56 protein-coding genes, 1 tRNA gene and 1 pseudogene (1 of these 58 only partly in view) are annotated in these 57,093 nt (G+C 62.6%); 25 read left to right on the plus strand and 33 right to left on the minus strand.

Going from position 1 to position 57,093, the window contains the following annotated elements; translation table 11 throughout:
* Window positions 1-172: 172 nt before the first annotated feature.
* The 10 genes from VMX79_00570 to thrS all read right to left on the minus strand — a co-directional run bounded on the left by VMX79_00570 (window position 173) and on the right by thrS (window position 13,308).
* Window positions 173-769, minus strand: a complete 597-nt coding sequence (locus tag VMX79_00570) for a hypothetical protein (GenBank protein HUV85589.1) — start codon at window positions 767-769, stop codon at window positions 173-175.
* A 63-nt stretch (window positions 770-832) separates the two neighbouring features.
* The gene (gene gatA / locus VMX79_00575; GenBank protein ID HUV85590.1) at window positions 833-2,263 is read right to left on the minus strand and encodes an Asp-tRNA(Asn)/Glu-tRNA(Gln) amidotransferase subunit GatA; all 1,431 of its coding nucleotides are present in this window, start codon (window positions 2,261-2,263) and stop codon (window positions 833-835) included.
* Window positions 2,264-2,270: 7 nt separating this feature from the next.
* The gene (locus VMX79_00580; protein HUV85591.1) at window positions 2,271-3,392 is read right to left on the minus strand and encodes a kelch repeat-containing protein; all 1,122 of its coding nucleotides are present in this window, start codon (window positions 3,390-3,392) and stop codon (window positions 2,271-2,273) included.
* Window positions 3,389-3,703, minus strand: a complete 315-nt coding sequence (gatC, locus tag VMX79_00585; GenBank protein ID HUV85592.1) for an Asp-tRNA(Asn)/Glu-tRNA(Gln) amidotransferase subunit GatC — start codon at window positions 3,701-3,703, stop codon at window positions 3,389-3,391. Before gatC ends, VMX79_00580 begins: the two co-directional genes overlap by 4 nt.
* Window positions 3,704-3,721: 18 nt before the next feature.
* A complete protein-coding gene (locus VMX79_00590) occupies window positions 3,722-5,695 on the minus strand; it encodes a UvrD-helicase domain-containing protein (GenBank protein HUV85593.1) in 1,974 nt (657 codons plus the stop codon).
* A 70-nt stretch (window positions 5,696-5,765) separates the two neighbouring features.
* Window positions 5,766-6,830 (minus strand): DUF4388 domain-containing protein, encoded by a 1,065-nt coding sequence (locus VMX79_00595; protein HUV85594.1) that lies wholly within the window; start codon window positions 6,828-6,830, stop codon window positions 5,766-5,768.
* A gap of 79 nt (window positions 6,831-6,909) precedes the next feature.
* Window positions 6,910-7,503 carry a GTPase domain-containing protein gene (locus tag VMX79_00600; protein HUV85595.1) on the minus strand — a complete coding sequence of 198 codons (594 nt, stop codon included), beginning with the start codon at window positions 7,501-7,503 and terminating at the stop codon, window positions 6,910-6,912.
* A 31-nt stretch (window positions 7,504-7,534) separates the two neighbouring features.
* Window positions 7,535-8,035 (minus strand): roadblock/LC7 domain-containing protein, encoded by a 501-nt coding sequence (locus VMX79_00605; GenBank protein ID HUV85596.1) that lies wholly within the window; start codon window positions 8,033-8,035, stop codon window positions 7,535-7,537.
* Between the two features lie 239 nt (window positions 8,036-8,274).
* Entirely contained in the window at window positions 8,275-11,553 is a 3,279-nt protein-coding gene (locus VMX79_00610; protein HUV85597.1) for an AAA family ATPase, read from the minus strand.
* 3 nt (window positions 11,554-11,556) lie between these two features.
* On the minus strand, window positions 11,557-13,308 hold the full coding sequence (gene thrS / locus VMX79_00615; GenBank protein HUV85598.1) for a threonine--tRNA ligase: 1,752 nt from the start codon (window positions 13,306-13,308) through the stop codon (window positions 11,557-11,559).
* On the opposite strand from thrS, the gene VMX79_00620 reads away from it, so the two are divergent.
* Entirely contained in the window at window positions 13,288-13,440 is a 153-nt protein-coding gene (locus tag VMX79_00620) for a hypothetical protein (protein HUV85599.1), read from the plus strand. The two genes, thrS and VMX79_00620, sit on opposite strands and share 21 nt — an antisense overlap.
* 236 nt (window positions 13,441-13,676) lie before the next feature.
* Here VMX79_00620 and VMX79_00625 read toward each other — a convergent pair whose 3' ends face one another.
* Window positions 13,677-14,516: a class I SAM-dependent methyltransferase gene (locus VMX79_00625; GenBank protein HUV85600.1), complete on the minus strand. Its 840-nt coding sequence runs from the start codon at window positions 14,514-14,516 to the stop codon at window positions 13,677-13,679.
* A gap of 169 nt (window positions 14,517-14,685) precedes the next feature.
* Here VMX79_00625 and VMX79_00630 point away from each other — a divergent pair, with 169 nt between their 5' ends.
* A complete protein-coding gene (locus VMX79_00630) occupies window positions 14,686-15,393 on the plus strand; it encodes a sugar transferase (protein ID HUV85601.1) in 708 nt (235 codons plus the stop codon).
* Window positions 15,394-15,438: 45 nt separating this feature from the next.
* Here VMX79_00630 and VMX79_00635 read toward each other — a convergent pair whose 3' ends face one another.
* From VMX79_00635 to lnt, 4 genes are all read right to left on the minus strand, one after another.
* Window positions 15,439-15,597 carry a hypothetical protein gene (locus VMX79_00635; GenBank protein ID HUV85602.1) on the minus strand — a complete coding sequence of 53 codons (159 nt, stop codon included), beginning with the start codon at window positions 15,595-15,597 and terminating at the stop codon, window positions 15,439-15,441.
* Window positions 15,581-16,402 (minus strand): HAMP domain-containing sensor histidine kinase, encoded by an 822-nt coding sequence (locus VMX79_00640; GenBank protein HUV85603.1) that lies wholly within the window; start codon window positions 16,400-16,402, stop codon window positions 15,581-15,583. Before VMX79_00640 ends, VMX79_00635 begins: the two co-directional genes overlap by 17 nt.
* An 86-nt stretch (window positions 16,403-16,488) precedes the next feature.
* Window positions 16,489-17,736 carry an inner membrane CreD family protein gene (locus tag VMX79_00645; protein ID HUV85604.1) on the minus strand — a complete coding sequence of 416 codons (1,248 nt, stop codon included), beginning with the start codon at window positions 17,734-17,736 and terminating at the stop codon, window positions 16,489-16,491.
* Between the two features lie 39 nt (window positions 17,737-17,775).
* Complete coding sequence (lnt, locus tag VMX79_00650) at window positions 17,776-19,326, minus strand: apolipoprotein N-acyltransferase (GenBank protein ID HUV85605.1); 1,551 nt, start codon at window positions 19,324-19,326, stop codon at window positions 17,776-17,778.
* Between the two features lie 131 nt (window positions 19,327-19,457).
* On the opposite strand from lnt, the gene VMX79_00655 reads away from it, so the two are divergent.
* Window positions 19,458-19,529 (plus strand) — tRNA-Glu (locus VMX79_00655).
* Between the two features lie 190 nt (window positions 19,530-19,719).
* The gene (locus VMX79_00660; protein HUV85606.1) at window positions 19,720-21,843 is read left to right on the plus strand and encodes a tetratricopeptide repeat protein; all 2,124 of its coding nucleotides are present in this window, start codon (window positions 19,720-19,722) and stop codon (window positions 21,841-21,843) included.
* Window positions 21,844-21,875: 32 nt separating this feature from the next.
* Here VMX79_00660 and VMX79_00665 read toward each other — a convergent pair whose 3' ends face one another.
* From VMX79_00665 to prfB, 16 genes and pseudogenes are all read right to left on the minus strand, one after another.
* Entirely contained in the window at window positions 21,876-22,391 is a 516-nt protein-coding gene (locus tag VMX79_00665; GenBank protein ID HUV85607.1) for an HIT domain-containing protein, read from the minus strand.
* 2 nt (window positions 22,392-22,393) lie between these two features.
* Complete coding sequence (locus VMX79_00670) at window positions 22,394-22,714, minus strand: DUF3467 domain-containing protein (GenBank protein ID HUV85608.1); 321 nt, start codon at window positions 22,712-22,714, stop codon at window positions 22,394-22,396.
* A gap of 139 nt (window positions 22,715-22,853) precedes the next feature.
* The gene (locus VMX79_00675) at window positions 22,854-25,304 is read right to left on the minus strand and encodes an ATP-dependent Clp protease ATP-binding subunit (GenBank protein ID HUV85609.1); all 2,451 of its coding nucleotides are present in this window, start codon (window positions 25,302-25,304) and stop codon (window positions 22,854-22,856) included.
* Window positions 25,305-25,397: 93 nt separating this feature from the next.
* Window positions 25,398-26,084, minus strand: a complete 687-nt coding sequence (locus tag VMX79_00680; protein HUV85610.1) for an ABC transporter ATP-binding protein — start codon at window positions 26,082-26,084, stop codon at window positions 25,398-25,400.
* Window positions 26,077-27,348: a lipoprotein-releasing ABC transporter permease subunit gene (locus VMX79_00685; GenBank protein ID HUV85611.1), complete on the minus strand. Its 1,272-nt coding sequence runs from the start codon at window positions 27,346-27,348 to the stop codon at window positions 26,077-26,079. The genes VMX79_00680 and VMX79_00685 overlap by 8 nt, the downstream gene beginning before the upstream one ends.
* Window positions 27,349-28,314, minus strand: coding sequence for a 6-bladed beta-propeller (locus VMX79_00690; protein ID HUV85612.1), 966 nt, complete (start codon window positions 28,312-28,314; stop codon window positions 27,349-27,351). It lies immediately after the preceding gene.
* A gap of 97 nt (window positions 28,315-28,411) precedes the next feature.
* Window positions 28,412-29,389 (minus strand): 6-bladed beta-propeller, encoded by a 978-nt coding sequence (locus VMX79_00695; GenBank protein HUV85613.1) that lies wholly within the window; start codon window positions 29,387-29,389, stop codon window positions 28,412-28,414.
* A gap of 97 nt (window positions 29,390-29,486) precedes the next feature.
* Window positions 29,487-30,455 carry a 6-bladed beta-propeller gene (locus tag VMX79_00700; protein ID HUV85614.1) on the minus strand — a complete coding sequence of 323 codons (969 nt, stop codon included), beginning with the start codon at window positions 30,453-30,455 and terminating at the stop codon, window positions 29,487-29,489.
* 19 nt (window positions 30,456-30,474) lie between these two features.
* The gene (locus VMX79_00705) at window positions 30,475-31,272 is read right to left on the minus strand and encodes an ABC transporter permease (GenBank protein HUV85615.1); all 798 of its coding nucleotides are present in this window, start codon (window positions 31,270-31,272) and stop codon (window positions 30,475-30,477) included.
* Window positions 31,269-32,246: an ABC transporter ATP-binding protein gene (locus VMX79_00710; protein ID HUV85616.1), complete on the minus strand. Its 978-nt coding sequence runs from the start codon at window positions 32,244-32,246 to the stop codon at window positions 31,269-31,271. The genes VMX79_00705 and VMX79_00710 overlap by 4 nt, the downstream gene beginning before the upstream one ends.
* Window positions 32,243-32,896 (minus strand): DUF6064 family protein, encoded by a 654-nt coding sequence (locus VMX79_00715; protein ID HUV85617.1) that lies wholly within the window; start codon window positions 32,894-32,896, stop codon window positions 32,243-32,245. The genes VMX79_00710 and VMX79_00715 overlap by 4 nt, the downstream gene beginning before the upstream one ends.
* On the minus strand, window positions 32,890-33,606 hold the full coding sequence (locus VMX79_00720) for a DUF6064 family protein (GenBank protein HUV85618.1): 717 nt from the start codon (window positions 33,604-33,606) through the stop codon (window positions 32,890-32,892). The genes VMX79_00715 and VMX79_00720 overlap by 7 nt, the downstream gene beginning before the upstream one ends.
* 24 nt (window positions 33,607-33,630) lie before the next feature.
* Entirely contained in the window at window positions 33,631-35,148 is a 1,518-nt protein-coding gene (gene lysS / locus VMX79_00725; protein ID HUV85619.1) for a lysine--tRNA ligase, read from the minus strand.
* Window positions 35,132-35,548, minus strand: a complete 417-nt coding sequence (locus VMX79_00730; GenBank protein HUV85620.1) for an energy transducer TonB — start codon at window positions 35,546-35,548, stop codon at window positions 35,132-35,134. Before VMX79_00730 ends, lysS begins: the two co-directional genes overlap by 17 nt.
* Before the next feature lie 46 nt (window positions 35,549-35,594).
* Window positions 35,595-36,215, minus strand: a complete 621-nt coding sequence (locus VMX79_00735) for a hypothetical protein (GenBank protein ID HUV85621.1) — start codon at window positions 36,213-36,215, stop codon at window positions 35,595-35,597.
* Window positions 36,212-37,328 (minus strand): annotated as a pseudogene (gene prfB / locus VMX79_00740) (peptide chain release factor 2). The gene VMX79_00735 and the pseudogene prfB overlap by 4 nt, the downstream one beginning before the upstream one ends.
* A gap of 158 nt (window positions 37,329-37,486) precedes the next feature.
* On the opposite strand from prfB, the gene VMX79_00745 reads away from it, so the two are divergent.
* A complete protein-coding gene (locus VMX79_00745; protein ID HUV85622.1) occupies window positions 37,487-38,014 on the plus strand; it encodes a shikimate kinase in 528 nt (175 codons plus the stop codon).
* Between the two features lie 5 nt (window positions 38,015-38,019).
* On the opposite strand, the gene VMX79_00750 is transcribed toward VMX79_00745, so the two are convergent.
* Window positions 38,020-38,847 (minus strand): hypothetical protein, encoded by an 828-nt coding sequence (locus VMX79_00750; protein HUV85623.1) that lies wholly within the window; start codon window positions 38,845-38,847, stop codon window positions 38,020-38,022.
* Between the two features lie 136 nt (window positions 38,848-38,983).
* Between VMX79_00750 and VMX79_00755 the strand changes: the two genes are divergently transcribed.
* From VMX79_00755 to VMX79_00775, 5 genes are all read left to right on the plus strand, one after another.
* Entirely contained in the window at window positions 38,984-39,985 is a 1,002-nt protein-coding gene (locus VMX79_00755; protein ID HUV85624.1) for a glycosyltransferase, read from the plus strand.
* A gap of 18 nt (window positions 39,986-40,003) precedes the next feature.
* Window positions 40,004-40,756, plus strand: coding sequence for a glycosyltransferase (locus tag VMX79_00760; GenBank protein ID HUV85625.1), 753 nt, complete (start codon window positions 40,004-40,006; stop codon window positions 40,754-40,756).
* Between the two features lie 115 nt (window positions 40,757-40,871).
* Window positions 40,872-41,531, plus strand: a complete 660-nt coding sequence (locus VMX79_00765) for a class I SAM-dependent methyltransferase (GenBank protein HUV85626.1) — start codon at window positions 40,872-40,874, stop codon at window positions 41,529-41,531.
* Window positions 41,524-41,934: a hypothetical protein gene (locus VMX79_00770; protein HUV85627.1), complete on the plus strand. Its 411-nt coding sequence runs from the start codon at window positions 41,524-41,526 to the stop codon at window positions 41,932-41,934. Before VMX79_00765 ends, VMX79_00770 begins: the two co-directional genes overlap by 8 nt.
* Before the next feature lie 2 nt (window positions 41,935-41,936).
* On the plus strand, window positions 41,937-42,539 hold the full coding sequence (locus VMX79_00775) for a class I SAM-dependent methyltransferase (GenBank protein HUV85628.1): 603 nt from the start codon (window positions 41,937-41,939) through the stop codon (window positions 42,537-42,539).
* Between the two features lie 86 nt (window positions 42,540-42,625).
* Here VMX79_00775 and VMX79_00780 read toward each other — a convergent pair whose 3' ends face one another.
* Entirely contained in the window at window positions 42,626-44,530 is a 1,905-nt protein-coding gene (locus VMX79_00780) for a universal stress protein (GenBank protein ID HUV85629.1), read from the minus strand.
* A 217-nt stretch (window positions 44,531-44,747) separates the two neighbouring features.
* Between VMX79_00780 and VMX79_00785 the strand changes: the two genes are divergently transcribed.
* From VMX79_00785 to VMX79_00855, 15 genes are all read left to right on the plus strand, one after another.
* On the plus strand, window positions 44,748-45,404 hold the full coding sequence (locus VMX79_00785; GenBank protein HUV85630.1) for an MBL fold metallo-hydrolase: 657 nt from the start codon (window positions 44,748-44,750) through the stop codon (window positions 45,402-45,404).
* 154 nt (window positions 45,405-45,558) lie between these two features.
* A complete protein-coding gene (locus VMX79_00790; protein ID HUV85631.1) occupies window positions 45,559-46,722 on the plus strand; it encodes a pyridoxal phosphate-dependent aminotransferase in 1,164 nt (387 codons plus the stop codon).
* A 14-nt stretch (window positions 46,723-46,736) separates the two neighbouring features.
* Window positions 46,737-47,840: a glycine cleavage system aminomethyltransferase GcvT gene (gene gcvT / locus VMX79_00795; GenBank protein ID HUV85632.1), complete on the plus strand. Its 1,104-nt coding sequence runs from the start codon at window positions 46,737-46,739 to the stop codon at window positions 47,838-47,840.
* A gap of 20 nt (window positions 47,841-47,860) precedes the next feature.
* The gene (gcvH, locus tag VMX79_00800) at window positions 47,861-48,247 is read left to right on the plus strand and encodes a glycine cleavage system protein GcvH (protein ID HUV85633.1); all 387 of its coding nucleotides are present in this window, start codon (window positions 47,861-47,863) and stop codon (window positions 48,245-48,247) included.
* Between the two features lie 113 nt (window positions 48,248-48,360).
* A complete protein-coding gene (gene gcvPA / locus VMX79_00805) occupies window positions 48,361-49,713 on the plus strand; it encodes an aminomethyl-transferring glycine dehydrogenase subunit GcvPA (GenBank protein ID HUV85634.1) in 1,353 nt (450 codons plus the stop codon).
* 34 nt (window positions 49,714-49,747) lie between these two features.
* Window positions 49,748-50,242, plus strand: coding sequence for a permease (locus VMX79_00810; protein ID HUV85635.1), 495 nt, complete (start codon window positions 49,748-49,750; stop codon window positions 50,240-50,242).
* A gap of 22 nt (window positions 50,243-50,264) precedes the next feature.
* Window positions 50,265-51,725: an aminomethyl-transferring glycine dehydrogenase subunit GcvPB gene (gene gcvPB, locus VMX79_00815; GenBank protein ID HUV85636.1), complete on the plus strand. Its 1,461-nt coding sequence runs from the start codon at window positions 50,265-50,267 to the stop codon at window positions 51,723-51,725.
* Window positions 51,726-51,730: 5 nt separating this feature from the next.
* Entirely contained in the window at window positions 51,731-52,423 is a 693-nt protein-coding gene (locus VMX79_00820; GenBank protein ID HUV85637.1) for a hypothetical protein, read from the plus strand.
* A gap of 2 nt (window positions 52,424-52,425) precedes the next feature.
* Window positions 52,426-53,340 (plus strand): peptidyl-prolyl cis-trans isomerase, encoded by a 915-nt coding sequence (locus tag VMX79_00825; GenBank protein HUV85638.1) that lies wholly within the window; start codon window positions 52,426-52,428, stop codon window positions 53,338-53,340.
* Window positions 53,341-54,819, plus strand: a complete 1,479-nt coding sequence (locus tag VMX79_00830) for an aldehyde dehydrogenase family protein (protein HUV85639.1) — start codon at window positions 53,341-53,343, stop codon at window positions 54,817-54,819. It begins immediately after the preceding gene.
* Complete coding sequence (locus tag VMX79_00835) at window positions 54,820-55,320, plus strand: hypothetical protein (GenBank protein ID HUV85640.1); 501 nt, start codon at window positions 54,820-54,822, stop codon at window positions 55,318-55,320.
* A 63-nt stretch (window positions 55,321-55,383) separates the two neighbouring features.
* On the plus strand, window positions 55,384-55,689 hold the full coding sequence (locus tag VMX79_00840) for a BMC domain-containing protein (GenBank protein ID HUV85641.1): 306 nt from the start codon (window positions 55,384-55,386) through the stop codon (window positions 55,687-55,689).
* Between the two features lie 16 nt (window positions 55,690-55,705).
* On the plus strand, window positions 55,706-56,536 hold the full coding sequence (locus VMX79_00845; GenBank protein HUV85642.1) for a PduL/EutD family phosphate acyltransferase: 831 nt from the start codon (window positions 55,706-55,708) through the stop codon (window positions 56,534-56,536).
* A 121-nt stretch (window positions 56,537-56,657) separates the two neighbouring features.
* On the plus strand, window positions 56,658-56,930 hold the full coding sequence (locus VMX79_00850) for a EutN/CcmL family microcompartment protein (GenBank protein ID HUV85643.1): 273 nt from the start codon (window positions 56,658-56,660) through the stop codon (window positions 56,928-56,930).
* 8 nt (window positions 56,931-56,938) lie between these two features.
* Window positions 56,939-57,093, plus strand: partial view of a 4Fe-4S dicluster domain-containing protein gene (locus VMX79_00855; protein ID HUV85644.1) — the 5' end (the start) only. The gene runs 1,153 nt beyond the window's last position; only the first 155 of its 1,308 coding nucleotides appear in the window; the start codon lies at window positions 56,939-56,941; its stop codon lies off the right edge, out of view.

Here is a 57,093-nt window from a genome sequence, read left to right on the forward strand (position 1 = left end):
TCCGTTGCTCTCCTCCACATATATCCTTATACTTTAGTCGGGACATCGGTACGCCACCTCCGGATTTTGGCGAAAGTCGAGCGGTTTATCCAACTCAACTTTACCATATCCTGGTGGGTACCATGTCCCTTTACTCTACAATGTCAAGCGTATTGTCCGCGGGGCGGCGCGTTTACGGATGATAGCGGGCCAATATACGGCCGAAAGTTGCCGGCCCGAGACACCCGCATTCGCGGCTGCGGTCCCGCCACTTGGCGAGGTGCCAAATCCGCGTCGGCTCTTTCTCGAACTCGTAGTCGCACGTCCCGTCGTCGAAAGCGTACCCGTTGCCCGCGTCGACCACGACCACGATTTCTAACGGGACGTCGGCGGCCTGAAATGAGGTTTCGCCGGGCGCCGGCGTTCCGATCTCGCGCCAGTGGTCGGTTAACGATATATCCCGGGTCTCCGCAAACATGTTGTCGGCGGCCGCGAGGAATTCGTCTCGGGCCCACGACGCCGGGATGGTATAGCCGTCGATTTTTTGGCCGATATCGTCAACGTCGAAGAAGAATTTGAATTCGCCGGCGAGGCAATCGCTCAGAAGGTTAACGTCGCCGCGGTTGAAGGCGAGTTCGACGTTGGCAAGGACGTATTTGGGCTCGGTCGCGTCGTAGGGCCCGGCTTCGGTCGGCGCAGCGTCCTCGTCGCCGCAGCCGGCGGTAATTAATACTCCCCCAAAGAGCGCCGGTAGTAGAAAGCGCGTAAATGACCCCTTTTTCTTTTTCATCCTTAAATCACCCCCGTATTCGTAGCGGCGGCCCGGCCCTGTTACATATCGCTCGGCCGCGTTTTACGCTGCCGGCGTTACGGCGTCTTGAGGCAGCGCCAGCTCGAGCTCCAGGCGGTGGCCCAGCGCCAGCAGACGCTCCTCGTCCCAGGGCCGCGACATGACGTGTATGCCCACGGGCAACCCTTCTTCGTCGAAGCCGCACGGCATCGAGAGCGCGGGGAGGCCGACCAGGTTCGCCAGGCCCGTAAAGATATCGGCCAAATACATTAGCTGGGGGTCGAGGTTGCGCGTATTCAGCTTGAACGCGGTGAAAGGCGACACCGGGGATACGAGGAAGTCGAACCGCTCGAACGCCGCGGCGAACTGTACCCGCATGTGTTGGCGGACCGTCTGCGCTTTGGCGTAATAGCGGTCGCGGTAACCGATGGACAACACGTACGCGCCGGCGGCCAGCCGCCGCCGGACCTCGCCGCCGAAGCCGCGGGCGCGGGCCTTGGCCACCATATCGGCCGGGCCGTCGTAGCCGTCGGCCCGGGGCCCGAACAACACGGCCTGGTAGCGGGCGAGGTTGGAGTAGGTTTCCGCGCAGGCGGTTACGAAGTACGTGGGCAGCGCCCAGGAGGCGCTGGGTATGGCGGCCCGCTCCACGACGTGGCCTATCGATTCCAATTTGCGGAGGGCGTTCTCAATCGCGGCCTTGATGCCCGGGGCGACGTCGTCGCCGAAGAATTCTTTTATTAAACCCACCCGAAAAGCGCCGTGGTCGCGCTCGAGGCCGGCGACGTAGTCGGGGACGTCGCGACGGCTGGACGTCGCCTCGCGAGGGTCGTGGCCGGCGATGACTTGTAACAGCGACGCGGCATCCTTAACGTTGCGGGCCAGCGGGCCGATTTGGTCGAACGACGGCGCGAAGGCGATTAGGCCGTAGCGCGGGACGCGGCCGTAGGTTGGTTTAAGGCCGACGACGCCGCACATCGCCGCCGGTTGGCGGATGGAGCCGCCGGTATCGGAGCCCAGCGCGAGCGGCGCGAAGCCGGCGCAGACCGCCGCCGCGGAGCCGCCGCTGGAACCCCCCGGGGCCCGCGTTAGGTCGCGGGGGTTTTTAGTGGGGAAGAAGGCGGAGTATTCGGTGGAGGAGCCCATCGCGAATTCGTCGAGGTTCGTCTTGCCGATGACGTAGGCGCCGGCCTCCAACAACCTATCGACGACGGTCGCGTTGTACGGCGGCCGGTAGTTTTCTATGATACGCGAGGCCGCGGTGGTAGCCAGCCAGTCCGTACAGATGTTGTCTTTGACGGCGACGGGGACGCCTGCCAAAAGGCCGTCCGCGGCCGCGGGAGCTTCGCGGCCGTTCAAGCAAAGGAACGCGCCGACGGCGGCGTCGTGCGCGTCGACGCGGCGGCGGAAGGCGTCGGCCACCTCGCCCGGGGGAAGTTCGCCCGCGCGCACCTTGGCCGCGATTTCAGACGCCGTAACGTTTATCAAATCCATAGTTAATTTAACGCCGGCCTTTGGCGCGCACGATGCGGCCGCGGTAAGTCTTATGAGGGGCTACCAGGTAGAAGTACGAGCCGTCGTACGTTGCCAGCGAACACCCTTCCGGAAGGGGGGAGGGGAGTTCCTCCCACCTTTTTTCGTTCAAGTCGTAGCGGTACGATTTTTGGGCCATCCGCGGGGGCGAGCCGAGGGCTTCGGCTTCGCAGCCGCCTACGACGTATATATAATCGCCGACGGCGAACGCGCCGGCGCCGGCGCGCGGTGCCGGGAGCTGCGACATCGTTTGCCATTTGTACACGATGAGGTCGTACCGACGGACGGCGTTGGTGACGTATGCCGGTTTGAGCTGCGTGCCGCCTATTACGTACAGGCCTCCCCGGGCCACGGCCGCGGTGGCTCGAGCGAGCGGTACCGGGAGGTCGTGTAGTTTGGTCCACAGGCCGTCGCGCGGGTTATAGCGGTGTATTTGGCGGTTGTTGTCGTCGGCCGGGTCCGCCGGGTCGTACCTGCCGCCGACGACGTATAACTCGCCGTCGGCGAAAAAGGCCGCGGCGTCGCCGCGCGGTACGGGTAAAAAGGCCTCCAGCTTGAGCTCCTTCGTCGCCGGGGCCCAGGTATATACGTCGCCGACGGGCGTGCTCAGTTCGGCGAAGTCCAACTGGCCTTCGGGGGCCAGCTTTATGGGCGGCGGCGTGTACATCCCGCCGACGAACCACACTCGGTCCCCCGGGCCCGCGGTTACGGCGGCGCCGGCGCGTTCGCCGAAATAACTCGGGTAGGCGGCGACTTCGTCGAGGCCGTCGGGAGTCACCTTAATAAATACGATCTCGGCTCGCGGGCCCGGGCCGGCGGCGCGTTTTAACGCGCGCGTGCCGACGAGATACAACGCGCCGCGGCTTTCGGCGATACCCGCCAACCAATCCAGCCTCGCGTCGGCCGCCCCCACGGCCGCCCACTCTTCCCATTTTATATCCGCGGCGGCGGTCGGCGCTTTAAGCGTCTCTATGACGGGGGCTTCTTCCGGCTCGGCGGCCGTCTCCGCCGTCGGCTCGCCTTTCTCGGGCGCGGTGCAGGCGGAGAAGACGGCGAGCGCGGCGATTATGGCGAGAAGACTGGTTTTCATTTTTTATCGCCCTTTTCTTCGGGCGCCAACACTTTGGGTACGGCGACGAAGCCGTCGTGGCCCTCGGGCGCGTTCGCGAGCGCGTCGTCGACGGGGAGCGACGGCCGCACCTCGTCGGGCCGTAATTCCGACGGTTCCAAGGCCGGCGGCGGCGGGCCCTCCTCAACGTCCAGCGCGGCCAATATCTCCACATTTTCGAGTAGGCCGGTGACCTCGCGCGCCAGGTTTTCCTCTTCTTCGCCCGGGAGCGCCAGGTACGCTTCCCGAATCATACGCCGGATGGTTTTGATTCTCTCTTCTTCCGCGTCCATATAGTTTCCCCGGGCGTTTTAGGGGCGGCCGCGGCGGCCCCACGGTTCGTATTGGATTACGTCGTCGACGTCCAAAGGCTCGAGCTCGGTCAAGTAGCCGTCGCCGATTTCGCGGAGAAAGCGCGACCGCTCGCGCGGTTCCGTGACGCCGGCGACGCTCCGCGTTCCGGCGAAAGACAGGTACAAGAGGTCCTTGGCGCGCGTAACGCCGACGTAACAGAGTCGACGTTCTTCTTCGAGCTCCGCGGCGTCGGCGAGCGAGTTGGCGTGGGGAAGGAGGCGTTCCTCGACGCCGACGATGAAGACGGCGCCGAACTCCAGCCCCTTGGCGGTATGCAGCGTCATCAGCGACACGCGGTCGGCGTCGGGGTCGTAGCTGTCGACGTCGCTCACCAGCGCGACGGCCTCCATGAACTCGGCCAACGTCGCCTGCGGGTGCTCGGTCTCGAATTCGGCCGCGGCGTTAATTAATTCCCTCACGTTTTCGGCGCGCGCTTCCCCCTTTATCTCCTCTTGCTCGGCGAGCCAGGCCAGATAGCCGCTCCTTTCGACGGCGGCGGCGAGGATTTCGCTGGGAGGTTTGGCGTCGGCTTCGGCGGCCAGCTCGTTTATTAACCCTACGAAGCGGCGGAGGCCGGTAGCGGCGCGGGCCGGGAGTTGCGCCAGGAGGGCCTCGTCCGCGACGGCCTTTAGCGGGGGGCGTCCGCGTCGGTTGTCCTCGATTATTCTGGAAGACGCGGCGCCCACGCCGCGCGCGGGTACGTTAACGACGCGGGCGAAGGCCAAGGCGTCGTTGGCGTTGTGTATTAAACGAAGGTAGGCGAGCGCGTCTTTAACTTCGCGGCGTCCGTAAAAGCGGGTGCCGCCGACGATCTGAAACGGCACGCCGGCTTTGGCCAGCACTTCCTCGAAGACGCGAGATTGGGCGTTCACGCGGTAGAGCACGGCGCAGTCGCGGTATTCCAGGCCGTGGTTGGCGCGCGCGTCCTCGACGGCGTAGGCGACGCGGAGCGCCTCGTGTCGTTCGTCGTAGCATTGGACGATGGCCGGCTTCGCTTCCGCCGGGCGGTCGCTCCACAGCTCTTTGGCGTAGCGGTTTTGCGTATTGAACCTGATGAGGGCGTTGGCCGCGTCGAGGACGCTCTGGTGGGAGCGGTAGTTTTGTTCCAGGGTGTAGAAGCGCGCGTCGGGGAAATCCCGGGCGAACCGTTGGAAGTTCGTTATATCGGCGCCGCGCCACCGGTATATCGACTGGTCCGGGTCTCCCACGACGCAGATCCGGCGGTATTTCTCACCCAGGAGCCGGAGCAGCTCGTACTGGGCGTAGTTCGTATCCTGGTACTCGTCGACGAGGATATGCTGGAAGCGCCCTTGCCACCGCGCCAGGACGTCGCGCTCGCGGCGGAAGAGAAAGGCCAACTCCATTAAAAGGTCGCCGAAGTCGTAGGCGTTGTTCTCGCGAAGGAGATTTTGGTAGGCGGCGTAGACGTCGGCCACGGTCTCGCGGTAGGCGTCGGAGCGAGGGTAGTCCTCGGCCGGGACCAGTTCGCGTTTGGCGGCCTCGACCGCCGCGGCCAGCCGCTTATAATGGAACTGCTCGGCGGGGAGCGCCCACTTGTCGGCTATCTTCTTTATGGCGGCCTCGGTGTCGCCGTCGTCGAAGATGACGAAGTTGGGGTCGGCGCGGCCGGCGGTGTAGCGCGTTTCGGCGCGTAGTATACGCGCGCCGGTGGCGTGGAACGTACCGACCGTCGCGGCGGGCCGGTATCCCAACGCCGCTTCGACGCGCCGCTGCATTTCCTGCGCGGCTTTATTCGTGAAAGTGACCGCTAAGATGCCGGCCGCCGGTACGCCCCGGTCCGATATAAGGCGGATAATGCGTTCCGTTATGACGCGGGTTTTGCCCGAACCCGCGCCGGCTACGACGACCATCGGCCCGGGGGGCGCGGCGACGACTCGCTCTTGGGAAGGGTTTAAGCGGATTTTGGCCAAGGGTTTTATATCGGCTTTAAAAATCGCCCTGGCGGGCGCTACGCGTCGGCGTGCAACTTCTTTTACCCGGCTAAGGCGTTTTCTTTTCGAGGATGCTGCCGAGGCCGATGTTCTGCGGCGTACCGTCGGGGCCGAAGACTTGTTCCAATACCTTGTTGTGGCGCCGCGCGGCGGCGATCTTGTTCGTCTGTTTCTCGGCGGTTATCAATATCTGTTCTTTGACTTCGGCGAGGGCGACGATAAGGTTTTTCTTACCCAGGTCGTCGAGTGATTCGATGTCGCTATCAAGGCCCGTGACGTCGACTCGGTCGTCGATAAACTTGATTATCTCGACCTGGGGGTAACGCTCGGCTTGCTCGGCTATCCGTTCGCGCAAAGGTTTGTCTTGTTTTACGGTGTTGTACAGGCCGTTGGGTTTGTCGAAGTTATCGAGCAGCGAGTTGATGAATAGGGCCAATACGCCGACGTTGGTTTTGGCGGCGGGCCCCAAACCCTCGCCGCGAACTTTACCGCCGGGTTGTTCGACGCCCTTGAGGAATTCGCGCAGGCTCTTAATCCGCGCCTTTTCTTCGGAAGGCGGAGCCGGTTTGCTTTCCGGGGGGTGGACTTCGAGTAAGCCGGAATCTATGAGAGCGTGGACAATTTGCGTCGTCTTAAGCTCCGAGAATCCGGTTTTCTCCGCGAGTTCCGATACGCTGAGTTCGCCGTCGACCAGGGATAATACTTTCCACTCGTGGGCTTGGAGCGTAATGTTGCCGGCCTTATCGCCGGGGCCGGCGGAGAAAGTAACGGCGTAGCGCGAGCTGGGGATAATTTTGCGTAGTTTGGTCCACTCGTCGAGCCTGCGAACGGCTTCCATGATCAGGTTCTGGCAGTCGAGCTCGATCGTTTTCAGGTCCGTCGTCGCGTCCGTGTCGAAGGTAAACCGGCCCTCGCGCCAATTGAAGGTTTCGTAGACGGCTTTTTCGCCGACCAGTTCGCCGACTTCGGCGTGTACGGCCTGCCCCCGTTCGAACCATATGCGGGCCGCGCTATCGTTTTTGGTTATTACGAGGAGGCCGGTCCGCGAGCCCATGTTTATGAGCTGGAGGACGTCGGCGAGCGGGAAGTCTTCTAAATTGCCGTCGAGGCCCATAGCTTAGGTTTGAAAAACGGCGGCTCGCGACAGTACCCGGGCACCGCCGCCCGCCGCCGGGACTCGAGTGAGTTACTAATTAACGGGCCGTTTGGCGCGACAGATGCGCGATAACCAGCTTCGAGATCGCGCGTAAGGAGTCGAATACGCCAATGCCGGTAGTCGCGATCGATTCGAAACAGGGTACTTGGTCATTGTTGAGCGCGGCTTCGAGTTGCTCCACCGGCGAACAGTTCGGTAAGTCGCGTTTATTGTATTGGAATATGTACGGGATATTTTCGAGGCGGTACCCTTGAAGCTGGAGGTTCTTTTTCATGTTTTCGAAGGATTCTATATTTTCGTCGAAGCGGTTGCGCTGAGAGTCTACCACGAAGACGAGGCCGTCCACGCCTTTGAGGATGAGTTTACGCGAGGCGTCGTAGTGGACTTGGCCGGGTACGGTATAGAGGTGGAAGCGCGTTTTGAACCCGCTCACCGTTCCGAGCTCGAGCGGTAAGAAATCGAAGAAGAGGGTCCGGTCGGTATCGGTGGCCAACGAGACCATTTTCCCCTTGATATCGTGGGGGAGCTTCTCGTGGATATACAGGAGGTTGGTCGTTTTGCCGCAGAGACCGCAACCGTAGTAGACGATCTTGCAGTTTATTTCGCGCGATGAATAATTTATTAGCGACATAACCGAGCCCCCGGCCGCGGGCAAGGACCTTTTAATCTTTGAAGAGGTTGTCTATTTCGCTTTCGGCGACGCTCGTGAAGGTGTCTCCCAGCGGCGAAAACGCTTCGGCGCCGCGTTCGGCGACTTTTTGGAAGATGCGGTTAAATATACCCGAGAGTTCTTCTACCGCCTTTTTGACTCTTAGCCGAACCAACCCTAACGTAGTTTTATTGTCGAAGACTACGACTAGGATAACGCGTTTGGCTACTATGGATAAGTGTATTGATTCGTTAGTACCTTGGTGGAAGAGCACGGAGAATTCTTCCTGGCCGAGGATTTTCGCGAGTTCGCTGGTCGCGGCGTAATTGCCCGCGGAAAGCGACGCGAAGGATAGCGAGTCCATATTCTCGGTATCGCCCTGGCTCGAGACGAGTTGCCCCGAGCGGTCCACCAATAGCGCGAACTTAGAATTGGTCTCGCGGACGAGAGTCGCCAATATCTCGTTAATATTTGTATAGTCTTCTTCGAAAAGGACGAGGTCCATCCCGGGCATAAGCCTCACCTCGCGTACGACGACTTACGACGACGCCGGCGCGTGGGTTATATATAAAAGACGAACCGGCCTAAGTTTAAATAACGCTTCTTTACTTTTTCCATTAAAATATAAATTGGCTAACAAGTCAAGATTTTTTTACTAGAAACGTCAAAGCCTCGCCCCACGTTCGGAGGGTTGCTTTTCCGCGCTTCCTCAACGCCCGCCTTCGCTCCGATTCGCGGTTCGTTGGAGGCCGTCTATCTTTCGGCCTTGGCTGCCAAAAGGCTCGCCCCTTTGCTATCGAGCAGCCACAACGCTCGCCGGCGATATTTCTCGCGTTCGTTTTCGTGGGCGGCTATGCGGGCGAGGTTTAAGTAACATTCGCCGCGAGGTTGCCAAAGGCCTAACTCCCGGGCCGCGGCGGCCGCGGCGATAAGGCGCTTCCGCGCCTGCCCGGCGTCGCCTACGGCGTCCAAAAGCTCGCCCGCCGCCAGGTAATAGTACGCGAAAAATACTTTCGATTCTCGGGCGCGGCGCTCGATGTCCGTTCGCCCCAGGACTTCGCGGCCTTTATCCGGTTGGCCCGCCGCTAACGCCGCCCGGGCGGCCAGGGTCGCCGCGGCGCCGTATAAGAACGCGTTGCCCGTCCGCCGGTATTCCGCGGAAGCGGCGTCGGCTAGACGATATGCCTCGTCGTAATCCTCACTCACGTAGTACGCCGCCGTAGCCTCGAGCAGGTTGAGGCTCGCTTTTGGCGACTCCGGTTCCGTCGTCGCCTCCTTGGCTTTGACCAGAAGACGACGGTAACCCCGCAAGTCGTTTTTGAGGAGGGACGCTACGGCAAGGCCGAGGGCGGCCTCAACGCCGCATAGATCGTAGCCTTCTTCTTCGGCCAACCTCAGCGCTACGTCAAACGCCGTTTCGCTCGTAGCCAGGTCCTCGGTCGCTTGGTCGATCGCGCCTTCTAGTAAATACGTTTCGCATAGCCGCCGTTTATCGCCCACGGCGCCGAAAGCGTTGCGCGCCTCCGCGATTAAGCCGCGGGCGTTCGATATTCGGCCGTATTCAAAGAAAACGGGCGCCAGCGAGAGCCCCATCTCCGCGGCGGTAATCGGCTTTTGCGCGCCGTCGGTTAGAGATATGCATTTTCGCGCGGCCTTTACGGCGTCGGTCAGGTACCCGGCTCGGTACTTGAGCTCGGCGAGCAACCGGTAAGCCCGCGGCGACGGCGCGCGGTCGGCCTTCAGCGATTTTTCGAGCTCGTACGTTGCTTTGGCGACGTCTCCTCGTTGGCGGAAAAGGTCGGCTAGCGCCAGCTCAACGTCGGCGACCAGGTCGTATTCTTCGGAACGCGCGGCGCTCTGTAAGGCTTCGATAAACGAGCTTTCGGCTTCCCGGAAGTAGCCGCGGCGCAGGTACACCTGGCCTTGAGAATAAAAACGTCGCGCTGATAATTCGCCTTCCGCGGCGCCGATTTTTTCGAGGTCTTTTAGGGCGGCGGCGGCCAAACCGGCCTCGGAGAAAGCCTCCGCCCGGGCAAAAAATAGGCGCGGTAAAAGTTTTCGTTTTACGTCGTCTTCGGTTTGTTGCCTTTCTAACTCGCGTATAACGGCCGTTAGTTGGGCCACCGCGTCGTGGGGTGAACCCAGCCAAAGCGCTTGTTTCGCGTTTTCCCGGGCCAGGTCGTACGCCCGCGCCGGCCTCCCGGCCGCTAACTCGAGCGTCGCGCGGGCCGATAGCTCCCCGGGGTAACGTTCGGCCAGGAAACCGGCCGCGGTTTGCGCCGCGGCCATTCGGCTTTCCGGCGTGGGCGCCGTAGCGGCTAGCACGGCTTCGCGTAGATAGGGCGGGACGCAAAGATACTCCCTATCGCCTAGCGAAGGTCGGAGTAAAAGCGATTTGTATAACTTATATCGCCACGCTTCGCCGGCGGTACCGTCCGGGCCGAAGACGTCGGCCGCGAGGGCGCGCACTTCTTCGTCGGTTAGGGGAATGCCGAGTGTCGTTAAGGCGGCGGTCGCGCGTTGCCAACGTTTGTCGAAATCTCGCAAACGTTGCGCTACGAGCGTGGGTTGTTCCAGGCCGCCTTCGGTCGCCAACGTCTTGATTTTAACGGCGCCCTTCTCGCGGGCCGCGAGCCAAAGTTGCTCGAGGATTTCGGGGCGACCCTTGCTGGCCGCGTGTAGTAGCGCGGCGTCTTCCTCGGCGCCCGTTCCCGCGAAATTCCCGGCGAAGGCGGCTACTTCTTCTTCTGTGAACGGCCTGGTGTGTAGGACGGTGTCCGCCGCCCGGCCAAAAGTTTCGTCGGGAGTTTCGCTGGCCATTATGAGTGCGAGCGGTTCCTCCGCCGGGGCGGCCAGCAGCGCGCCGAGTAGAGCCCGGGACGACGCGTCGGCCAAGTGGAGGTCGTCCAGTATTACGGCCGTCGGTTTTGCGGCGGCGGCCCGTACGGTCAAAATTTCCGCAACCTCAATAATCCGTCGGTGTCTGAGTTCGGGTGCTGCGTCCGCGACGTGCGGGTTTAGTTCGGGCCGGAAGCCCATGATTCGCGCGAATAACGGCGCCCAGATGACCGACGGGCCGTCGATTTGTCGTATCGCCCGGGCCGGCGCTTCCGCCGGCGGCGCTTCGGGGGCGACGTCGGCAAACACCTCGCGCCATATCGGCGCCCAGAGGCTGAACGGCCGGTACCGGCGCCCGTTCGTACACGACGAAGCGTATACCCGGAAGCCTTTTTCGCGGGCTAAACGGCACGCTGCCGCCAGCCAGGTCGTTTTCCCCGTCCCGGCGGCGCCCGTGACGAAGAGAGTCCGCCGTTGTCGCCTCGAGAGGACCGCGGCGAGGGAATTCTCGATCGCTTCTTCGAACCCGGCGACCGGCGTGAACGGCGACGTTTCTATCGGCGGAGCCGACGTGAGGTGCCGCCGGTCTTCCTTCAATTCGTAAATTTTTACGGCCGTTTTGCCCCCCCGCGCTTGATAGAAGCCGACCGCGACGTACTTGAAATCCCCGGCGGTCCGGGCGTAGACGTTTTCGCCGGCGAGGATGACCCATTTACCGGCTTTTCTTCGGAGCCGTTCGGCCTTTACGCGAGGAGTTTCAGGTTCGCCCCCGGCTCGGGTGTCCCTCGGGGACGCGTCGACGCCCGCCGTTAGGTACGCGTTGGTACTCAGCTCTTTAGGAGTCGTCACCAGAAGGCCGCGGGTGACGTCCCGGAGTACCAGAGCACATGAAGCCGCCGCGGCCGCGGGCGACTCGACGTTATGGGGGAATTTGATGGTGACCGCGGAGGAGCCTCCGCGGATAACGGTACCGCCGCGTTCGTACGCGATTTCGTCGGCAGCGGCCAGGAATTTTTCGGTCAATTCCCCCAGTACGTCGGGGGAGAGGGAAGGGCTCAGTACGTCGAGCCCCGCGAGCTCGGCCGCAACCGCGGCCGCTTCTTCTGATGCTTCGCCGGTTTTAACGCCGCAATTCGGGCAAAAGGCCGCAGCTTGAGCGACGTACCGGCCGCAATTAGGGCACGTATCCGACATGTGCTACTTATTAACGTCGCCTCCTACGAGCTCGAGCGCGACGGATTTCCTCGCGGTCGCCTCCTTTAAGGCTTCGATAAGGCGGCCCAGGTCGACGGCGCCGAGGTCCTCGCCGCCGTGGCGGCGCAGCGCTACCGTTCCCGCTTCACGTTCTTTTTTACCGACGACGGCGAGGTAGGGCACTTTGGCCAATTCGCCCGCCCGGATTTTCGCGGTCAGTTTGCCGTCCGATTCGTCTACGCCGACGCGTAAACCCGCGCTTTCCATTTCGGCCGCCAGTTCGGCGGCGTACGGGACGGAGTCCGGGTTCACCGGTATGATGCGCACCTGAACCGGCGCAAGCCAGGGCGGGAAGACGCCGGCGTAATGCTCGAGCAGCGTCCCGAAGAAACGCTCGAACGACCCCAACACAGCGCGGTGGATCATATAGCACTGGTGGTCGGCGCCGTCCGGGCCCGTGTACTTGACGCCGTAGCGGGGCGGCAGGTTGAAGTCGAATTGTATGGTGGGGCCCTGCCATTTCCGCCCCAGTGCGTCGTAAATTTGGAAATCGATTTTCGGGCCGTAGAAGATGGCCTCGCCTTCCATCCGGTTATAGGGCAGCTCGAGGCGCTCGAGCGTTTCGGCGAGAGCGTCTTCGGCCCGGGTCCATTCCTCGGCGGTGCCGGCGTAGTCTTGCGGCTTGCCGGGGTCCCGAGCGGAAAGCTCTACGTCGTACGAGGTGAAGCCGAAAGTGTGTAATAGGAATATGGCTAAGTCCACGCACCCACACAATTCGTCCACTAATTGGTCGGGGGTGCAGAATATGTGGCCGTCGTCCTGGGTGAAACCGCGGACGCGCAGGAGGCCGTGAAGGGTACCCGAGCGCTCTTTGCGGTATACGGTCCCTAGCTCGGCGTACCTTATGGGGAGTTCCCGGTAGGAGTGGACGCGGGTTTTATATATGGCGACGTGCATCGGGCAGTTCATAGGTTTGAGGACGTACGGGATGCCGTCGACTTCGAAGGTGTACATTTTATCGAGGAAGTAGCGGAAGTGGCCCGATATCTCGAACAGCCGGGCGCGGGCGATGTGGGGGGTCATGACGAGTTGGTAGCCGCGCTTTTGGTGTTCCTCTTTCCAGAAGGTCTCGATGCGGTCGCGGACGAACGCGCCGTCGGGGTGCCAATAGACGAGGCCGGCGCCGCGTTCCTCGGCGATGGAGAATATGCCGAGGTCGCGGCCCAGCGTCCGGTGGTCGCGTCGTTTAGCTTCCTCGACCCGCGCCAGGTGGACCTCGAGCTCCTCCGGTTTGCGGTAGGCGGTTCCGTATACGCGGGTGAGCATGTCGTTGCGTTCGTCGCCGCGCCAATACGCGCCCGCCACCGCGGTGAGGTTCAGCGCTTTGATATAACCGCTCGAGGGGAGGTGGGGCCCCAGGCACAGGTCCGCGAAGTCGCCCTGTCGGTATACTATTACTTTTTTATCCGGGATCTCCTCGACGAGCTCGAGTTTATACGGGTTGCCGGCGAACAGCTTGCGGGCTTTGGCCTTGGTCATCTCCTCCCGTTCGATGGGGACGTCGGCCGCGGCGATACGTCGCATGCGCTCCTCTATTTTCGGGAGGTCGTCGTCGCTCACGGTCGCCGACGCGTCGAAGTCGTAGTAAAACCCGTCGGCCGTAGCGGGCCCTATGGCCAACTTTACGTCCGGGTAGAGTTCCGTCAGCGCGTGGGCGAGGATGTGCGACGCGGTGTGACGGAATACCTCCCGCACCGCTTCGTCTTCGTAACTAAGGAACGCCACCGTCTCGCCGGGCCGGGCGGCGGCGGTGAGGTCCACAAGTGCGTCGCCGCGGCGGGCGACGAGCGCATCTTCGACGCCCGCGGCCACTGCTGCCTCGAGTAGCGTCGCTCCCCGTTCGACCTTTACGGGCCCGAGGCCCTCGACGTTTAATTCGATCTCCGCGATTGTAGGGTCCTTTCGCGCTATTTTAGCAAAGTTGGCGATTCCAAGTCAACCGGAAAGGGTTTAAAGGCTCGAGATGTCATATCTCCCGCCGGTTGCGGCGCGGCCCGGGCAAACTACGCCTTTGCCGCTAATCGTTGGGGCAAAACGGCGAACCGGCGTTGGGCCCTATTTCATTACATCCCCCGTTCGCCCGCCGGCGCGACATCCGCGGCGGCCTTATTTCCCTTCGTCGCGACGATAAGGACCCGGCGGCCGAGTATATCCTCCGGCGCCGGCGTCGCTTTCAGGAGCGGGAATATTTTCGCTATTACCATGAGCGTTTCGAAATAAAAGTTAATGACGACGCGGTACCACGGTTGCCGCCGGTTAAACGCAAACGCGTACGTCTCGTCGAAGGTCTGTTCGTCGCCTTGCCGTACTTCTCCCGGGCGCCGGCGAAGGCGCCGATGGACGGTTAAGGGGAGTTTCACAAAAACCGCGTAGATAATTCGCAACCACGTCGTGGGGTCGATTATTTCGAAGCGCAAGGGCTGCAGGCCCGCCGCCAGGATTTGTCGATTCAACTCCGTTTTCGTTTGGAAGTGCGTTATGCCGTGGTCGACGGTGTTGGGGAAGGTGACCAGAACTGAGCCGTTCTTATTTAATAACGAAGCGACGGTCCGGAAGAACGCCGAAGGCGTCGGAACGTGTTCGAGAACGTCGGCGGCGTAAACCCGGTCGAATTTGCCGGCGAGCCGTTTAAGCACCTTATGGCCGGTGTCACATACGTCCGCTTGGTAAAACTTGGCATTACCCGCGCGCGGGAGGCTTTCCAAGAATTCGATTACCGGCGCGGCTACGTCGATGCCGGCTATCTCCCGGACCTCCGGGGCGAAATTGAAGGCCGAATAGCCGGTGCCGACGCCGATATCCGCCACCGCATCTCCCCGGCTCAGCGACATATTCGCTTTGATTATTTCGTGCCTGAGCGGGAAGGTATTTACGGGAAGCTTCAGGCGCTCCCAGAAAGTCATCTTTTTTGCCGCCGGGTTCACGAGACCGCCCTCGAGCTAGTTGTGAGCGTGGATATTCCCTTTGGTAGATTTTAACAAAACCGTCGGTTCCGGGTCAACGGGATTGGGCGGCGGCGTTTTTTAGGCTAATAAATTGACAACCGGCCGGGCCGCTCTTATAATCGGTAACGTGGCGAAGGTAGTCCTGCAAACGGAGTTCAAATTCGGCTTCAGTTATAAATATTTGAAGCGGGTGTTCGATTTCGTGGCCGCCGTGGTCGCTATTATAATCGTCTCGCCGTTCTTGGCCTTCATCGCGTTGTTCATTAAGTTTGACACCCGCGGCCCGGTTTTTTTCCGTCAGGAGAGGATCGGTAGAGTGGGTAAACCCTTCTTCATTTACAAGTTCCGGACGATGGTCAAAGACGCGCCTAAACGCGGGCCTGACGTCACCGGTGCCGGCGACCCCCGTATAACTCGCGTAGGTAATTTCCTGCGCGCTACGAAATTCGACGAACTCCCCAACCTTTTTAACGTCGTGCGCGGCGAAATGAGCTTAGTGGGGCCGCGGCCTGACCTTCCGCGTTTCATGTCGGTCCTTACGCCGGAACAACGCAGGATCTTAAATTTTCGTCCGGGTCTAACCGGCCCGACCCAGATCCGTTATATCGCGGAGGAGGAGTTCCTGTCTCCCGTCAATATTGACGAGGATTACGTCGATAACGTCCTGGCGGACAAGATCGCGTCGGACCTGGAGTACGTCGCCAGGTGGTCCTTCCGGGAGGACTTGTTGTTGATCCTGTATACGCCGATCGCGCTCCTTTTTAAGATCTTCGGTAGGGCGACGAAGCTATTCCCCCTGGCTAGAATCGTACCTCCCGCAAACCGTAAAAAATAAAACCGGGCCTTCGTCGGGCCCGTTTCAACGTGCGTCCGAAACAGGTTATTTTTTATCGTCCCCCAGCCGGCGCCAAAAGCGAGCTTTCGTAGGCTTGCCGTCGTTTCGCCGACCCGGCAGCCGGGCGAGCAGGAAGGCCGCCGCGGCCGCGAGCAACCCCAGAAAAGAACGCCTGCTTACCCCCTTTTTATCGACCGCGTCCATCGCTTTCGGTGCCGATTTTTCCTACGCTTTTAACCGGTATCGTAAACCGAAAAGTCGAGCCGCGACCGGCGCGCGACGTGAACGACATCTCGCCGCCGTGGAGCTCGACGATATTTTTGGCTATGACGAGCCCCAGGCCGGTGCCGGCGATTTTCCGCTGGCGCACCTCCGGCGCGCGATAGAAGCGCGTGAACACTTTGGCGAAGTCCGCTTTCGGGATGCCGGTCCCGGTATCGGCGACGGCGACGCGGAGGTTCCCTTCTCGAGCCGATAACGATACGTCGACTTCGCCGCCCGGTTTATTGTATTTCACGGCGTTGGATACTAAATTCGCGATGACTCTCGTTATTAGTTCGGGGTCGCATTCGACCTTAGGTAATTCGCCCTCGGCCTGCACCGGGTTTAACTTGACCTTAAAAACCTTGGCGCGCGGTTCGTACTCGGCGAGCGCGTCCCGGCACAGCGCGGCGACGTCGACGACGTCGTAGTTTAGCTCGATCTCGCGCCCCTCGAGAGCCGTAAGCTCGAGCATCTCGTCGAGCATCTGGTTCAAACGGGCGAGGCTGACCTCCACTATGTCGAAGAACTCGCGCTTTTTAGGGTCGAGGTAAGGCCGGAGTTCGTCTTCCAGGATGTCGACGGCGCCGGCCAAGGCCGTCAGCGGGTTGCGGAACTCGTGAACCAGCGTGAGTAGGTAGTCGTAGCGCCGCTCTTCGTCGGGGCATACGGTTTCTACCGGCAACGCCCCCGTGGTTCCCCGGGCGGTGGCCGTTTCGGTCGGGTCATCTTTGAGCTTTTCGGACATAACGGCGCCTTTTCGGCGTTTAAACCTTTTTACCGTTTGACATTATAACAAAAAAAAGGCGCCGCGCCAAACGCGGCGCCCTTATTTCAGCTGCGCTTAGCGCCGAACTTGGCCGCCCAATCGACGCGAGCCGTCGCGAACATGAGTACCGCCAACGTGGCGACGGCGCCGACCGTTATGATGAGGCCCGTGTATCCCGGGTAGAAGAAGGCGTACGAGAACAGCACCAGGAACATGAGCTGCGGGAACGTCGCGTACGCGACGGCGTAACGCGCGCCGCGCGCCATCGCGACGTAAATGAAGACCAACGCGCACGAGACCAGGGTCGACGCCAGGAACGTCAGATGTATGCCTACGTGGTCGGCGAGGTACGCGAAGAGGAGATGGAAAGCGAAGAACGCCGCCGCCAGGAAGAAGTAATTCATCGGGTGGAGGGGCGGGGTTTTATCCGCTTTGACCGCGGATATTATGAACAGGACCGTGAAGAAGAATAAGAGCGAGATCGGCGCGAAAAACGACATCCGGCTGGCGATGGGGCCCGGGTTAAGTTTCTTGGGCATCTCGACGCCGAGCTGGTAGCCGGTAACCAGGTCTTTGTACTGCCACGTCAGGCGCCACCCGTCGGCCGTCTTCTCCTTGGCGGTGGGGGAGACGCACCCCTCCGGGAAGTCCACGTCGTCGAAGTCGGTACGCGCGTTGAGGGTGAAGTCCCGGACGCGCGAGACGCCGTCGGCGAAGGAGTAAACCCAACGGTCGAGGCCGGGCGATTTGTAGCCGATTACGACGTCCGCCGTTTCACCCGGGGCGACCTCGAAGGAGGCCGTGATGCTGTCGGCGGCGTTGGGCGGGAATTCGACCTCTTCGTTTTTAGCGCGAAACGTGAAGTCGTCGTAGAGGGCGTTCGTCGCCGGGAAGGAGAAATCGACGAAGACCGTGCGCGGGGCCGACGTATCGTTTTCGACGTTGTACTCGGCGCGGTAGTCGACGACGTACGTGCTGAACCATAAGAGGCCCTTCTTCCGGTGTTCCAATTTTAAGTCGACGTCGACTTTCGTGCCGGTCGGCTCGACGAAAACCGGTTCCTCGACTACTTTCTTTTCGACCTTGCCCGGTTTCTCGCCTTCGGCGGCTTCGACCTCGACTTCGCGCGCTACCAGGTAGTAGAAGCGGGGGGCGCGTTGGCGTTGCTCCGTACCCCAGAGCTGGCCTACGGCGTCCGCGCCGAATTCTTTCGCTTTGTCGGTCCGGTGTACGAGGGTTCCGCCGAGGACGACCCATGCTACGACCGAGCAGAAGAAGATGAATATTATGGCGATGGTCCTGAGTACGGTCATAGGTACGACCTCCTTACGGCCTATTATTGATTTCGGATATTAGTGGTCCGCTCGGCGTCGCCGTGACAGCCAATATTGCTTCGCGACGCTGAATAGCGTCCAGCCGCAGATAAGGGCCGCGGCCGCCGCGACTACGTAAGCGAACCAATCGCCGTGGCGGGCGTAAAATGTGAGGTATTGGCGGTGGTATACGTCGTCCGTCAGCTGGTTGCGGATGTAGATTTTCGACTTACGTACGACGCGGCCGTTGGGGTCTATGAAACAGGTTACGCCCGTATTGGCGGCGCGGACGTACCAGCTGCGGTTCTCGACGGCGCGGAAGACGGCGGATGATAACGTTTGGTAGGGCGCGTTGGTCCGGCCGAACCAGGCTTCGTTGGTGATGTTGACGAGGAAGTCCGCGCCCCGCCGCGCGTACGCTCGCGATATGTCGGGAAAGACCGCCTCGTAGCATATAAGGCAGCCCAGCTCGTAACCGGAGGGCCGGATGACTTCCCAGCCCGGGCCGGGGGTGAAGTCGCCGGAGTCGGCGAAGAGGGTCTCGGTAACGGCCGGCACGTCCGCTTCCCACGGAATATGTTCGCCGAACGGCACCAGGCGGACTTTGGCGTAGCGGCCTGCTACGGCTCGAGCGGGCGTGATGAGCGCGGCGGCGTTATAGCGGTAATGGTCGCGGCCGCGGACGACGTTCGGCCTCGGCTGCCGCTCGACGGTTCCGGTGAGGAGGTCGACCGATAAATCCGCGGCGACGTCGTAGACTACTTCCCGGTAGAACGGGTCCTCGAAGAGGTAGAACGGCGTCGCCGTCTCGGGCCAGATTATCAACGTCGCGCCTTCGCGCTTCGCCTCGTAGCTCAAGTCCACGAGTACCTGCATCGTCTGGTCGCGGTACGCCGGGTCCCACTTGACGTCTTGGTCGATGTTGGGTTGGAGGACCGCGACGCGGATGGGTTGTCCCTCGTCGGGCGTGACGCGGGCGAGCGCGCCGTAGAGGCAAAGCGCGCCCAACAGCGCCGCCGTGGCGCCGCCGGCGCGCAGCCACGTCGCGACATGGCGGCGGTTTTTAAGGATATAATATACGAGGACGTTGACGGCGACGACTACGAGCGACACGGGCCAGGCCCCGGCGACGTCGGCGACTTGTATCAGCAGGTTCCATTTATATTGCGTATGGGCCAGCAAGCCCCAGGGGAAGGCGAGATAACCGACCGAGCGAAGCCATTCGACGGCGACCCAAAGCACCGGCGCGCAAATCAGCGCCGGCAGCCGGCCGTACCGCCGGGCCGCGACGTACAGGAGGCCGAAGAGCGCCTGGTATAGAGCTAGGTAGATGACGGCGCATATGAACCCGGCCGTCGTCGCCGGCGACAGCCAGTATAGGAGGAAGACGTTCCAGTGCAGGCCGAAGACGTAACCCAGCCACGCGCCCTGGCGGACGTTTAACCCCTCGAAGGCGACGAGCAGTGGCACGAGCGCGACGAACGCCAACGCCTCGACGTCGAAGCGCGGGAACGCGAGCGTGAGGACCGCCGCGGCGAAGATCGCCAGCAGGAAGTCGCGGCTCGAGAGTTTACGTCTTTGTTGGGTCACGTTTGGCCGGTCTTTAAGTATACGTATTTATACCAGAAAAAAGCCTACCCGTAAACCTTAGTTATAGGTATGCGTGCGCCCGCGTAGTCCTCTCTTGACACGCGGCCGCGTTTGAGTTATATAAAGAGCGTGGCGCTATCGTCTAGGGGTTAGGATAGGTGGTTCTCAGCCATCAGACCGGGGTTCGAATCCCCGTAGCGCTAACGGCCTCCGCTCGAGGGGGCTTTTTTTAGGAGCCGCGGCGTGGGCTCGGGTTTTAAAAGCCGTCCGACCCCGGCATTTCGGGGGGAGGGCGGGCGTTAACGCTTGACAGCTTGGCCTACATAGGCTATAAAAGCTGGTGGTAATGGCAACGGCCCCCGCGAGGGGCTTCAATTTTACGGGAGTTTGCGCGTGAATCCCAAATTTAAGGATTGGGTAGTGAAAAACCGTTGGCCGTTAGCGTTGGCGGCCGCGACGTTGGCGACGCGAGCCGTGTACCTGGCGACCGTGGTACAGGACCCGTTCTTCGGCTACCTCCGTCATATACCCGACGCATTTTTCTTCAACAACTGGGCGCAGGCGATAGCGTCGGGGGATTGGCTTGGCGGGGAGGAGGTATTCTTCATCGGGCCGCTGTACGCGTACTTTTTGGGGATAATCTACCGACTCATCGGGCCGCACTTGACGGTGGTGCGTTTCGTGCATATCGGGTTGGAGGTGGGGTCGGCGCTGTTCATCTACGGGTTCGCGCGGCGGGCGCTGGGGGAGAGGGCGGCGAAGGTGGCGGGGGCGATATGGGCGCTGTACCTTCCGGCGATATTTTTCAGCTCGTTCGTGCTGCCGGTGTCGCTGGACGTATTTTTGATAACGGGCTCGTTTTATCTGTTGGCGCGCGGGGTGGAGGGTCGGTGGGGGAATTTCGCGGGGGCGGGGGCGCTGCTGGGTTTGGCGATTTTGGACCGTACGAACCTGCTGGTCTTCGTCGCGGCGGCGGTACCGCTTTTCTTAATCTACGTAAAGCGGTTGGGGTGGCGACGAATCGGGGCCTACTTCGCGCCGATAGCGGTAATAGTGTTGGTGGTGACGCTGCGGAACGGCGTGGTGGGCGGCGATTTCGTTCCGATCTCGTCGCAGGGAGGGCTTAACTTCTACCTCGGCAACTCGCCCGGCGCCACCGGCGTATATTGGAACCTGGGCGAGGTGTATCAAGGCAGGCCCGCCGAGCTAAATAAGGACCTCGCTACCCTCCTGGCGGAGGAGTACGGGGGCGGCGAGATGAAACCCTCCGAGGTTTCACGGTGGTGGTTATCGGAAGGCTTGACGTGGCTCCGGCGCTACCCGGCGGACGCGGCGAGGTTGTACTGGCGCAAATTACGATTTCTCTTTAACGATTACGAAGTAAGCCTGAACGTCGACTTCTATTTTATGAAGTTCATTTCGCCGTTGCACCGCGTACAGGTTCCTTGGTTCGGGTTCGTGTTGCCGTTCGGGGTTATCGGCTTAGCGGTGGGGTGGCGCGGGTCGGGTTTCGCTCGGACCGCGGGTGCGCTCTTCGTAATAACGTACGCGTTATCGGTTCTGGTTTTCTTCATTTCGGCGCGCTACCGGTTGCCGATGGTCCCTATGCTCATAACTTTCGCCGGCGCCGGCCTTGTGCGGTGGTACGACCTTTGGCGGCGTTGGCGGTGGCGGCCTGCCGCGGCGTTGACGGCGGCCGCGGTTGCGTTGGGCGCTTTAGTGATGTGGCCTCCGCCCGATATTAGGCGGGATAATGCTTTCGGCCAGACCTATTATCGTTACGGTAAATATTATTTCGACGAGGGCGAGTGTGAGATGGCGGTGTCGTACTTGAAAAAGGCTACCGAGCTTACGCCGGAAATGTACCAGGGCTTCATAATGCTCGGCGTCACGTACGAACGCTTGGGCCAGCTCGACACGGCCGTTGAGACTTTTTGGCGCGGGACGGTGGTCGCCCCCCATAACGCGCAGATGCACTACAACTTGGCGATCACTCTGATTCACGGTGGCGGTCTCGAGCAGGCGTTGCCGTCGCTGCACCGCGCGGTCGAGCTCGAGCCGGGGTACGCCGAGGCCTGGACGCAGTTGGGCGAAGTATATATCGGCTTGCGTGATTTCCGGCGGGCCGAACTGGCGTACCGCCGCGTCGTGGAATTGTTGCCGGGCGACGCGGCCGTCTTACATAGGCATGCGGAGCTGGAATTGCAAATAGGGCGGGTTGGGGAGGCGCTGAAGTACGCGCAGGCGGCGATGGAAGCGAATCCTAACCTGCCGGGCCCGGGCCTAATCATCGGACGGGTTTATTACAACAACGGCGACTACCTGGGCGCGCTGAAGTATTTCGAGAGAGAGGTCGAGCTCCAGCCGACGTCGCCGGAGGTCTTCGGCTTTTTGGCGGCGTCGTACGGCAAGGTGGGGGAGATCGAGCGGGCGCGCGCGGCCTATCGGAATTATTTATCCCTGGGCGGCGCCCGCGACCCGGCCTTTGAACGCGACGCCGGCGTGTCTTTCGAGTAGGGTAAGGGTATAAATTTTAAGCCGCGGCCTTGCTAGCCGCGGCTTTTTTCGAGGGCTTTTTCGAAAGCGCCCCGCAGCCGCCGTCGCGTTTCGACCGGGTCCTCGATAACGATTTTCGTACCGGAAAGGATGTCCACGACGCCCAGTTCCCGCGGGTACCGCGGGACGATGTGGAGGTGGAGGTGGGCGATGGAAGCCCCCGCGGCCGCGCCGACGTTGTAGCCGACGTTGAAGCCGCCGGGGTCGTATTCGCCCGAGATAACGTCGAGGGCCAAGTTCTGCAGCCGCGCGAGGTGGGCGTGCTCTTCGGCGTCGAGCTCCCGCGGGTCTTCCACGTGGCGGGATGGGAAAATCATCAGGTGGCCCGGGTTATAAGGGTAGAGGTTGAGCGTAATTATGAAACCGTTATCGCGCGCGAGCTCCAGGTTCGCGACGTCGCCCTCGCCCCGGGCGACGTCGCACAGGATGCACCGGCCCGAGGGGCGGCGGCCCCTTTTTTGGACGTATTCCGTTTTACCGGGGACGAAGAGGTTGGGCCGGTTCTCCACCGTTATTGTTTGAAGCCTTCGGGCCCGCCGGGTTCGGGTCGCTGAGGGATCTTAATTTCGCCGAACTGGTCCTCGAAGCGCGAGACGTTCTCGGTGAGCGTGAGGAGGAATTGTTTGGCGTGCAGCGGCGTCGTAATTATGCGGCTTATAATTTTAAAGCCGGCCCGCCCGGGTACGGCGCGGCCGAAGTCGAAGACGAATTCGGCCGGCGAAAAAACTATCTGGGCTACGTTGGCGTAGGTGCCGTCCGCCACCTCGTCGGCGATTTCGGGTTCGATTAACGGGCGTTCCGGTTCCGCTTTTTTCTTCTTTTCGTCGGCCATAGTCCCTCCGGTGGGCGAGTACGCCGCGGCTCGAGCGGAGCGTTTTCCCGGATGCCGTTTCTACGAGCTGCGGGCGTTACGCCCTAGTTCGGCGCGGTATTGATGGGTGGGGGTTGAAATTCGAAACCTCGGCGTACGGTTAGCTTTGCTCGGCGCCGGTGAGTGTTTTTACGATTTCGAGGGAGAGTTGGTCGGTGTCGGCGCCGACGTCTATGGCTACCGTGTCGCCCGGGTTGATGTCCTCGCGGAGCAACTTTTCGACCAACGGGTCTTCCACGTATTTCTGTATCGTGCGGCGGAGAGGCCTGGCGCCGAAAGTCGGGTCGTAACCTTTCTCCATCAGGAACTCGTTGGCGTCTTCGGTGAAGTAGAGCTCGAGCATGTGTTCCTCGAGCCGCGTTTTAAGCTCGTTGATCATGAGGGTTACGATGGCGCGCAAGTGCGTCTTTTCGAGCGGGTGGAAGACGATAACCTCGTCGACCCGGTTCAGGAATTCCGGGTTGAAGAGTTTTTTAACTTCGGTCATTACGGTCTTCTTGATTTCCCCGTACGTCGCCTCGCCGGGGGCGGCGCCGAACCCTATGCCCCCGCCGTCCTTGATTTGGCGAGCGCCGAGGTTCGACGTCATAATGATGACCGTATTACGGAAATCGACCGTGCGGCCGATGTTGTCCGTCAAGCGGCCGTCTTCCATAACTTGCAGAAGCACGTTGAATACGTCGGGGTGGGCTTTCTCGATCTCGTCGAGTAAAATGACGGAATAGGGTTTACGGCGGACGCGTTCGGTTAATTGGCCCCCCTCCTCGTAGCCGACGTAACCCGGCGGCGCGCCGACGAGCCGCGAAACGGTATGCTTCTCCATATACTCCGACATATCGACGCGGATAATCGCGTCCTCGTCCTCGAACAGGAATTCGGCCAGCGCTTTGGCGAGCTCGGTCTTGCCGACGCCCGTCGGGCCGAGGAAGATGAAGGAGCCGATAGGCCGCTTGAGGTCTTTGACGCCCAGCCGACTGCGCCTTATGGCTCGCGTTACGACGCCGATGGCCTCGTCTTGGCCCACGACGCGTTTGTGGAGGTCGTCCTCCATCCTCAGCAGCTTTTCGAACTCCTCCTGCTCGAGCCGGTCGACGGGTATTCCGGTGGTCTTGGATACGATGTAGGAGACGTCGTCCACGGTGAGGACGTTCTCTTCCTGTTCGGTAAGGGCGCGCCACCGCTCCTTGGCCTCTTCCACCTTCAGGCGGTATTCGCGCTCGCGGTCGCGGTAGCGGGCGGCGGTCTCGAACTCCTGGCGCTCGATGGCCGCTTCCTTTTCGGTACGCATCTCGGCCATCTTGGCCTCCAGGTTGCGGATGTCGGGCGGCAGCGTCGAATGGCGCAGCCGTACCATCGCACAGCCCTCGTCGATGACGTCGATGGCCTTATCGGGGAGGTAGCGGTCCGAGATGTACCTGTCGGCCAGCCGCGCCGCGGCGACGACGGCGTCGTCGGTTACCTTGACGTGGTGGTGTTCCTCGTACCGGTCCCGTAGCCCATGGATGATTTCGATGGTCTCCTCGACCGACGGGGCGTCCACCATTATGGTCTGGAACCGCCGCTCGAGCGCGCCGTCTTTTTCGATGTGCTTGCGGTATTCGGAGAGGGTGGTGGCGCCGATGCACTGGAGCTCGCCGCGCGCCAAAGCGGGTTTGAGCATGTTGGAGGCGTCGATGGCTCCCTCCGCGGCGCCGGCGCCGACGATGGTGTGGAGCTCGTCGATGAAGATGATGATGCCCTCGTTTTTGCGTATCTCCTCGACGACCATCCGCATCCGTTCCTCGAACTGACCGCGGTATTTGGTCCCCGCTACGACCGCGGCCAGGTCGAGGGTTAGCAGGCGCTTCCCGGTCAGTGCTTCCGGGACGTTGTTCTCGACGATGCGTTGGGCGAGCCCTTCCACGATGGCCGTCTTGCCTACCCCCGGTTCGCCGATAAGTGCGGGGTTGTTCTTCTTGCGGCGGCTTAAGATTTGGATGACGCGTTCGATTTCGTCTTCCCGTCCGATCACGGGGTCGAGCTCGCCGTCGCGGGCGAGTGCGGTGAGGTCCCGGCCGAACTCGTCGAGCACGGCCGTCTTCGATTTGCGGCGGCGCGCCCGCGTCGTCTTCTCGCCGGTACCCAGGCTCGAGATGACCTCGAGGCGAAGGTCGTCCGGGTCGACGTTGAGGTGGGTAAGGACCTTGACCGCGACGCTTTCGCCTTCCCGTATTATTCCCAGCAGAAGGTGTTCGGTACCCACGTAATTGTGATTGAGCAAGCCCGATTCTTCGACGGCGTGGCCGATGACGGATTTGGAGCGCGCCGTAAACGGGATGTCGCCCACGGTCCGCATGCCGCCGCCGGGCGCTACGAGTTTTTCGACCTGGCGCCGGATCATCTCCAGCGAAAGGCCGAACTTCCGCAGGACCGCCGCGGCGCCGCCGTCGCCTTCGCGAATAAGGCCCAGGAGGATGTGCTCCGTGCCGACCGCGTCGTGGTGGAGGCGCGTCGCCTCTTCTCGCGCGATGAGGATTACTTTTCTAGCTCGGGCGGTGAATTTATCTAACATCTTCGTATAGGGTCAAAGGGGAGGGTTTCGGTTCGGTTTTCATTTTTACTTTTTACGACTTATTATACCACTTTTCGAAAACCGCCGCAAGGTTCAAGGAATTCCGGCGTCGTATAAGACGCCGCCTTCCAACGACAGCGTCCGCGCGCATCGGCGGGCCAACGCGCGGTTGTGGGTGACGATTACGAAGGTTTGTCCCAGCCGCGCGTTGAGGTCAAAGAGAAGGTCGTGCAGGCTCTCCGCGGTTCGTTCGTCGAGGTTGCCGGAAGGTTCGTCGGCCAGGACCACGGCCGGCTCCGCGGCGAGTGCCCGGGCAACGGCTACCCGTTGCCGTTCGCCGCCCGATAGCTTGGCGGGGCGGTGCGTTTCGCGTTTGCGGGCGCCCACCGCCTCGAGGTACGTACGCGCGCGCCGCTCCGCTTCCGCCGCATCCACCCGGCCTATCAGCAGCGGCATCATTACGTTCTCGAGCGCGGTGAACTCCGGCAATAAATGGTGGAACTGGAAGACGTACCCCACGCGGCGGTTGCGGAAATGGGCGCGCCGGGCGTCTTTCAGGCCGAAGATGTCGGTCCCGTCCACGAGCACCTGTCCGTCCGTAGGTTTGTCGAGGCCGCCGAGCAAGTTGAGCAACGTCGTTTTGCCGGCGCCCGATTCGCCCACGACGGCCACCGTTTCGCCGGCGGCCACGCCCAGGTCCAGCCCCACCAGGATTTTTAAGGTCTGGTCGCCGTTCCGGTAATATTTATGGAGCCCTCGCGCTTCGACGACGTTATTCATGTTGGATCGCTTCTACCGGCTCGAGCCGCGCCGCGCGCCAGGCCGGGTATATCGTCGCGGCTACGCTTATCGCCAGCGCCACGACGCAGATTAATAAAATATCCAGGGGTTGGACGACGACGGGCAGCGTCCGCAGCGCGTATACTTCCGCCGGCAACTCGATGAATTGGTACTTTAGGAGAACACGGCAGAGCCCCAAGCCCGCGGCCAGGCCGAGCGCCGTCCCCACCGTTCCAATAATGAGCCCGTTGAGTACGAAGATGCGCACGACGGCGCCGTTAGTCGCACCCATAGCCTTCATAATGCCGATTTCGCCCGTCTTCTCGATGACGAGCATGATGAGCGTGGAGAGGATATTGAACGCCGCGACCAATATAATAAGTGTGAGGATGACGAACATGGTGTGCTTTTCCAGCGCCAACATGGTCCAGAGCTGTTCGTGGGTAACGGTCCAGTCGCGGGCGAAGTAGGGCAGGCCGACGGCCTCGTTGATGCGGGCCGAGACGGCGGGCGCGTCGAAGACGTCGTCGACCCGGACCTCCAAGCCGTTGACCTTGCGGGGGATGGCGAGGAATTCCTGGGCCGTCTCGAGGTCTATATAGGCCAAGGAAGAATCGAACTCGTACATGCCGACGTCGAAGATGCCGACAACGCGGAAGTTTTTCATCTTGGGCGGGACCGGCGCGAGCGGGTTCCAGATGACCTGGGGCGAGATGAGCGTGACGGTGTCGTTGAGGTCGACGCCCAGGTTGCGGGCGAGCTCGACGCCGAGGACGATGCCGTCGTCGGGCGGGACGTATCCGCCCAACTTGGGCTCGAGATGGGACTTCTTCGCGACGTCGAAGTCCATCGTTCCCTCCACGATTTTATCCTCGATGGTGGAGATATCGCGGTGGCTCGCCATGTCGACGCCGCGGATGACGGCGCCGATGGAGTCGTGCTTCGACGAGAGGATTCCCTCGACGAAGACGAACGGGGCCACGGCCTCGACCCCTTCCACTCGCTCGACTTCGGTCGCCACCGTCGGGTAGTCGGTGATGCCTTCGCGGCCTACGTGGAGGACCGTGATGTGCGCCGTGGTTCCGAGGATCTTCTCGCGCAAGTTGATCTCGAAGCCGTTCATCACGCTGATGACGACGACGAGCGCCATAACGCCCACCGCCACGCCGCCGACGGATATGAGCGTTATGACGGAGAGGAAGGCGTCCTTCCCCTTGGCGGTGAGGTAGCGCCGCGCGACGAAGAGCTCGAACGATTTTTTCATTTACTTAAACAAAGCTTTCACGCGCCCGAGTGACGTCGGCGCGATTGCGGGCTCGACGCGCTTGAAGTACTGGACGCGGTTGTTGCCGGTATCCGCTACGTACGCGCGCGTACCGGCGGGCGAGATGGCGACGCCGTCGGGGAAGTTGAATTCGCCGTCGCCGGTCCCCTTACTGCCCCATTTGCCGAGGAAGCTGCCGGAGGCCGTAAAATACTGGACCTGGTGCCACGAGTAGTCGGTAACGTAGATGCGGTAATCGGGGCCGGCCGCTATGGCCGAGGGGTACTCGAATTGCCCCCAGCCGAAACCTTTCGTGCCCCATTTACCGCGGAAGACGCCCTCGGCGTCGAAGTACTGCACCCGGTTGTTGAGCCGGTCCGCGATGTAGACGTTGCCGTGGGGCGCGACCGCGATGCTAATGGGTTGGTCGAATTGGCCGTCGGCGGCGCCTTTAGTACCCCAGGAGCCCAGGAAGCTGCCGGCTCGAGTGAAGTACTGCACGCGATTGTTATAGGTATCCGCCACGTAGACGTTGCCGCCGCGGTTCACCGCGACGCCGTGCGGTTTATCGAAGAAACGCGGTAAGATGCCGAACTCGCCCCACTGGCCCAGGTACGCGCCGTTCGGTTTGAAGTATTGGACCCGGTTATTGTCGAAGTCGGCTACGTAGACGTTGCCGTTGAGGGCGACCGCCACGTCCGAGGGGTAAACGAATTGGCCTTTGCCGGAACCGCGCGAGCCCCACCGGCCGAGGAAACTGCCGGCGGCGGTGAAGTACTGGATGCGGTGGTTGAACTCGTCGGCGACGTAGACGTTGCCGTTGGGCGCGACGGCTATCCCCGTCGGCGCGTTGAATTCTCCCGCGGCGGTTCCCGGTGAGCCCCACTGACCGGCGTATTTAAACTCGGCCGGGGCGGCCGCGGCCATAGCAATTGAGAGAATGATTAGCGTCGGTACTCGTTTCATTTCTCGTCCTTTGTTCAGCTGTGGCTGCCGGCCCGACGTGAAAGGCGTTCTGAGCCGGAGGCGTGGTGAGAGGTTACCGTGGTACCCGGTACGCTGTTTATTTAAATAGGCATTTTACGCGCCCCAACGACGTCGGCTCGACCGCGGGTTGGAGGTCTTTGAAATACTGGACGCGGTTGTTGTTGGTATCCGCAACGTAGACTCGTACGGTCGACGTATCGCCGCGGCTCCACCGCGTAGCGGCGACGCCCCACGCGTAATTGAGCCGGCCGTCGCCGGTTCCGAATGAACCCCACTTGCCGAGGAAACTGCCGGCCGGCGCGAAGTATTGGACGCGGTGGTTGTAGCAATCCAGGATGTACACGTTCCCGCCCGGGCCGAAGGCGACGCCGCACGGCGTGTCGAATTGGCCGTCGCCGCTTCCCCGCGTGCCCCAGGACGCTACGAAGCTTCCGGCGGGGGAAAAACGCTGCACGCGGTGATTCCCGGCGTCCGCTACGTAAACGGTGCCGTTTTCGCCTACTGCTATTCCCCGGGGCTCGTCGAATTGGCCCGGGCCGTTGCCCGGCGCGCCCCAGCTGCCGACGAAGCTCCCCGCCGGCGAGAAGTACTGGACGCGGCAGTTGCCGGCGTCGACGACGTATACGTTGCCGTTAGGCGCCGTGGCCACCCCGAGCGGTTTGTTGAATTCGCCCTCGCCGGTACCGCGTTCGCCCCAGGAGCCCTGGAAACTCCCCGCGTTGGTGAAACGTTGGACCCGGTGGTTCAGCGAATCGCCGACGTATACGCCGTTCGCGGACACGGCGACCCCGGAGGGAAAGCGAAACTTGCCCGCGCCGGTACCGTACGCCCCCCATTTCCCCCGGTAACTCCCGGTCGCCGTGAAGTACTGGACGCGATGGTTGTGGCGGTCGGTAACGAAAACGCGGCCGCCGGGGGCGACGGCCACGTCCCACGGGTGGTCGAACTGGCCTTCACCGGACCCTTGCGCACCCCACTTTCCTTCGTACGCGAACTCGGCGAACGCCGCCGCGGTGGCCAGAAGTAAGGCCGCTGTCGTGACTATCTTTTTCATACTCGAACCTCCCCGGTTAAATGGCGGGGCCGTCGTACGGTTTCGTTCAAGAGCGCCCCCGCCGCCCTTCTCCGGAAGGAAAGGCGAAAGGTAAAAATCATTCGAAAAGCGCTTTGACGCGCCCGAGCGAGCACGGCTCGACGCCGTATGCCACGCGCCGGAAGAATTGGACGCGGTCGTTATCCGTATCGGCGACGTAGACGCGTTTGCCGTCGTTAAACGTCGCGACGCCCCGAGGTTCGTTGAATTCTCCGCCGCCCCTTCCGAGCGAACCCCACGTCCCCAGGAAGCTGCCGCTCGTCGTAAAATGCTGGACGCGGTGGTTGAAATCCTCCGTCACGAATACCCGCTCGTCGCCCGAGACCGCTATGGCTTTCGGGTAGAAGAATTGGCCTTCGCCGTAGCCGAGCGAACCCCATTTGCCCAGGAACGTACCGAACGCGGTGAAATATTGGACCCGGGCGTTGGCGGCATCGACCACGTACGCGCGGCCGTCCGGCGCGAGGGCGACGTCGGTGGGGAAGTCGAATTGGCCGTCGCCTTTGCCGCTGCGGCCCCACTTCCCGAGGTAACCGCCGTTGGGGGTGAACCGTTGTACGCGGTCGTTCTCGGCGTCGGTGACGAAGACGTTCCCGCCGCGCGCGACCGCGACGCCGAGGGGCGTATCGAAATCCCCCGCCCTTGACCCCGGCCGGCCCCACCGGCCGAGGTAGCTGCCGGCCGCGGTGAAGTATTGGACGCGGTCGTTATCCGTATCGGCGACGTATACCGCTCCGTTCGGCGCCACGGCCAGGCCGTACGGCCCGTCGAATTGCCCGGGCCCGTTTCCCGGCGTCCCCCACTTCCCGAGGTAACTGCCGCCGGCCGTGAAGTATTGGATACAATCGTTGCGCCGGTCGGATACGTAAACGTTCCCGTTCGGCGCCACCGCGACGCCGGAGACCTCCGTGAACGCGCCGTGGCCCGTACCCAACCGGCCCCATTGCCCTTCGTATACGTACGTCGCCGCCGCGGCCGTGGGCAGCGCCGACGCGAGCGCCGTCGCGATATAATAAATGTGTTTCATAACCTCGTGTCGTTGACCTTTAGAACTGGCCGATTAATCCGCGGTCCATAGCGGCGCGGTCGAGCCACCGGAACGCAAGGTACCCCGCGCCGAAGAAAGCTAACGCCCCCGCGACCAGCGGCACGACGTTCGCGGGTTGGGTCACGTACGAAAAGCCTTTGCCGTCGAGTAGGACGGCGCGTAATAACCGTACCGACTGTGTATAGGGGAACCACCGCAGCGCGGTTTCCGCGGCCGGGTGGTAGGAGCCCAACGCCGCGAACGAGAGTACGATCAATATAAATTGAACTAACACGATCAGATTGCCTATGCGTTTGAACACGAGCGCGAAGCCGGCGACCGTGAGGCCGACGCCGGCGAGGAAAACGTAACAAAAAAAGAATATGAATAGTACGCTCAGCACGTCTACGGTCAACCTGAAGCGGCAAATCAGCGCGCATGTTATGGAGATCACAGCGTAGTGAAACAGGCCGGTCGTGCTTACCGCTAATATTTTCGCGACGATGGTCGGGCCGTGCCCCGCGGGGGTGAGGAACTCGCGCTCGATATAACCCTTAGTCGCGGCCTCCTTTATTTCCCAAGCCGCCTGTTGCACGGTGAGCACGTAGAACGTCCAGAATATGTAGCCCACGTAGACCGACGCCATCGTACTGCCCATAACGAGGCCGGCGGGGACGAAGGCGTAAACGCCCAGGAATATGCCGACTAAAGGTAGCGTTACGATGAGGTACAGCGACGCCAGGTCGAACGGGTAACGCAACAGCGTAATAAATTCCGCGGTGAAGTGGGCGCGCGCGAGGTGAAGCCAATATTTCACCGTGACTGCTTCCCTTCGCCCTCGACTATCGAGAGGAACACCCGCTCGAGGTCGGGTTGGTGGCGGGCGACCTCCAATATATCACATTCCTCGCTTCGCAGCTTCGCCAGGATTTCGTATAAACGGTCCTTCTTGTCCGTATGGAGGCGGAGGGTTAAATCACGTTTATGGTCGCCGGCGGGTATAATTTCGACGTCGCCGTCGCCGAAGTCGACGGTTCCGGGCGCCGTTTCCGGCCAACGAAGGTGGATGGTGTATTGGTGATAACGGAAAAGTTCCAGGAGTTCTTCCGTCGGCTTAAACGTAACCAACCGCCCTTCGGTGACGATGGCGACGCGGTCCGCGACCTTTTGCGCGACCGCCATCTCGTGAGTGGTCAGCAACACCGCGCGACCCTCCCGGGCCATCTCGCGGATGATGGTTTGGAGTTCCTGCGACGTTTGGACGTCCAGCCCCAGCGTCGGCTCGTCGAGTAGGACGAGCTCAGCCCGCGTAAGGAACGCGATGGCGACCGATAGGATCTGTTTCTGGCCCTTTGAAAGGTTCCGTACTTGCTCGTCGGCTTTCCCTGCTAGGTGAAACCGCTCTAGAGCCGCCGGCGTCTCTTCCTTGACGCGCCGCCGGTCGCACCCGGCTATGGTGGTGAAAAAGGTTACGTTTTCTTTCACCGTTAGCCGAAAGCGGAGGTTGCGGTCCCCCTCGAGCACCACCGCCATGCGCGCCAGCGCCCGCCGGCGCTCGCGCGCGAGCGAATATGGGCCTATGAATATTTCGCCCGCGGTCGGGTTCAACAAACCGCAGATGGCCTTTATCGCCGTCGTCTTGCCGGCGCCGTTAGGTCCGAGAAGCCCCACGACCTCGCCGTCCCGCACGTCGAGGTCGAGATTTTTAATCGCCTCCACCGCCGGCCGCCGGAACGCCTTCGGGTACGTCTTCTTAAGGCCTACGAGTTTTAAGCCGAGTCCGTCCGTCATGATTGCTTCTTCTTCTTGTATTTATACGAGGCCCATATCCAGGCGGCGAGGAGTATAAGGCCCGCCAGAAAAAGGGCGTAGTCTTCGTAGTAGCGCCACTGCACCGCGGGGCCGAGGCCGCCCACGACGGACCACAGGAACGGTATGAACGTGAAGCGCCAGCGCGGCTTGCGGTCGAAGGTAAAGAGCAGCATCCCGCACGTGAATATCGCTATCGGCGTCGCGCAGCCGAAGAGCGCGAGCTCGGGCCAACCGTGTTTGAATATCAGCGCCGTTACCGGGTAACCCACCAGCGACCAGCCGGCGACGGTCGCGCCGACGTGGCCTAACTTCGGGTGGCCGTAAGGCCGGAATTCGATTTTGGGCCAAAAGATTTCGACGGCGAAGAAAACCGCCTGCAGTAGGAACAGCGCCCCCCAGGCGTAGCCGGCGGAATTAATCCGCGTGTAAAACATTATCATATAAAAGATGCCGAGCCACGCCCAAAGGACCGCCAGCGTACCTTTGGCCGCGACGTCGGCCCACTTGCCGGGGCGCGCGAAGACGAGGAACGCGGCGCCGACCGCGAGCAGGTAGAAGATGACGTGCGCCGGGAAGACGGCGCGGTTGAACTCGGCAAGGAACGAAATAAATGCCTCCGCGGTTACCATGAAGTAGCTCCTCCAGCGGTTTCAGATTCTCGTGCGGGCAACGTTCGGCACAGGGCGGCTACGAAACAAAGTACGGCCACGGCCGCGACGCCGGCCGGGATCAATTCCTCGTAAAAGCGCCAGGCCTGCGCGACGCAGACGCCGGCGATTAGCGCCCAGGCCGCCGGGATTACGAAAAACAGCGGCCTCGGCTTATGGAGCGTGAACGTGAGTAGGGCCAACGTGAACGCCGCGGTGGGCGCCGGCGCCGTGCCGACGAGCCGCAGCGCGGGCCAACCGCGGCCCGACCAGCTCGAGACAATAGGGTGTAAGACCCCGGCGGCGGCGAGCAGGCCGCACCCTATTAGTAGGGTGGGGGCGCTTTTAAAGGGTCGAAATTCCAACGTTCCGAAGAAAGCGTCCATAAAGAAAAAAGTACCCTGCAGTATAAAGGCGAAGGCGAAGAGGTAAGCGACGTGGAACTCGGGCGCGAAGCGCCCCCAAAAGAAGATAACGCCGGTCCAGAGCCAAAGCAAGTTGAGCAAGATTTTGACTATTAAGTCGCTGAAGGCGCCGGGTTTGACCAATACGAACGCGACCGCGGCCAAAGCGACGGCGGCGCCGAAGGCCGCCGCGGGCCAGTACGCGCGGTTATATACGCCGACGAGCCCTAAGACGAGCTCGCGGGTGGGGATTTCTATCTCTTCTACGGCGGCGGTGTACGTTGGCATAGGCCTGTTGCGAGACGGTAGCCGTTACTTTTTAATCCTGAGCTGGGGGAACGCGATGACCTCGCGGATGTTGGGCGCGTCGGCCAGGACCATCGCGACGCGGTCGACGCCGACGCCCAGGCCGCCTGCCGGCGGCATGCCGTACTCCAGCGCCTCCAGGAAGTCCTCGTCCACTTGCTGGGCCTCCTCGTCGCCCGCGGCTCGAGCTTCCGCTTGCGCTTCCAAAGCCTTACGCTGCTCGCCGGGGTCGTTCTGCTCGCTGAAGGCGTTGGCTATTTCTAAATTACATATATATAGTTCGAACCGCTCCGCGAGCGCCGGGTTGTCGCTTTGCCGCTTGGCGAGCGGCGAAAGCTCGGCCGGGAAGCCGACAACGAACGTCGGCGCCCAGAGCCCGGGAACGACCATCTCGTCGAACAGCACGTCTATCGCCCGGGCGCGGGACCAGCGGCCTTCGACTTTGGGCCACAGCTCGGCGAATTCGCCCCGGCGCAGGACGTCCTCCAGTTTTTTTTCGTCGCAGCCGAGCACGTCGCCAATCCCGGCCTCTTTCAGCTTTTCGTTTAAGGAATCCACCATCGATATTTCGGGCCACGGCGGCTCGAGGTCTACGTCGCGACGCTGGTACGTCAGCTTCAACGTTCCGCGGATTTCTTCGGCGGCGGCGATTATCAAGCCCTGCGTCAGCGCCATCATCGTCCGGTAGTCGCCGAAGGCCTCGTACGCCTCGAGCATGGTGAACTCGGGGTAGTGGGTCCGGTCGATGGATTCATTCCGGAAGTCCTTGCCTATTTCGTAAACTTTCTCGAGGCCGGCGACGAGGAGTCGTTTGAGGTAGAGCTCGTCGGCGATGCGAAGGTAGAGGTCCATCTCCAGGTCGCGGTGGTAGGTGGTGAAGGGGCGGGCGTTGGCGCCGCCGTACAGCGGCTGGAGGATGGGGGTTTCGATCTCGGCGTAACCCTGTTCCGCCATAAACCGCCGCGTTACCCGCAGCAACTCGGCGTGGGTGAGGACGCACGCCCGCGCGTGCGGGTTAACCATCACGTCGAGGTAGCGCTTCCGGTAGCGCTTCTCCGGGTCCGCGAACTCGTCGTGGACGACCTCGCCCTCGTCGGTCTTTTCGGTCTTGACGATGGGGGGTGTCCGTACGCTCTTGGCCAGGACGTCGAAGGCCTCGACCGCGACCGTTACCTCGCCGGTGCGCGTCTTGAAGACCTTCCCGGCGGCGCCCACGAAGTCGCCCAGGTCGAGGAGGCCGAATAGCTCGTAGCGGTCCCCCAGCAGGTCCGATTTGAAATACAATTGTATCTTGCCGGAGGCGTCGGTTACGTCGGCGAAGGAGGCTTTGCCGTGGGGGCGCAGCGCGGTGACGCGGCCTACGACGGCCACGTCTTTGCCCTCGAGCTCGTCGAAGGCCGACGCGACGTCGCGTATGACGTGGCTCCGCGTCGAGCCCACGGGGTAGGGGTCGATTCCTCGCTCGCGCAGGCGCGCGAGCTTATCCAGCCGGATGTCGCGCAGGCTTTTAGTTTCCTCCGTCAGCTTCCTCCTCGGGGGGAGGCGTTTTCTCGGCCGTCCCGGCCTTTTCTTCGGCGCTCAGGTACTCGCGCGTTCTGTACGCCGAGAGCCGGTAGTAGATCTGGTAGAACGATTCGACCGGTTCGCCGTCCTGGGTGGCCGGCGCGAAAAGGCACTTGCGCGCCGCCGCCAACGCCGTAGCGTCGATTTCGTCGTCGCCGGAGGTCGACCATACCTCGGCCTCCGTGATTTGCCCTTCGGCGTCGAGGGTGAGTTTCAATACCACCGTGTCCGTAAAGACCACCCCCGGGACGATTTCGATTTCGCCCAGCGGCTCGACGTGTATCGGTTGGGCCGGGACGAAGCCGTCCTGGGCCCCGGCGGCGGCCGCGAGCAAGGCCGGCGCAATTATCCAACGCATCATTATGCCCACCTGGCGTTTCTTCTAGACTATGTGTCGTGAGCCGTCTTTATTTAAATTCTATTATGAACGGCCACCACGTCGCCGTCGGTTTGCCATTCAGGACGGCCGGCTCGAATTTGAACTCGCGCGCCGCGGCGAGCGCCCGTTCGACGTAAAGCGGGTCCGCGCCGTCGCCGGCCTGTTCCGCGTACCAGACGCCGCCGTCGGGGCCGATGAATAAGTCCAACGAGATTTCGGTCGTCAGCGACGGCGCCCCGGGCGGGAAGGTGGGCGCGACGGATTCGACCAGTTCGGGCGCGACCTCGAATTCTCGTTCCGGCTCGCGCGAGGCGTCCACCACTTCCGTATCCCGCATCAGGCGGAAGACGTACCAAATGGTGGCGCGCTCGCGGGCGGAATCGAACGTACATTTTTCGAACGCGGCGTAGGCGGGGTCCGCGAACGCGGCCGGCCCGTCGTTATATATGACCCTGCAAACGCCGGGTTTTCCGGCTTCCGACGCGCCGCAAACGACGACGTTGACTTCGAAAGGCTTGTCCCGGATATCCGCCGGGTACGCCGGCGCGACGAGCTCTTCGCCGCCGGCGGCCGCCGTGCTCATTATCAAGAAAGCCGTTACGGCGGGCGGGCCGCGCAGCGCCGTTTTTAAAAACCTTTCGGCCGTCATTCCTGGCCCCCCTTCGTGCCGCGCCACTTCAAGGCCGCGGCGATTAATTCGTCAAGGCCGCCGTCGAGGACGCGGCCGACGTCGCTCGTCTCATGCCCCGTCCGCAGGTCTTTGACCAGCTGGTACGGGAAGAGGACGTACGAGCGTATCTGGCTGCCCCACGCGATATCGCGCTTGGGCCCTTTGAGGTCCTCGACGCGGGCGCGTCGTTCGTCCTCTTTCAATTTGTGCAGTTTCGAACGTAATACCTCCAGCGCCCGAAGTCGATTGAGATGCTGCGAACGCTCGGCCTGGCAACACACGACGATGCCGGTGGGGAGGTGGGTGATGCGCACCGCCGAGTCCGTAACGTTTACGTGCTGGCCGCCGGGCCCCGACGAACGGAAAGTATCCACTTTAAGGTCGGTCTCGTCGATATCCACCTCTACCGTCTCGTCGAGTTTGGGCCATACGGCTACGTTGGCGAACGACGTGTGGCGGCGACTCTTTTGGTCGAAGGGCGATATTCGAACCAGGCGGTGTACGCCGGCCTCGCAGCTCAGGTTGCCGTACGCGTAGTCGCCCCGCGCTTCGAACACGGCGAATCGTACGCCGGCTTCCTCCGCCGCTTCGGCCGCCAGGATGTCGCATTGGTAGCCGCGCGCCTCGGACCACTTGAGGTACATCCGAAAAAGCATCTCGGCCCAATCGGCGGCGTCCACGCCGCCGGCGCCGGGTTTGACTTCCACGATGGCGTCGGACCCGTCGTAAGGACCCCCCATGAACGTCAAAAGCGAAAGGCGTTCGACCTCTTCTTCCAGCGCCGAGAGTTCGCTACCGAAGTCGGCGCAGGCCGCTTGTTCTTCGAGGCAGAGTTGGTAGAAGACGCCCAGGTCCTCGAGTCTTTTTTCGGCCGCGGCGAACGCTTCGGCCCGTTTTTTTAGGCGACTCAGCTCGGCCAGTAGTCGTTGGGCCTGGTCGCGATTTTCCCATAGGTCCGGTGCGGCGGCCTTCTCCTCGAGGCCGACGATGCGGTTGACGGTTTTTTCCGGGTCAAAGGCCCTCCCGGACGTCGTCCACCGCGCGTGAGAGCCTGTCTAATCTTTGCTCGAGCTCGCTTATGTCTTCCATCATCGGAACTCCGTAGTTATGCCGGGAATAATACCACAACGGCGGCGCCGCGGCAAGCGCCCGTTAACGAGGACCCTCTGCGGCCCGCCGTGGGCCTTCGTCGCGTAGTTGACACCCGTCGCCGCGGTATGGTAACCTCGCTGCGCGTGCGGAGGCGGCGGATGATAACTCCCGAGGATAATATCTACCTGGTGGGTTTTTCCGGGGTCGGAAAGACGGTCGTCGGCAAGTTGCTGGCGGGGAGGCTCCGGCGGCGGTTCGTCGATATGGACGCCGTTATTGCCGAACGGCTGGGCGAATCCATCCCCGGCGTCTTCGCCCGCTACGGCGAAGGCCGGTACCGCGACGAAGAGAACCTGCTGGTGGCCGAACTCGCGTCGCAGCGGGGCCTGGTCGTGGCCGCCGGCGGCGGCGCCATCCTCGACGACAAGAATTACCGCCTCTTCGAGGAATCCGGCGTCGCGGTGGCCTTGCGGGCCGGCCCCGAAACTATTCAAGAACGGCTCGAGAGCGAGGAGCCGCGCGCGCTGCTCCAGAGCGCGGACCCGCTCGCCCGCATCAGGGAGCTTAAGGCGGAGCGCCGGGCCGTATACGACAAGGTGCCGCTGCAAATCCAAACCGACGAGCTTATGCCGGCGGAGGTCGTCGACCGCGTTATCGAATTGGTGGGGGTGACGAGCGAAGAGTAATTCCCCTACGGGTCGCGCTTGGCGAGTTCCGCCGCGGCGGCGCGGCGCATCACGTCGAACGGGGCTTCGCCTCCCGTCCACAACTCGAACGCGCGGCAACTTTTATAAAGGAACATAGCCAGGCCGTCGGCGTGGCGGAGGCCGCGTTCTTCCGCCGCTTCCAGTAAACCCGTCCGCCGAGTATAAGTTAGGTCGAATACGAAGCAATCCTTGGGTATCGCGTCGTAGTTGAGCGGAGGTAAGTCAGGGGCCGGCGTCGCGGGCTCGGCGTTAATAAGGGCAACCGGCTTTTTATTCGCCGGGAAGGCCGATGCGTCCTCCATCCTTATGACCGTGGCCTGGCTCGATACCCCCGGCCGCGGCCGCGTTACGTCCCGCACCGCGTACGTGACGGCGGCGCGCGCTTGCTCTAGTACGAGGCCGCAAGCCCGGGCGGCGGGCCCGCCGCCCAAGACCAACGCCGGTTTGCCGACGACGTCCAGCCCCAATTCGTCCAGCGAACGCGCGAAAGCGTAAACGTCGAGTTTGAAACCTTCCACGACGCCCGGGGTGCAGCGAACGGCGTCGACTGCGGCCAACGCAGCCGCTTCGGGCGAGAGTTCGGTGCACAGGGAGGCCGCGGCCTCCTCGCACGGGTAGATGAAGTTGGCGCCGGCCAGGCCGTCGGTCGCGAGCCGCGCGAACAACCCGGTCAGCGTTTCGCCGTCGGCCCGGAACGGTACGTACGGCCATTTCAGGCCCGCGGCGGCGAAAGCCGCATTGAGCGTCGCGGGAAATAGGGACTCGTTGACGGCGCCGCCGAAGAGCGCGTATATTTTTAGGTCTTCGGACATAATCGACGCAAGGCCGTATTAGTTTAACACGAAATCGAAGCGCCCTGAAGTACTGTAGGAACGTCCCGACGGCCGGGCGGGGTCGCGGAAGCCCCGCGAGGAATCGCCCGGCGCGCGTTTGTAAGTTTTATAAAAAATGACGTACGGTCCTTCCGACATATCCGTGATAATGCCCGTAGGGAACGGCGCCGCGCTGGCGGCGGCGGCCGTACGGACGGCGCTCGCGGCCGAGCCGCCGGCCGGCGAGGTGGTCGTCGTCGACGACCGCGTAACCGACGGCTCGTTGGCGGCCTTGCCGGAGAGTGCCGGGCTTCGCGTCGTGCCGAACGACGGCGGCCCGGGCCCCGCGGCGGCCCGCAACGCCGGCGCGCGCGCGGCCCGCAACGACGTCCTCCTCTTCGTAGACGCCGACGTCTTCGTCCCGGCCGGTATATTCGAAGAGGTCGCGGCCGCGTACGCCGAAGGCGTCGACGCCGTTTTGGGGGTGGAGGCCGAGCTGCCGGCGCTGCCGGATTTCGCCAGTAAATATAAAAACCTCTGGATGCGGTTCACCTATCTGCAGTTGCCGGCGCGGGTGGACCTCTTCTATACCAGCTGCGCGTCGATTAAGAAAGACGTATTCCTGGCGGCCGGGGGTATGGACGAAGATTACAAGCGGCCGTCGGTGGAGGATACCGCTTTCGGGCGAACGTTGGCCGCGCGCGGCGTCCGGGTCCTGCTCGATAAAGACGTCGAAGTCGAGCACCGGAAGGTATATAGCACGGTGGGCGCGTTGACGACGGCGTTCCGACGGGGCGCGGCGCTTACGCGTTGCCTATTGCGGATGGGGAGGCGCCGGGGCGCGGGGGCCAACCGGACGTCGGTGCCGACGTCTTTCATAATGTCGTTGCCGGCGCCGGCGCTCTTTTTATTATGGGCGGCGTTGGCGCCGTTCGCTTGGGAGTGGGCCGCGTTGGGCGCGGCGGCGACGCTCGTCGCCGTCTACGCTTTGAACTTCCGGTGGCTGGCGTTCCTGGCGCGTCGTGGCGTAGCTATGGCGCTCGGCGCGTTGGCGTTCCTTCCGCTCGAGCTCGCCTTCAGTTTCGCCGGCGGCGCGTGGGGAACGGCGAGTTATTTCTTGCTCCAAAGACGATATTGAGTTAAGGTTCGGCCGATTATGCGCCACGGCTTAAAAATTTCGGTCGTCATGCCCTGCTATAACGAGGAAGAGGGCGTCGCCGAATGTTTGCGGGAGATGCCTTCCTTAGTCGACGAGGTTATTGTAGTAGACAACAACTCGAGCGACCGGACCGGGGCGGCCGCCCGGGAAGGGGGCGCCAGGGTCGTCTTCGAGGCGCGCCCGGGTTACGGCCGGGCGTACAAGTCCGGCCTGTCGCAGGCCACGGGCGACGTCATTTGCACGTTGGACGGCGACGCGACGTACCCCGTCAACGCCATACCTTATCTTATCGACGTCCTCGTGGCCGACGAGTTGGATTTTATCAGCGCCTGGCGTATCGCCGCCGACTGGCAGGAGAACTTCGATTACATTCTACGCTACCTCGGCAACCGCGTCTTCAACCTCACGATCGCACTCCTGTACTGGTTTCGGATACGGGACTCGCAGTCCGGGATGTGGTGTTTTCGGCGCGACGTACTCGAGCAGGTGAACGTGACGTCGGACGGCATGCCGTTCTCGGAGGAGCTGAAGCTCGAGGTGTTCGAGAAGCGCGGCCGCCTCCGCGCGCGCGAGGTCCCGGTCCATTTCCACTACGTGAAGCGGCGGGGCGAATCCAAACTTTCGCTGTGGCGCGACGGCTCGAGAAACTTCCTGTTCTTGTTCGCCCGGCGGTTTAAAAAATTGTTCGGGACGTGGCGCGTGGGCCCGGCCATAGCCGACGAGAAACCCGAGCCCCGCGCGCCGGATTAATCCCGTACGCTCGCGTCGCGTCCGGCGCGTTCTGCCGCGGGCGGGCGAGCGTCGGAAGGGCCGGTTCGCCGGCGCGTACGTTATCGGGAGGGCGGCCGGGAGGGCCCGGCCGAAGATGCCCTACGCGGATATCGCACCTCTATACGCCGGCCTGTCTTTGCGCGAGCGCCTTTACGCGCGCGTCCGGTACGCTACGGCGCCGCTCGGGAAGGTGGCCGCGCTCGTGCCGCGAGACGTCGCGAGCGTGGTCGAGTTGGGCTGTTCCGCCGGCGTCTTCGCGAACGTCCTTAAGGTGCGCCGGCCCGAGCTCGACGTAGTGGGCGTCGACGCTGACGAGAGAAAGATTAACGCGGCCGTCAAAACCGCCGCCGGCCGGGAGGGCGTAGCGTTCGTACTCGACGACGCGTACGCGTACGTGGAGAGCCGCGGCCCGTTCGACGCCGTGGCGGTCGTGGACATGTTGTACCTTCTCCCGCCGAGCCGTCAGGACGAGCTTATCCGGCTCGCGGCGAGCAGGCTGCGCCCGGGCGGGTACCTCATCATAAAAGAGATGACGGACCGGCCGGTTTGGAAACGACGTTGGTGTTACCTTCAGGAATGGCTCGCGGTGCGCGTACTCGGCCTGACGGAGGGGGCCGGGGTATTCCTGCGCGCCGGCGACGATTACCGCGTCGCGATGGAACGGGCCGGCCTGGAGGTGGAGACGTTCGATTTAACCCGTGGTTACCCGCACCCGCACTTCGCGCTGCGCGGTAGAAAAGTTACCTATGGTTAGAGCGAGAACGTTTTTAACGGTATTATTGATAGCGGCCGTCGTCGCCCCCGCCGCGGCCGGCCTGTTGGACGCTTTGACCGGCGCCCTCTCGTGGACGGTAGAGCTCGCGGTCCTTCTGGCCAAGAAGCAGCCGCGGTTGAAAGAGATCTACCTGTCGCACTTCGGCGCGGACGGCCCCGCCGGGGCCCTTCACCCTAACCTTACGATAGCCTCGGACGGCGGGGTGACCGCGGTCGAAATCGAGAGCGATACCATAGGCGACCCGGCTTTCGCCGAGGCGATACGCGAGGAAATCCTTACGTGGGATATGCCCGATTCGACGTGGGACATGGAGCTCGGCTTCGACCTGGAGTTCGACCCGGCGCGGGATTTGTATGGGGTGGACGCTGAAGTAGAGGAGTAGCCATGTCGAATTTCGACCTGGAGGTGTGGCGGTCGGTCGAGGCCGCGGTACGCCTGGAGGACGGGCGCCAGCGGCGCGCGGGACTGCCGCCGGAGCAGCGCTTCCGCGCGCTGCACCCCCATTCGGCGGAGTTTATTTTCCTGCTGGCGCTCGCGACGCGCGCGCGGCGCATAGTTGAGGTGGGCACGAGCGCGGGTTACTCGGCGTTGTGGTTGGCGCGGGCGTGCGCGGCAACGGGTGGCTCCCTCGTGACGCTGGAGAGGAATCCAGACATAATCCGCGTGGCGGTCGACCACCTAAAGTCGGCCGGCGTCGCGGACCTCGTCGAGATTCGGGCGGGCGACGCGCGCGATACGCTCGCGACGTTCGACGAGCCGTTCGACTTCGCCTTCGTCGACGGTGCGAAGGACGAGTACGTGGCGTACGGCGAGCTCCTCTGGCCCAGGCTCGCGGTCGGCGCGTCGCTAGTGGCCGATAATGTCCTCTCGCACGCGGGCGAGGCCGCGCCTTTCCTGGGGTGGCTCCGGGGCCTCACGGGCGCGGCGACGACGGTGCTCGAAATAGGCAACGGCCTGTCGTGGACGGTCAAGGGAGATATAGGGTAGATACTCCCCGCGCCGCCGGAACCGCTCTCGTAAACTACGAAGGCGCGCCGTAAGGCGCGCCTTTAGTTATCTACTATATGGGAAATTTACGAAGGTACGCTGGCCACCCAGACGACGCAAGGCGCGTTCTTGAGGACGTATTCGACGGTGGTGGTGGGGAAGGGAAGGTCCCGGTGCCAGCGGTCGGACGCGCCCATAACGACCATGTCGGCGCCGACCTCGCGGGCGGCCTGGCATATCGCCTCGCCGGCGTGCCGCGATTGAACGAGCCGGGTTTCGACGTGGACGCCGTGCTCGGTTCCGACGGCCCACGCTTTGTGCAGGACCTCCTCGGAGGCCGCGAACTCGTCGAACATAAACGTTTCCACCGGCAGCGAGGCGGGAACCTCGAGGACGTGCAGCGCGACGACGGTGGCTTTGTCTTCTTTCGCGAGTTTGAACGCGGCCTCGACTACTTCAACCCGGCGCAGCGACTTAACGGCGAGGAGTACGGTCTTTAGTTTAAGGGGCCGGTATTCCGGGAACGAGACCTCTTCGACCGCGAGCGCCCTCCCCGCCGGCATCCGGCTGCGCCGCCGGTACCAGTAGTACATCCCCAACCCCACGAACATCCACACGAACCCCATCGTACGACCGAAGGGGTGGGTTATTACCACCGTTACCCACACCGCGGATATGCAGACGAAACCCAATATCGCCGTTATCGGGAACTCGCGGCCGGCGATGCGTACGTTGGGCTTCAATTTGAACGGGCGCTCGAGCCGGGGCTCGCGCCACCGGATGCCCAAAAGCGACGCGTGGGCGAGGGCGAACGCGAGCATGGCGCCGAAGTTGTACAGGTCCGCCAGGTACGTCAACCTTTTACCCAGGAAGATGATGATGACGCTTATGGCCGAGAACGTTATCAGGCTCAGGTACGGCGTTTTGTACCGGCGGTGCAGCCGCGAGAAGAAGGCCGGCAGCTGGAAGTGCGCGCCCATGGAATACGTGAGCCGCGACGAGCCGATGACGCCGGCGTTGGCGGCGATGGTCAGGATGGCCGCGCCCAACAGCGCTATCCACGGCGCGAGGTACTTCCCGAAGACCGGCATCTGGGCCGCGATGCCCGCGATGGGGTCTTCGAGGTACGTCGTCGTCAGCTCGCTGGCCCAAACGCCGTCCGCGCCCGGGCCGAACGGCATCGCCGATATGGCGACGAAGACGATGCCCATGTACATAAAGAGCACCGTGGCCATGGTGAGCAGCATCCCGCGCGGTACGTTCTTGCCCGGGTTGCGGACTTCGCCCGACATCTGGCTTATGGCCTCTATGCCGGTGTAGGCGACCATCGCGATCGTCACGCCGTATATGAATTGCCCCCACGTGGGGTGGGCGCCGACCGCGAACTGCGATATAAGCGCGGGCAGGTTGACGAAGGCGACGAAGCCGATGACTATCAGCGCGAGCTGCGTTATGTTGCCGAATATCGCGAGGACGAGCGATAGCGCCGTGGATTGTTTGATGCCGATTATATTGAGCGCCGTAAGGGAGGCGATGAGCAACGCCGACGCGGCGAAGTGGCCCACCGGCGTACGTAGCACCGGTAGGAAGTAGCCGAGGTAGGGGGGAACCGTGTACGCCGAGATGGCGATGGTGACGACGTAGTCGAGCAGCAACGCCCAGCCGGCGATGAACGATAAGGCGTCGGAGTTGAAAGCCCGCCGCGCGAAGGCGCTCGAGCCGCCGGCCTCCGGCAGCGCGGCCGAGAGCTCGGCGTACGTCAGGACCGTGAAGACGAAGAGCACGCCCGCCGCCGCGATAGCCAGCGGCGCCGCGCCCATCGCGAAGAGCGCCGTGACGCCGAGGGCGTAGTAGATGCTCGAGCCTACGTCGCCGTACCCGATGGCGTAAATCGCCCGCACGCCGACGAGGCGCAAGAGGTGCCCTTTGTCGAGGGTGAAGATTCGACCCCGCGACTCTTCGGATATATCGAAATGCGATTCCGGCGCCACGGCCTTAATATTTTATACGGCCGGCCATAGGCCGACCGACGTCGCGTTTGTTCGCTAAGATGCTTTGCGGGGATGCGCCTATTTATATAGCGCTCCAATTTCGGTTTTGATTATAACACCGGATAAGGCATTTGTCAATCAAGTTTCGATTAAGGCCGGCCCGCACGCGCGGCGTTATGTTGACAACTCTCTCCCCGCTGTATTAAAATACGGTTATATGCTAATCGAAACGCTTCAACTCGGGCCGGTCGCAACCAATTGCTACATATTCTCGTACGACGAGAAACGCGCCGTCGTCATAGACCCGGCCTCGGACGCCGACGAAATCGCCGGCCACCTGCGCGCGCTCGAGCTCGAGGCCGTGGCGATAGTAAATACCCACGGCCACCTCGACCACAGCGGCGCCAACGGCGCCCTTAAAAAGCTGTTGGACGTACCTATATATATAGGAGAAGGGGACGCGCCCTACCTCGGCCCGGGCGCCGAGTCCCTTCACCGCCAGGACGCGCTTATCATCGGCCTGGAGGCCGTCGCGACGTTCCAGGAATGCTACGCCGTCTCCCCGGCGGCGGACGTCCTGTTGCGCGAGGGGGACGAAGTCGCGGAGGCCGGTTTGAAGGTAGTGAATACGCCGGGACATACCGCCGGGGGCATCTCGCTCGTGGGCGACGGCCTGGTGTTCAGCGGCGACGCGCTCTTCGCCGGCTCCATCGGTCGGACGGACCTGTGCGGCGGCGACGAGCGGACGTTGATATCCTCCATCAAAAGCAAGCTCCTTACGCTGCCGGGGAAGACGGAAGTGTTCCCGGGCCACGGGCCGACGACGACGGTGGGCGAGGAGCGAAAGCATAACCCCTTCCTGGCCGGCGCCTAGCGGGGACCGCGGACGGTTTTAGGCACCACGGGGCCTTTTTCCAAAATCAATCTTGACTTTCTAAGTACGGTGTGGTAGCTTCGGGCTCAAAACGAAGCGCGATTTACTACCGGGTTCATTAGGTTTTGCGTTCATTAACCGATAGGAGAACGTGATGTACATAGCTAAACGTATGGGCCGGCTCGGTACCGAGACGGCTTTCGAGGTTTTGGCCAGAGCGAAAAAGCTCGAGTGCGAGGGGCGCGAGATTGTACACCTCGAGATCGGCGAACCGGACTTCGATACGCCGGTGAACATCCGCGAAGCGGCGAAGAAAGCCCTCGACCAGGGCTGGACCCATTACGGCCCCAGCGCCGGCCTACCCGAGCACCGCGAGACCATCTCGAAGTACATGAAGCAACGTTGGGCCCTCGACTACTCGCCGGACGAAATCGTCGTAGTACCCGGGGCTAAACCGATAATGTTCTTCACCATTCTGGCCTGCGTCGAGGAAAGCGACGAGGTAATATATCCCAATCCCGGGTTCCCCATTTACGAGTCCATGATTAATTATATCGGCGCGAAGGCGGTGCCGGTGCAGCTGCGCGAGGAGCTCGACTTCCGTCTCGACGTAAACGAGCTGGCGTCGCTCGTCACGGACAAGACCCGGATGGTGGTCGTCAACTCGCCGCAGAACCCCACCGGCGGCGTTCTCACCAAAGACGACCTAGTCGCTATAGCCGAGCTCGCGATAAAACATGACCTCATCGTTTTAACCGATGAAGTATATAACCGCATAATATACGAAGGCGAACATAACTCCGTCGCCAGCTTCCCCGGTATGAAGGAGCGCACCGTTCTCATAGACGGTTATTCCAAAACGTACGCCATGACCGGCTGGCGTATGGGATGGGGCGCGATGCCGGCCGAACTGGCCCCGCATATCACCCGCCTTATGACGAACTCCAACTCGTGTACGTGCTCGTTCGCCCAGATCGCGGGTATCGAGGGTTTGACCGGGCCGCAGGACGATTCCGCGAAGATGGTCGAAGCCTTCCGCGAGCGGCGGGACGTCGTCGTCGACGGCCTTAACTCGCTCCCCGGCATTACCTGCAAGAAGCCCCAGGGCGCGTTCTACGTCTTCCCCAATATCACGGGCACCGGGAAGGACGAGAAGTGGCTCGCCGATTACTTCCTGGATGAGGCCGGCGTGGCGTGTCTGGCCGGCACTTCCTTCGGCAAGTTCGGCAAAGGGTACATCAGGTTCTCGTACGCCAACTCCGTAGAGAATATCGAAAAGGCGATAGGCCGTATGGCCGAAGCGCTTAAATCGTTGTAAGGGTCGGTAAGTTTATGGCAAAAGCGATCAAGACGCCCTTATACGACAGACACGTGTCGCTCGGCGGGAAAATGGTCGAGTTCGCCGGGTTCATCATGCCGGTGCAATACTCGGGCATTATCGACGAGCACGTCACGGTGCGGGAGAACGCCGGCATCTTCGACCTGAGCCACATGGGCGAGTTCTACGTCTCCGGCAAGGGCGCCCCCGCGGCGTTGAACAAGCTCGTCTCGAACAACGTGGAGAAATTGAAGATCGGGAAGGCGTTGTACACGCCCGTATGCACTCCCCGGGGCGGCATCGTCGACGATATCCTGGTATACCGCGACGCGGACGAAACGTTCATGTTGGTGGTGAACGCTTCTAACATCGAAAAGGATTACGACTGGGTCGTGGGCCATCTCCCCAAGGGTTTGACGGTCGAGGACAAGTCGCTACAGACGGCGCTGGTCGCGGTACAGGGGCCGCAGTCCGAAACGGTCTTAACCGAAGCGTTGGCCGACGATTTGAGCGAACTCCGCTACTACGAGTTTATATTCTCGGTTATGGACGACGTACCGGTTCGCGTTTCGCGTACCGGGTACACGGGCGAGGACGGCTTCGAGGTATACGTGGACGCCGCGCGCGCCGGCGAAGTATGGGACGTGCTCTTCGAACTGACCAGCGGGATAGGGGGCGTCCCGGTAGGGCTGGGCGCGCGCGATACCCTCCGCCTTGAGATGAAGTACTGCCTTTACGGCAACGACATCGACGAGGGGACGACGCCGCTGGAGGCGGGCATCGGCTGGACCGTTAAGTTCGATAAGGGCGATTTTATAGGTAAGGAAACCTTGGTCGCACAGAAAAACGACGGCGTCAAACGAAGACTGGCCGGTTTCGTTATGGTGGACCCGGGCATTCCCCGCCGCGACTACGGTATAATAAATATAGAGGAGAAGAGCATCGGCCGCGTTACGTCCGGGTCGTATTCGCCCAGCTTGCGCGAAAACATCGGCTTGGGGTACCTCGAGCTGCCCTACGACGACGTCGGTACCGAGATACTGGTCGACATCCGCAAAAAGCCCCGGTTGGCGCGCGTTGTCGAAACGCCCTTTTTGAAGCTTATCGGCGGCAATTAGGAGTCGCCGTTGGAAAGGAGCTGCGGGTGAACCCGGAAGACCTGAGTTACACCGAGACGCACGAGTGGGCGAAAGTCGACGGCAACGTCGTTACCATAGGCCTGACGGACCACGCTCAATCGGAATTGGGCGACATCGTGTATTTGGAGCTGCCGGAAGTCGGCGCCGACGTGGAGGCCGGAGGCGAATTCGGCGTCGTGGAATCCGTGAAGGCGGCGTCCGAGCTCTACGCGCCCGTTTCCGGAAAGGTCGTGAAAGTAAACGGCGCCGCGACCCAGGAGCCCGCCCTGGTCAATCGCGATTGTTACGGCGAAGGGTGGCTCGTTAAAATCGAGTTGAAGGACCCCTCGGAAGTCGAAAACCTCAAGACCGCGGCGGAATATAAAGAATTCATCGGAGGTCAATAATTTAGGGCGCGCCGCGCCGGCCGGCCGTCGGCTGGCCGCGCTTCCCGGCCGGCGAGGGGTTGCGGCCCCTCGCTTTATTTAAATACGGGCGCTCCCGTTTGAGGAGGACGTTAATGCCGTACGTTCCCCACGGCGACGATACCGTAAAGCAGATGCTCGGAGAGGTCGGCGTCGGAGCCGTCGACGACCTTTTCGAACCGTTACCCGACGAGCTTTTGCGGGTCGATTTCGATTTACCCCAACCTTTGACCGAGCCGGCGCTCGTGCGCCATATGGAAGCGCTCGCCGACGCGAACCGCACCGACCGAAACTCGTTCCTCGGCGCCGGTTGCTACGACCACTTCGTCCCGGCGGCGGTGCGACACCTCGTCGGCCAGAGTCAATTCTACACCGCCTACACGCCGTACCAGCCCGAAGTCAGCCAGGGTACGCTGGCGGTTATTTTCGAATTCCAGACGTACGTCGCGGCCCTCACCGGTATGGAGGTCGCCAACGCCTCCATGTACGACGGCGCGACCGCGGCCGCGGAGGCGGCGCTTATGTGCCTGCGGCTCAAGAAAGAAAGGCCGCAGGCGGTTTTGGCCCCCAACCTGCACCCGGAGTACCGGCGCGTCGTCGAAACGTATCTGGCCAACATCCCCGGCGTCGAGGCCGTGACGCTGCCCTGTTGCGCGCCGTACGCGCGGGGGGGTACGGTGGACCTCAACCGCCTGACCGGCTCGCTGGGCGACGCCGCCTGCTTCATAATGCAGTATCCGAACTTCTTCGGGCTGGTGGAAACCAAACTGGCGGACATCGCCGAGATTTGCCATCGCGAGGGAGCGCTCCTCGTCGTGGCCGTGGCGGAGCCGATGGCGCTGGCGGCGTTGTCGCCTCCCGGCAAGTTCGGCGCCGACGTCGTCGTGGGGGAGGGGCAGAGCTTCGGCATAACGCCGTCTTTCGGCGGCCCGGGCGTGGGTTTCTTCGCCACCCGCCGCGAGTTCGTACGCCAGATGCCCGGCCGCCTCGTCGGCAAGACGACGGACGCGGAAGGTAAGCCCGGGTACGTCCTGACGCTGCAAACGCGCGAGCAGCATATACGCCGCGAGAAGGCCACGTCCAACATCTGCACCAACCACGCGCTGGCGGCGACGACGTTTACGATTTACCTCTCGGTCGTCGGACGGACCGGCCTCGCCGCCCTCGCGCGCGGGAACGTTCAGAATTGCGCTTACGCCCAATATCAAACGACCGAACTCGCGGCCTACAAGATGGTCTTCGAGGAGCCGGCCTTCAACGAGTTCGTCCTCCGGTGTCCGAGGGCCGCGGAGGAGGTCCGCGCGGCGTGCCTGAAGAAAGGCGTCGACCCGGGCCTGCCGCTGGGCCGCTTCTACCCGGAGTACGACGACTGCCTCCTCGTAACGGTTACGGAGACGAAAACGAAAGAAGATATCGACCGGTTGTGCGAGGTACTCGCGTCCGTTTAAATCGCCGAAAGGGCGCGGAAGTAATATTCGTGAAATGAAAACCGCTACTATCGTAATGGCGGTAATCCTCGCGGCGCTAATCGGCGTCGCGATATGGCGGGGCGGCGGCTCGCTGCAGAAGGGGTTCACCTTCGGCGGCAAGACGTTTCTGACCACGCTGCCGCTTTTGGTTATCGCTTTCGCAATCGCGGGCCTGGTCCAGGTCCTGGTGCCGCGGGAGGTAGTCGCGAAGTGGCTCGGCGCCGGCGCCGGTTTTAAGGGGATCATGATCGCCACCGTGGCCGGGGCTTTTACGCCCGGCGGGCCGTACGTATCGTTTCCCATCGTCGCGTCGTTGTACAAGTCGGGGGCGTCGGTCGGGACCGTGGTGGCGTTCGTGACGGCGTGGTCGCTTTGGGCCGTGGCCCGGTTCCCGCTCGAGATGGGGCTTGTGGGCCCCAAGCTCGCGATAGCGCGGTTCCTTTCGACGTTAATCGTGCCGCCGCTTGCCGGCCTGTTCGCGCAGGCGGTTTTCGGCCGTTGGGTTTAACCGTTCTTTCCCGGAGCAGCTCATGAACTACGAATACCGAAATATATTCGAGATACCGCCCGGCCGGGGTTTCGAGGCCGGCGCGGCGGATACCCCCGAGGTCGACCTCGGAGCGTTTTACCCGGACGAATTCGTACGCCGCGATTTCGGGCCGATGCGCGACGTGGCGGAGCCGGAGGTCGTGCGGCACTACACGCGGCTGGCCGCGATGAACTTCGGCGTCGACACCGGCTTCTATCCGCTCGGCTCGTGTACGATGAAGTACAACCCGAAGGTGAACGAGGATGTCGCGTTGCTTCCCGGGTTCGCGGCGCTTCACCCGTACGCGCCGGCCGGCGACGTGCAGGGCGCGCTGCAGCTCGCCTGCGATCTCGAGCGCTACCTCGTCGAGATATGCGGGATGAGCGCGTTCACGCTCGCGCCGGCGGCGGGCGCCCACGGCGAATTGGTGGGGATGTTGTTGACGCGGGCGTACCACCGCAAGCGGGGTGACGACGGCCGCAACGTAATGCTCATACCGGATTCCGCGCACGGCACCAACCCGGCCTCGGCCCGGATGGCGGGCTTCGACGTCGTCGCCGTCGCCTCGAGCGACGACGGCGTGATAGACCTCGGCGACCTCAAGGCGAAGCTGGACGAGCGCGTCGCCGGCATGATGATAACCAACCCCAATACGTTGGGGTTATTCGAGCCCGACATCTTAAAGGTTGCCGAGGCCGTACACGGCGCCGGCGGCCTGTTGTACTACGACGGCGCCAACTTAAACGCGCTCGTAGGCCGCGTCCGTCCGGGCGATATGGGGTTCGACATTTGCCACGTCAACCTTCATAAGACCTTCTCGACCCCTCACGGCGGCGGCGGCCCGGGCGCCGGTCCGGTGGGCGTTTGCAAAAGGCTCGCGGATTTCCTCCCGGTGCCGCGCGTCGTAAAGAAGCGGGGCAAGTACGCGCTCGACTACGACTCGGCGGACTCCATAGGCCAAATCCGTTCATTCGTAGGTAACTTCGGCGTCCTCGTCAGGGCGTACGCGTACATACGGCACCTCGGCGCCGCCGGCCTGCGGGACGCTTCCGGCGCCGCGGTCCTGAACGCGAACTACGTCCGCGCGAAAGTGGCGAAGTTCCTCGAGGTCGCCGGCACCGCGCCTTGCATGCACGAATTCGTAGCGTCGTCAGCCAGGTTCGGCCGCGGTTCGGCGGGGGATATCGACAAGGCGTTGATCGACGCCGGCTACCACCCGCCGACGACGTACTTCCCCCTCGTGGTCCCGGAGGCGTTGATGGTCGAGCCGACCGAGACCGAAACGAAGGAGACGCTGGACGCCTTCGCCGCGGCGCTTGAGAAAATCGTAGCCGACCTGACGGCCGACGCGCACGCGTACGCCGACGCGCCTTTCAAGGCGCCGGTGCGCCGCCTGGACGAGGCGGGCGCGGCGCGTAACCCGATACTGACCCAAATGATGGCCGAGGAGGGGGAGCCCTAGGGCGCGTGGCCGATTGGCGGCGTTACGAGCTGTTGGTAGAAGGCCCGGGCGGCGCGGCGGAGAACATGGCCCGCGACGAAGCGCTACTGGCGGCGTATCGCGCGGGCGAGGCGCCTCCCGGTTGGCGGTTGTATGCGTGGCTCGAGCCGGCGGTGACGTACGGCCGCGGCCAACGGGCGCCGCACTGGGACGGCGTGGCGGCGGTTCCGCGGCTCAGCGGCGGCGGCTACGTGCCCCACGGCGCGGATTTCACGTACTGCGTCGTGCGCGAGCGGCGCCGGGGCTTCGATAACTACGAGGATATCGTCGCCGTGGTCGCGGCGGCGCTTAGGGAATTGGGCGTGGCTGCCTCCGTATGGCGGGGCGCGCCGGCGGGGCGGGCCGACCGGTGTTTCGCTTCCCTCGCGCCGTACGACATCCACGTCTGCGGCCGGAAGGTCGCCGGGTGCGCCCAACGGCGTTACAAGGATGCCGTACTCCACCACGGCTCGATCGCCGCGGCGGCTCCGCCCGAAATATTACGCCGGCTGGGCCTTTGGGACGAGACGCGGACGGCGTCGCTGGCGGAACTTTTAGGAAGGCCGGTTGTTTTGGCGGAATTCGCCCGGGCGCTGGCCGCAGCTACGGGTATGAAACCGGCTTACGCCGGCGTCGGCAGCGCGCGCGGAGAAGCGGAGTTGCGTTGCGTAAAGGAATAATTATGAGAAAAGAAGTTATCGTAGTTTCGGCAGCCTTGGCGTTTTCGCTATGTGCCTTCGTCGCTTGCAAGGGCGGGCCCCCGGCCGGCGAATCGGAAGCGGTCGCTAGCGTGGGGGACGCGGTCCTCACGGCCGACGACCTCGACCGCCTCGACGAAGACCAGCATAAGGTTAAAATGCCCACGTATCTTACGAAGGAAGAACTGATGGAGGAGTGGATACGGAGCGAGTTGCTATACCAGCAGGCGCTCGAGGATGAAATTGATAAGGAAACGGTATGCGCGTGGCGGTTGCGTAACAGCGCCAAGGGCGTGGTTATCCAACGCTTTTGGGAGATTAACATCTACGAAAAGTACGCCGACGTGAGCGACGAGGAAGCGCTGAAGTGGTACGAGGAGAACAAAGACGAGAAGTACCGCGCGAAGACCACCGGCGTCTGGCTGCGGCGTATCCTTTTAAATTCGAAGGAGGACGCCGATAAAGTTATGCAGCGCCTCGAGGGCGGCGAAGATTTCGTAAAGATCGCGAGCACCGAATCGGTAACGCCCGAGAAATTGGAGGCGGGGAGCATGGGTTACCGTCGTATGGAAGACGTGAGCCCGGCATACCGCGCCGACGTCGCGAAGATGAAAAGGGGAGAAATCGCGGGGCCCTTCAAGCTCGCCAATTTCTACGTCATAGTCAAGCTGGAGGACCGCGTCGACGCGGGCGGTTACCTGAAGCCGGTGGGCATCGGCATGGAAGCGCTGCGCGACCGGGCGAAAATAGCTCTGTGGCGGGAGACGGCCAACGGTATAGGTACGGACCTCGAAGCGGCCGCCGACATCGAGCGCCACCCGGAACGCATCCACGAGGAAGCCGTCGATATGGCTTTGGGCGAGGAGTATCGCAAAGGGGCGCCGGCCGAGGCGAAATAAGTGGACCGGGACTTGGAATCGGTTCAGGAGGCGCGCGACAAAATCCGGGCCGGCCGGCGGGCGGCCGCGGCGTTCGCCACTTTCGACCAGGCCGCGACGGACCGCATCGTTGCGGCTATGGCCCGCGCCGCGGAGGGTGCCGCCGACGAGCTCGCGCGCCGGGCCGCGGCGGAAACCGGCTTCGGCGTCGTCGAGCATAAAACTTTAAAAAACCTCTTCGCCGCGCGCGACGTTTACCGATACATTAAAGATTTAAAGACCTGCGACGTAATCGCCGAGGACCCCGCCCGAGGTATCGTCGAAATCGCGGTTCCCGTCGGCCTTATAGCCGGCGTAACGCCCGTCACGAATCCCACTTCCACCATTATCTATAAGGCCCTTATCTCGCTGAAAGCCCGCAACGCCGTGGTCTTCTCGCCGCACCCGGGGGCGCTCGAGTGCTCGCTGGAGGCGGCGCGCTTGATGGCCCAGGCCGCGGTTTCGGCCGGCGCGCCGGAGGGCGTCATAGGTTGTTTGACCCAACCCACGGCCGAAGCCGCGCGCGAGATAATGAGCCATCCCGACGTGGACTTAATACTCGCGACCGGCGGGATGGCTATGGTGCGGGCGGCCTATTCTTCCGGGAAGCCCGCGTACGGCGTCGGCCCGGGTAACGTACCGGCGTACGTCGACCGCAGCGCCGACGTCGCGCACGCCGTGTCGTGCATCGTCGAGTCGAAGACCTTCGACAACGGCGTGATCTGCTCGTCGGAGCAAGCGGTGGTGTGCGACGCGCCGGCCCGCTCGGCCGCGGTCCGGGAGTTCGAACGCGCCGGGTGCGTCTTCCTTACCGACGAACAGAAGGACGCGGTCGCCGCGGTGCTCGACGACAACGGCAAGCTCAACAACGCCGTCGTGGGGCAACCGGCGGCGCGCGTCGCCGCGATGGCGGGGTTGGACGTGCCGGCCGACGCGAAGATTCTTATAGGTTTCGAGGACCGCGTGGGCCGCGACGTGCCGTTCTCCTGGGAAAAAATTTCGCCCGTGCTCGCGTGGTACGACGTCCCGGATTGGGTGAAGGGGTGCGAGCGCTGCCTGGATATCCTGGCCAACGGCGGCATGGGCCATACGCTGGCCGTCCACGCGCGGGACGAGCAGGTCATCCGCGAGTTCGGCCTCCGCAAGCCGGTGTTCCGCGTCGTCGTCAACACGCCCGCTTCGCAGGGCGCTATAGGCTTGACTACCAACCTGGCGCCCGCGCTGACGCTGGGCTGCGGGACCCTCGGCGGCAACATCACGTCCGACAACATCACGCCGATGCACCTGCTGCATATAAAGAGGGTGGCTTCCGGCCGACCCCGGGAGGGAATCGAACCGAACGGGTTAACCTCTCCCGGCGCGGCGCAGAGCGCGGGCAAACCCGCCGCGGCCGCCGACCCGAACCTTGTCGAGCGCGTGGTCGAAGAAGTCCTGCGCGAGTTGGAGCGGGGGGGAAGCTAAGTGGTCCTCGCGGTTCGGCGTTTGGTCAACGCGTTTCGGCGGCGGCCGCTGGATTTGCATATTTTCTGCCTAATCCTTTTCGTGGTGGGCGCGGTTTTCGTATTCGGTTATCAGTTCAAGGTATTCTGGGACGTTGTAATAATGGACCGTACGCCGCTGGAGGGGACGCCCGTATTTCAAGCGTTGACGGGGATGACCCTCCTGACCGACCTGCTGTGGTCTCCGTTTCTGGTCGCGGCCGCCGTCGGCATCTGGGCCTATCGCGACTGGGGACGGCGCTTGGGGTTTATAGTCGGCGGCATTTTGGCGTATATGGGGATGCAGGGATTGTTATTCTTCCCTCTCGCGCGGCGGTTCGGCGTAGACGCCGTCGAGGATTTTACGAGGTATTACGATTTTACGGCCTATATGGCATATTATACGATTTACGCCGTAGTGGGTTTTACGATGATTTTTTATTTATGGTTTCGAAAGGTGCAGTTCCGCGAGATACTGGATTAAGAGGTCTTAATAATTCGGTGAACGTGGGCAACCTATCTTTACCTCGACGCGAAAGGAGCGAGGATGCCTACTAGGACGGAGATGGCGCTGGGGATGATCGAGACCCGGGGCGTAGTGGCGGCGATCGAGGCCGCGGATGCGATGTTGAAGGCCGCGAACGTGCGGCTTATGGATAAGGTTCGCGTCGGCGGCGGCCTGGTGAGCGTGATGGTACGGGGCGAAACCGGGGCCGTGAAGGCCGCGACCGAAGCGGGCGCCGCGGCCGCCGCGAAGATCGGCGAGCTTGTCTCGGTTCACGTAATCCCTCGTCCCGACGACGCCGTGGAGTTTATATTGCCGGAGGAAGTCGGGCCGGCTAAGAAGGCTTAACCCGAGGTAAACGTCCATGGCCGCCGACGGTCAAGAGGCTTTGGTCCGGGCGGCGACTTCGGCGGTTTTGGCTCGATTGCGGGCCGACGCCGTCCGAACGTTTGAGGCGCGCGTGGGGGTTTCGGGCCGCCACGTGCACTTGACGCCCGGGGACCTGGCGACGCTGTTCGGCCCGGGCGCCGAACTCTCCGTACGTGCGCCTCTCGTCCAGCCCGGTCAATTCAGCGCCGACCAGTTCGTCGCGGTCGTGGGGCCGTGCGCTTCCATCCCCCACGTCCGCGTCGTAGGGCCCGCGCGTCCGGAGACGGTGGTGGAGCTGCTGTATAGCGACCTGGAAACGCTCGGCCTGGGCGGCGACGTACGCGCCGGCGAACGCTTCGCCGTCGTTTTGGCCGGGCCGGCGAGTGTCGTCCGCCTGCCGGAGGGAGGCGTAGTTGCGCGGCGCCATTTGCACGCGGCGCCCGCCGACGCCGAACGTTATGGCCTTGCCGACGGCGGCAACGTCTCGGCCGCGGTGGGCGCGCCGGGACGGCGCGTTACCTTCGGCGACGTTTTGGTAAGGGTTGGCGAAAATGCCGCGCTCGAGCTCCACGTCGACCGGGACGAGGCCAACGCCTGCAGCGCCCGCACCGGCGACGTCGCGACGATAGTAGTTGGAGGCGCGCCAACGGCGAGGCCCGCGGGCGGCACGTCTTCGCGCCGGCCTACGCGCCCGTTGATAACGGAAGAGGACGTAGTCGAGGCCTACCGCGCGGGGACGGTCCCGTCGTTATCCGGAGCGATTCTAACGCCGTACGCCCGGGACGCGGTGCGGAAATACTTCCCGGAGTTGCTTAAAAGTTCATAGTAAGTTATAATTAACGAATGGCGGGAAATTCCGCCGATGTATAGCCGTCCGAAGAAGGTATTCGCGGGCCGCGGCTCCCGCGTCGATGCGTACGTCGCTGCGCAATCGGGGTAACGATGATATGATGCGTATCGCGGAAGTTGTAGGCAGCGTTTGGGCGACGCGAAAGGTCGAGAGCGTACGCGCGTTAAAAATGCTGCTCGTACGGCCGCTTGACGGAGACCTTAAACGGACGACCGAGCTGTGGGTAGCCGCCGACGTCGTGGACGCGGGCGTAGGCGATCGCGTCTTAGTGGCCGTGGGTCGGGCGGCGCGGCTCGCCGTCGGCGACGACGCCGCGGCCGTCTCGGCGGCCGTCGTGGGCGTCGTAGATTCGGTGGACGTGCCGGCTTAAAACTTGAGATGGGCCTCGTCGAGACGGTAAGAGAAGCGGGCGTAGTGGGGGCGGGCGGCGCCGGCTTTCCCGCCCACGTGAAGTATAAATGCGGGGCGGACGTTCTCATTATCAACGGCGCGGAGTGCGAGCCGCTTTCCCATAAAGACGAAGCCATCCTGAA

The organism is bacterium (assembly GCA_035529855.1).
In the GTDB taxonomy this organism is placed as follows: domain Bacteria; phylum RBG-13-66-14; class B26-G2; order WVWN01; family WVWN01; genus WVWN01.

Coding starts and splice junctions, on each gene's coding strand:
- VMX79_00570 (HUV85589.1), bottom strand. CDS start 769: ATGAAAAAGAAAAAGGGGTCATTTACGCGCTTTCTACTACCGGCGCTC.
- gatA (HUV85590.1), bottom strand. CDS start 2,263: ATGGATTTGATAAACGTTACGGCGTCTGAAATCGCGGCCAAGGTGCGC.
- VMX79_00580 (HUV85591.1), bottom strand. CDS start 3,392: ATGAAAACCAGTCTTCTCGCCATAATCGCCGCGCTCGCCGTCTTCTCC.
- gatC (HUV85592.1), bottom strand. CDS start 3,703: ATGGACGCGGAAGAAGAGAGAATCAAAACCATCCGGCGTATGATTCGG.
- VMX79_00595 (HUV85594.1), bottom strand. CDS start 6,830: ATGGGCCTCGACGGCAATTTAGAAGACTTCCCGCTCGCCGACGTCCTC.
- VMX79_00600 (HUV85595.1), bottom strand. CDS start 7,503: ATGTCGCTAATAAATTATTCATCGCGCGAAATAAACTGCAAGATCGTC.
- VMX79_00605 (HUV85596.1), bottom strand. CDS start 8,035: ATGCCCGGGATGGACCTCGTCCTTTTCGAAGAAGACTATACAAATATT.
- VMX79_00610 (HUV85597.1), bottom strand. CDS start 11,553: ATGTCGGATACGTGCCCTAATTGCGGCCGGTACGTCGCTCAAGCTGCG.
- VMX79_00625 (HUV85600.1), bottom strand. CDS start 14,516: ATGACTTTCTGGGAGCGCCTGAAGCTTCCCGTAAATACCTTCCCGCTC.
- VMX79_00635 (HUV85602.1), bottom strand. CDS start 15,597: ATGGACGCGGTCGATAAAAAGGGGGTAAGCAGGCGTTCTTTTCTGGGG.
- VMX79_00640 (HUV85603.1), bottom strand. CDS start 16,402: ATGTCCGAAAAGCTCAAAGATGACCCGACCGAAACGGCCACCGCCCGG.
- VMX79_00645 (HUV85604.1), bottom strand. CDS start 17,736: ATGACCGTACTCAGGACCATCGCCATAATATTCATCTTCTTCTGCTCG.
- VMX79_00670 (HUV85608.1), bottom strand. CDS start 22,714: ATGGCCGACGAAAAGAAGAAAAAAGCGGAACCGGAACGCCCGTTAATC.
- VMX79_00675 (HUV85609.1), bottom strand. CDS start 25,304: ATGTTAGATAAATTCACCGCCCGAGCTAGAAAAGTAATCCTCATCGCG.
- VMX79_00680 (HUV85610.1), bottom strand. CDS start 26,084: ATGAATAACGTCGTCGAAGCGCGAGGGCTCCATAAATATTACCGGAAC.
- VMX79_00685 (HUV85611.1), bottom strand. CDS start 27,348: ATGAAAAAATCGTTCGAGCTCTTCGTCGCGCGGCGCTACCTCACCGCC.
- VMX79_00690 (HUV85612.1), bottom strand. CDS start 28,314: ATGAAACGAGTACCGACGCTAATCATTCTCTCAATTGCTATGGCCGCG.
- VMX79_00695 (HUV85613.1), bottom strand. CDS start 29,389: ATGAAAAAGATAGTCACGACAGCGGCCTTACTTCTGGCCACCGCGGCG.
- VMX79_00700 (HUV85614.1), bottom strand. CDS start 30,455: ATGAAACACATTTATTATATCGCGACGGCGCTCGCGTCGGCGCTGCCC.
- VMX79_00710 (HUV85616.1), bottom strand. CDS start 32,246: ATGACGGACGGACTCGGCTTAAAACTCGTAGGCCTTAAGAAGACGTAC.
- VMX79_00715 (HUV85617.1), bottom strand. CDS start 32,896: ATGGTAACCGCGGAGGCATTTATTTCGTTCCTTGCCGAGTTCAACCGC.
- VMX79_00720 (HUV85618.1), bottom strand. CDS start 33,606: ATGCCAACGTACACCGCCGCCGTAGAAGAGATAGAAATCCCCACCCGC.
- VMX79_00730 (HUV85620.1), bottom strand. CDS start 35,548: ATGATGCGTTGGATAATTGCGCCGGCCTTGCTCGCGGCCGCCGCCGGG.
- VMX79_00735 (HUV85621.1), bottom strand. CDS start 36,215: ATGACGGCCGAAAGGTTTTTAAAAACGGCGCTGCGCGGCCCGCCCGCC.
- VMX79_00745 (HUV85622.1), top strand. CDS start 37,487: ATGATAACTCCCGAGGATAATATCTACCTGGTGGGTTTTTCCGGGGTC.
- VMX79_00750 (HUV85623.1), bottom strand. CDS start 38,847: ATGTCCGAAGACCTAAAAATATACGCGCTCTTCGGCGGCGCCGTCAAC.
- VMX79_00755 (HUV85624.1), top strand. CDS start 38,984: ATGACGTACGGTCCTTCCGACATATCCGTGATAATGCCCGTAGGGAAC.
- VMX79_00760 (HUV85625.1), top strand. CDS start 40,004: ATGCGCCACGGCTTAAAAATTTCGGTCGTCATGCCCTGCTATAACGAG.
- VMX79_00765 (HUV85626.1), top strand. CDS start 40,872: ATGCCCTACGCGGATATCGCACCTCTATACGCCGGCCTGTCTTTGCGC.
- VMX79_00770 (HUV85627.1), top strand. CDS start 41,524: ATGGTTAGAGCGAGAACGTTTTTAACGGTATTATTGATAGCGGCCGTC.
- VMX79_00775 (HUV85628.1), top strand. CDS start 41,937: ATGTCGAATTTCGACCTGGAGGTGTGGCGGTCGGTCGAGGCCGCGGTA.
- VMX79_00785 (HUV85630.1), top strand. CDS start 44,748: ATGCTAATCGAAACGCTTCAACTCGGGCCGGTCGCAACCAATTGCTAC.
- VMX79_00790 (HUV85631.1), top strand. CDS start 45,559: ATGTACATAGCTAAACGTATGGGCCGGCTCGGTACCGAGACGGCTTTC.
- gcvT (HUV85632.1), top strand. CDS start 46,737: ATGGCAAAAGCGATCAAGACGCCCTTATACGACAGACACGTGTCGCTC.
- gcvPA (HUV85634.1), top strand. CDS start 48,361: ATGCCGTACGTTCCCCACGGCGACGATACCGTAAAGCAGATGCTCGGA.
- VMX79_00810 (HUV85635.1), top strand. CDS start 49,748: ATGAAAACCGCTACTATCGTAATGGCGGTAATCCTCGCGGCGCTAATC.
- gcvPB (HUV85636.1), top strand. CDS start 50,265: ATGAACTACGAATACCGAAATATATTCGAGATACCGCCCGGCCGGGGT.
- VMX79_00825 (HUV85638.1), top strand. CDS start 52,426: ATGAGAAAAGAAGTTATCGTAGTTTCGGCAGCCTTGGCGTTTTCGCTA.
- VMX79_00840 (HUV85641.1), top strand. CDS start 55,384: ATGCCTACTAGGACGGAGATGGCGCTGGGGATGATCGAGACCCGGGGC.
- VMX79_00845 (HUV85642.1), top strand. CDS start 55,706: ATGGCCGCCGACGGTCAAGAGGCTTTGGTCCGGGCGGCGACTTCGGCG.
- VMX79_00850 (HUV85643.1), top strand. CDS start 56,658: ATGATGCGTATCGCGGAAGTTGTAGGCAGCGTTTGGGCGACGCGAAAG.